The organism is Candidatus Ozemobacteraceae bacterium, from assembly GCA_035373905.1.
Classification (GTDB): domain Bacteria; phylum Muiribacteriota; class Ozemobacteria; order Ozemobacterales; family Ozemobacteraceae; genus MWAR01.
The window spans coordinates 57672-115342 of the sequence record DAOSOK010000008.1; the positions used below are offsets into that span (position 1 = coordinate 57672).

A 57671-nucleotide genomic window follows, 5' to 3' on the forward strand; every position below is an offset into this window, starting at 1 on the left:
CGCGACACCCCCATCGGGCAGACGGACTCGCACGCTCCGCACCCGCTGCAGGCCGACCGTCCGTGTTCGATGCCGACCAGACTGACGCCGTTGAACAGGCCCCACAGGCCGCCGAGAGGGCACAGGACCCGGCAGAAGATTCTTCCGGAGACCATCACCATAGCAAGCACCAGAAGGAGTGTCAAGGCGATGTGGAACAGGATTTCGGCCTTGTCCCCCACCGCACCGGACAGCCAGCTGCCGACCGGGAAAAAGGATGGGGACGCGGTGGTCAGCCAGTAGGGCCAGATCCCGTAGATTTTTCCGGAGGCGCAGACGGTGCTGCAGAAAAAGTTGTGCCCCGTGATTCCGGCGGAAACAAAGGCGAGCGGCGCGATGACGACGAGCGCGAGCACCCAGTAGCGCAGATTCGCCAGGCCGCGCGGGATCTTCCAGCGTTTCAGGCTGAACCGGTCGACGATGTCGCTGATGAAGCCGAACGGGCACAGCCAGCCGCAAATGCTCTTGCCCAGCACCAGGCCGAACAGCAGCATCGATCCGATCAGATGCACCGGCAGGATCGATTTCGCGAGCAGGTTCTGGAACAGGCCGATCGGGCATGCCCCGCTCGCCATCTCGCATGCCTGGCAGTTCAGAAACGGAAATGTGCCGAGACACGAACGTCTCAGAGGCCAGATCGCCGAAGCCCTGATCACGCCGATGCGGGCCGTGACGAATGCGATCCACTGGATCACGGCACGCATGCTTCCGTGCAGCCAGAACTCCTTATTTCGCCACAGGGCGGCTAGCAGCAGAGCCGGGAAAAGGATGCCGACGAGGAAGATCAGCGGATGCCAGTGAATCTGGTCGAACGCATAGCGTTTCGCGCTCGCGTGGTCCGGAACGCCCGGTTCGAGGCGATTCACGAAGCTTTTCAGGCCGGGTTCGTCAAAGTTGCCGTAGGTCATCTGGGGCCCGACCAGTTCGGGCTGGCCCAGGAGGATGCCGACGGCGACCAGGACGACGGCGATGCCGAGCAGCAGGCCGAACAGGCGGGGAGCCGTCATCTCATCGTTCTCCCGCCCGCATCGGCTCGAGCGCTCCGCCGCGGCATACGGCGAGCCGAACGTCGCGAACGTCGTTGCCGGACGCGTCGAACGCGATGTCGCCGGTGACGCCGCGGAAGAGTGATATATTTGCTAATATATTTCTGAGCGCCTCTCTCGCCGTCGCCGGCTCGCGCCGGTCGGCGGCGGCGATGGCGGATGCGGCTGAAGCGAGCAGTTTCACCGTGTCGTAGGCATGGGCGGCGAACGAGTCAGCCGGCTCGCCGTATGCGGCTTCATAAGCCCTGCGAAATGCCGTGTTTTCGGGTGTTTCGGCGCCGGCGACGTATGGGCAGGTCACCACGACCCCGTCGACCGCCCGGTCGCCGCTTCCGTAAAACGCCGGGCTTGCCAGGCCGTCGCCGCCCGCGACGATCCCCGCGAAACCACTGCGGCGCAGGGCGGCCGCCGCCAGGCGGCCTTCCGGAGCGAGCATCCAGAGCACCGCGGCCTGCGCCCGGCCGGTGTCGGCGTCGCGAACGGCGTTCGAAGCGGAGGTCTCCGTCGCCGCCATGAAAACCGGGCCGGTGACCTCGCCGCCTTTTTCCCGGAACCGGCGCGCGAAGATGCGGGCGCCCATGCGGCCGTACCGCGACTCTCCGGCCAGCAGCGAGATACGCCGCAACCCCCGCCCCCACAGCCACTCGACGAGCGCGGCCGCCTGGCGGTCGTCATCCGCGAGCGTCCGAAACGTCCAGGGACTGCCCGCGCGCGTCAGGGAGGGGTCCGTGGCAACGCAGGTCAGGTGCGGCACGTGCGCCTTGACGGCGAGCATCGCGGCGACGTGCGTGCAGCCGGAATCGACGCTTCCGACCACGGCGACCGCGTTCCGATCGTAGATGAGCCGCGTCATCAGGTCTCCGACGCGCCCCATCTCGCCCCCGTCATCGACGGCGACGATCTCGAGAGGCGTCCCGTCGATGCCCCCCGCGGCGTTCACTTCGGCGGCGGCCAGCGAAGCCCCCTGCAGATGAGGCTTGCCGTAGATCGCCTTCGGCCCCGTGAGAGCCCCGAGAATCCCGACGATCCATGGGGAACCCTCCACGGCCAGGGCCGGACAGGGACTCCATGCCAGAATCGCTAATAGCGTAAGATATATTATTCGCTTTGCAGCCATGGCGTTCTCTCGCGGCTGCGCGTCAGTCCGCCAAGCCGGACGGCCCGATGTCCCGCTTCCACACGGGCTCGAGAAAGACACGCTCCAGAGGCCTGCCGAGGAACGTGCTCCCGATCGCGATGAAGTTTTCGGGGCTGTCGGAGACGTAGAACTCCTCGCTTCCGGCACGGTCCGGCGGGGCCTGGAATCTGCGGGCGGCCAGAAGCTCGGCGACTTCGCGGGCCGTTTCCATGGCCGAATCGATCAGCCGCACCTTTCCCCCGAAGAACTCCTCGATCAGGGGCTTGAGCAACGGATAATGCGTGCATGCGAGGATCAGGGCGTCGATGCCCGCCTCGCGCCAGTCCGAGAGATACATCTCCAGGGCCGTCCGCGTGATCGGGGCGTCGAGCAGGTTCTCCTCGACGAGCGGCACGAGCAGCGGGCATGACTTCGCGAGGATCACGTCCTGCGGCCGGAACCGGCGAAGCCGCGACTGATACGCCTCGGACCGGATCGTCGCGCTCGTCCCGATGACGCCGATGCGACCGTTGCCGGCGTTCACCGCGGCCCTCACGCCGGGCTCGATCACGCCGACGATGGGAAGATCGGTCTGGCGCTTGAGATACTCGAGAGCCAGCGCCGTCGCCGTGTTGCAGGCGATCACCAGCATCTTCACCCGCATCGATTCGAGAAACCGGGCGATCTCAAGGGAAAACCTTCGGATGACGGGGATGGACTTGTTGCCGTACGGCACGCGGGCCGTATCGCCGAAATACACGACATCCTCGGCCGGCAGCAGGCTCCGAAGTTCCTTGACGACCGTGAGCCCGCCGACCCCGGAGTCGAATACGCCGATCGGCCGTTCGTCCATCTCAGTTTCCCGCCGGACTCGCGACGCCGACCTCCGGAACGGAGGACGCGATCTCGGGAAGCGCGTCTTTGGCGAGCGGGTATGCTTCCGTGCCGGGGTCCGTCTTCAGCTTGCCTGCGATGATCTGGCGGGAAAGCTCGCCAAGCTCGTTGACGAGAGTTTCGCCGAGTTGCTGGCTGCTGAACTGGAAGTCGGTGAGCGAGATCGCGCCCTCGGCCATGCCGTAGCTGCGCTTCACGCCTTTCTTTTCCCCCTCGGGGCTTACGATGTCCTTCACCAGGTCCTCGACGACAAGATCGACCCGCTTCATCATGCTGGTCAGGACCAGTCCCGGCGCCATCCCGTCCTGGTTCCGGTCGACGCCGATCACGTTCTTGCGCGCCTCGACGGCGGCGGCGATCACGCCGAGCCCCGAAGCCCCCGCGGCGTGGTAGATGACGTCGCATCCGCCGTTATACATATCTAATGCTATCTTTTTTGCGACATCCGGCTTGTTGAAGCCCGAAAAGTCGCGGGCCACGAACCGGTCGACGACCTGCGTGTCGCTCGCCGCGAAGGCCGCGCCGGCATGGAAGCCGCGTCTGAACCGATCGATGACGGAGAAATCGTGCCCCCCCACGAAGCCGATCCTGCGGGTTTTTGAGAATTTTGCCGCGAGATAACCGCACAGAAATGAACCCTCGTGCTCGCGAAAAGCGATGCCCCTGATATTCCCCTCGTCGACGTCGGAATCGACGGCAAAGAATTTCAGCTGCGGATGTTCGGCGGAGACCTTGCGGATCGCCTTCTGGAACGCCATCCCGACGACGATGATCGCGTCGAACGGCTGGGCCGCGAAGAAGCGCAGCGATGCCTCGGGGTCTTTCATCGTGGCCGGCTCGATGATGACCGGCTCGATGCCGTATTTTTTCTCGGCCGCCTTGATCCCGTCGTGGGCCTGGTCGTTGAACCCCTGATCGTTCAGGCCCTGGGGGGTGATCATGAGTCCGATCCTGACTTTCTTCGACGGCGTCGGCTTCCCTTCCCCGCATCCGGTCAAGAGGGCCAGCGAGGCCAGAACGACGCACACGGCCAGAGTTAAAAGTCCAGGTCCGATGCGGGGGCGCTTTTCGCCGATCCTCTCTCCCGACATGCGGTTGCCTCCTTCTCGTATTCTTCGGCGAGCTCTGGCCCGACCCGCGCCAGGAACGCCTGTCGCGCAACCTCCGCCGGGCTTTCGAACTGCAGTTTCACCCGGTCCGCCAGCGGCCGCAACGTGGCTTTCAGCCGTCCGAACCGCCGTTTCAGCTCGTCGGGCGGGCACACCGGCTCGTCCTGCCACGCCGTGCCCCGCTTCGGAACGAACCCGGAAACCGTCGCCGAAAGGCTTTTGAAACCGTTCTGCACGCGGTCCGCCACGCTGACGGCAAACGCCGCGGTCGCGTCGAGGTCGTCGTCGGTCTCGCCCGGCAGTCCGGCCATGAAGTACAGCTTCAGATGCTCGAAACCATGCTTCCGGACGCGATCGAGCGTATCATAAAAGGCGTCTTCCCGCAACGGCTTGCCCATCCCCTCACGGCGCTCGCGGCTGCCCGTCTCGGGGGCCAGCGTCAGCCCGCGCACCCCGCACGCGGCCAGCCGTTCGAGGATTCGGTCGCTCAGACGCTCCCACTTGACCGACGAGTTGCGGAGACGCACGCCCCGCTCGGCGAGGAGATCGAGGATTTCCTCGATCTCCGGGTGGTCGAACAGCGAGGGGGCCACGAGGCCGAGATCGCGGCAACCGGGCCTCTCGTCGAGCCAGGCCGCGAGTCGGGCGGCCGGGACCGGGCGGGGCGGGTGATAAATAACCCGGGCAAGGCAGAATGCGCATCGGCGCGGACAGCCGCGCATGGCCTCGAACAGCGAGGCGCCGCCGAACACGTTGGCGGTCGTGACGATGTGAGACCAGGCCGGCTCTCGAGCCACGTCGTGCCTGCACCCGATGGGAACGGGGCCGGCGCTCAACGCGGGAGCCCAGACTCCGGGAAGCCCGGCGACGGATTCTGCCGAAAGTCCGTTCTCGAGAAAACCCTTCAGCATCGGCGCCAGAATCGTCTCGGCCTCGCCCGGCACGAGAATGTCGAAGATCCGGCTCAGGGCGGGCGCGTTGGCCGCGACGGCGGCGCCGCCGGCGATGAGCAAAGGGAACCGCCCGCGACGACGGCGCGCCGCCTCCACGGGAAGCCCCAGGGGGCCGAAGATCGCGGGAATGCGGTCGAAATCGCCTTCGAAACTGAAGGAAAACGCCAGGATATCGAAATCCCCGAGTGGCCGCCGCGTTTCGAACGAGTAGTAGGGCGGCCGCACGGGCACGCCGGGATCGAAGCCGAAGAAGAACCGTTCGATGCCGATGTCCGGCTGCCCGCCCGCGAGCCGATGCACGGTCAGGAAGCCCAGGTTGCTCATCGCCAGGGCATACGGACCCGGGAAGCAGACGGCCATGTTGAGCCGCCCCGCCACGCTCACCCGGCGTTCGTGGCGTTCCGTCGCCCGCAGCCGGTCGGCGGCCGACTCGACCTTGTGCCGGTGTTTCAGCCCCATCTCAGTTCGCCTTCCCGTCGAAGGAAAACCCACGAAGAACGCCGCGAACGGCGCCTTCGTGGGTCGTTATCGCTGTCGGTCAGCGGTTGCGCTTGCGGAGGAAGGTCGGGATCTCGCGGTCGTCGAGGGACGAGGCGATCGGGCCGTTGGTACCGGTCGCGGCCAGCGGAATCGGCGCCGCGAGCGGCTGCTCGACGGTGCGGCTGACGGTGCGCAGTTCCTCGATGATGCGCTTCTTGGGATCCAGTTCCTGGCGAACCGCTTCGCCGAAGCCGGTGGCGATGACGGTGATCTTGATCTGGTCATCGAGGTTCTCGTCGATGGCCGTGCCGAGGATGATGTTGGCGTCCTCGTCGACGGTTTCCTGGATGATGCTGGCGGCCTTGTTGATCTCGTGGATGCCGAGGTCCGCGCTGCCGGTGATGTTGATGAGTACGCCGCGAGCGCCCTTGATCGAGGATTCGAGCAGCGGGCTGTTGATCGCCATCTGCGCGGCGGTAAGGGCACGGTTTTCGCCGGAGGCGATACCGATGCCCATGAGCGCCGATCCGGCCTGGGTCATGATCGCCTTCACGTCGGCGAAGTCGGTGTTGATCTGGCCGGGATTGATGATGATGTCGGAGATGCCCTGCACGCCCTGGCGAAGCACTTCGTCGGCATACTTGAAGGCTTCGATCATGGTGACGTTCTCTTTGGACACTTCGAGCAACTTGTCGTTCGGAATGACGATGATGGCATCGACGGATTCCTTGAGGTTCTTGATGCCGAGATCGGCGGCGCTGGTGCGGCGCTTGCCTTCGAACCGGAAGGGCTTGGTGACGACGGCGACCGTGAGGGCGCCGACTTCGCGGGCGACCTGGGCGACGATGGGCGCCGCGCCGGTGCCGGTGCCGCCGCCCATGCCGGCAGTGATGAACACCATGTCGGCGCCGTCGAGCGCCTCGGCGATGCGGTCGCGGTCCTCTTCGGCGGCCTTTTTGCCGACCTCGTAATTGGCGCCTGCGCCCAGCCCCTTCGTGAGCTTGTCACCGAGCTGGATCTTCACCTTGGCATCCGAAAGCGCCAGAGCCTGCGCGTCGGTGTTCGCCGAAATGAACTCGACGCCAGCCAGCCCCGCGGAAATCATTCGGTTCACCGCATTGGTGCCGCCTCCGCCTACGCCGATAACCTTGATTTCCGCATTTTCCGCAGCCGCCTGATTGAAGTCGAACACTGAAAGCCTCCTTTTTCGCTTTGCCCCGCCGGCAAATATATATCTTCTGATATTGTATCAAACCGTTTAGAAACTGCCCTTCTGCTCAATCACTGAAAAATCTTCTGAAAACCGCCCTTACTTTATCTACGACACCACCAAGCACGCCCGGCTCCGCCGGCTCGGCCTGGTAATGTTGCGCTCCATACCGGATCAGCCCCACCGAGGTCGCGTAGATGGGACTGTCCACCCGCTCCCTGAGGCCGTTGATCGAGATCGGAAAGCCGCGCCGGACCGGCAGTCCGAGGCTTTCCTCGGCGAGTTCGGGGCAGCCCATCATCAGCGAGGTGCCGCCCGTGAGCACGACTCCGGCCGGAATCATGTCGAGCGAAACCTGCTTCGCGATCTGTTCCTTCATCTCGTTGAAAATCTCTTCCATCCTGGGCTCGATGATCTCGGCCAGGTCGCTCTGCGAACACTCGCGGGTCCGGTCGCTGCCGGCCACCGGAACCTGCATGCGGCACGCCGGGTCGATGAACTGGTTGTGAGCCACGCCGTACTTGATCTTCAGATTCTCGGCCGCGGCCGTCGAGGTCTTCAGTCCGACCGCGATGTCGTTCGTCACATACTGGCCGCCGACCGGCGCGCTGTAGGAGTGCACCACGTGGCCGTTCTGGAAAATGATGAGATCCGTGGTTCCGCCGCCGATGTCGATCAACACGACGCCAAGCTTCTTTTCGTCCTCGGTCAGCACCGACATGCTCGAGGCATAGGGCTGAAGGACGACGTCCTCGACCTTGAGCTTCGCGGTCTGGCAGCACTTGATGATGTTCTGCATCGCCGTCACGGCGCCGGTGACGATGTGAACCTGCGCCTCGAGCCGACTTCCGACCATGCCGATCGGGTTGCTGATCTCCTTCTGCTCGTCGACGACGAACTCGCGCGGAAGGATGTGGATGATTTCCTGATGGTGCGGAATCGAGATGGCCGTCTTCGCGTTTTCGACGGCCCGGTCGACGTCTTCCGCGGTGATTTCGTGGCCCGTGCCCTTGATCGCGACGATTCCCTGGCTGTTGAGGGAGTTGATGTGCGAACCGGCGATCCCGACGTAAACCCTCTCGATGACGACGTCCGCGACTTTCTCGGCTTCCTCGACGGCGTCCATGATCGCCTGCGTCACCTTCTCGATATCGACGATCGTGCCCTTCTTCACGCCGTCACCCGTGACGGCGTGCCCTACTCCGATGACGTTGACGGAGCCGGTTTCGTGCATATCGCCGATGACGGCGCACACTTTGGTCGTCCCGATGTCGAGACCGACGATCAGATCATCCGCCAGCACGTGGTTTCGTGGTTCCTTCCATGGAATTCCGGGCACGTCGTGGTTTGACGACGATATCACTTGGTGCCCTCATATCGAGATACTCAGGTTCTACATTATTCTTTTTGAGGTTGTCAAGGAGGGCACGCAAAAAAGCGTGCCGTTCCTTGAAGTCCTCGAGACTCTTCGGAAGGACTTTTTCGCCGGTTACGAGAAACAGATAGGGATTCTGCACGCTCGCGAAATTCAATTCCGAAATGTCTGACAGCGTGCCCGACCCGAGCCGGGTGATCCAGGTCCGCGCCTCAACGAAGCCGTCATGGTCTGCAACCGAGTCGCCGACGTCTTTGTCATGGAACTCGATCCCCGTGACGATGGGGAGATCTCGCTCACCCATCCCGGTGTTCGAGAGAATGACGCCGTCATCGGAAATCTCGAGAAACGAGGTTCCCATTTTGGCGTAGAGCAGGGGAACGCGCTCGGTCACCCGGAGTCGGACAGAGCACAGCCCCTTCAGCTCGACACTGGCATCCCTCACCATGGGGTGCAGGAGCAACTGCCTGCGAACCGCTTCGCGGTCGAGATTGATCACATTGGTTCCGGGAGCTATCCCGGCGAGCCTGAGAACTTCTTCGCGCGGAAGCTGGGAAACTCCCTCGACGACAATATCGCGGATTTCGAAATACGAGGTTCCGAAAAACAGGTATTTCAGCTGGACGATGGCAAGGTAGGAAAGCGACGCCATGAGCGCCAGGAAGCCGAGAGCCTTGAGCGGGCGGGCCCAGCGCCCCATACTCTGGAACCGGATCCTGAAGCTCCTTGTACGCACGCGATCCATGACGGAATCGGATATGGAACTGCGCGGCGCCTGGTAGAAACTGCGGCGTCGCGGCTGAGCGGGCGTATCGGATGGCGGCTGGTTCATGGAAATCATCGACGTAGACGGGATATGCTACCACCCTCGCGATTCTCTTACAAGACCGTGCCCTCAAAGCATCGATTCCCGGTCAATCGCCGGAACTTTCGTGGGTTGGCTCCATCCGTTCTTCACCTGCGCTCATCGGGCCTCTATCTTCAGATGCTTATTGAGTCCTGCATATCAAAAACCAGCTTCTCGTCTTCGTTGGTGCTGAGCTTGTCGAAGCACGAACAGCCACTTGCCGATGGTTCTTCATTTCGCCTTTCGACATGCTCAGAGCGAACGGTTGGTTTTCATTCTGCAGGACTCAATATTTCCTCCAAGCCTGCGGATGGAAATCAATCGTTTCCCATGAGGGATCGAAGGAAGAATGCTCGAAACCATGGGCGAGCGCTGGTTCGTGCTTCGATACCTCAGCACGAACGGAGTCTGCAACGTGGTTTTCGATTCGCAGGAATCGACACACAGCGTCAGCGTTGCAGGAGAGGCGCGATTTCGTCGAGAATTCGTTTCTCGACGTCGGCGGGGCGGCTCGCGCGCATGGCGGCGGCCATTGCGCTCCGCACATCCGGTGCGCTCATCCGCTCGATCTCGGCGGCCAGCGACGCCGGCTTGAGATCTCTGTCGAGGATGACCTTCGCGGCCTGTTGCCGCTCGAGGGCTCGTGCATTCTTTTCCTGGTGATTGTCGGTGGCGAAAGGGAAGGGCACGAGGATCGCCGGCTTTCCGCAGACGGCGATCTCGGCGAGAATCGTCGCTCCGGCGCGCGAAATCAGCAGGTCGGCCACGTCAAACGCCTCCTTCATCTCATGAAGGTAGGGAAGCAGGGTATAGTTCGGCAGCGACGCAGCCTCGGCCTTCACCCGCTCATGGTCGCGCTCACCTGCAATATGCACGAGATGAATCTCCGGATGCTCCCTCAACCACTGCCGGGTAAGGCCGATGCAGACATCATTGATCGTCTTCGCCCCGCCCGAGCCTCCGACGGCAAGCAACCAGAATTCGCCGCTTTTTTTCGGAAACCGGGAACTTCCTCCCGAATGTTGCAGGAACGCGCGCCGGACGGGATTTCCGGTCAGAACGACCCGCTCAGACAGCGTTTCGACCGCTTCGGCATACGTCAGCAGGACGCGGCAGGCGCTTCCGGCAAAGACTCGGTTCACGACGCCCATCGCCGCGTTCTGCTCGTGGATCACGAAGGGCACGCCGAGCAGGCGCGCGCAGGCGAGAACCGGAAACGCAACGTAGCCGCCCGTCGTGACGACCAGATCGGGCCGGAACTCGCGCATTCGCGCCAGGGCATCCCAGAATCCGGCGGCGTTACGGAAGGGAAACGTCAACCACTTCGGCGAGAGGGAACGGGGCATGCCCTGCGAACGCACGGGGAAAAACGGGAGCCCGTCGATGCGGCCCACGATACGGCTTTCCATCCCCTCAGACTGGCCGGCATAGGCCGTTTCGAGGTTCGGGAAACGTTCGAGAAGGAGTTCCCTGATGGCGAGGGCCGGGTAGATGTGACCGCCCGTGCCGCCGCCGCTGAAGAGAATTTTTTTCATCAGCGCCGTCGTCCCCCGCCCATCTGGCGGGCGTTGTCGAGATGCCTCGAGGAGAACGGCATCCGGCGCATGTCGATGAGGGCGTTCTGGCTCGACCCGTATTTCGAGATGCTGAGCAGGATGCCCATGCCGGCCGCAAGGAACACGAGGCTCGAGCCGCCGTAGCTTACGAACGGAAGCGTCACCCCCGTCGTGGGGAGCACGCTCAGAACGACGCCGAGGTTGATCATCGCCTGACAGCCGATGATACCGGTGATGCCGCTGGCGAGCAGAAAGCCGAACATGTCGGGCGCCCGGATCGCGATGTAGAACCCCCGCCAGATCAGCACGAGGAAGAGGAGAACGACGGCAAGACCGCCCGCGAAACCGAGTTCCTCGCATATGATTGCAAATATAAAATCCGTGTGCCGCTCGGGCAGGATGAAAAATTTCTGCCGGCTCTGCCCGAGGCCCAATCCCCAGATGCCCCCCGAGCCGATCGCCACCAGGGACTGAATGATGTGATATCCCGACGTGCGGGCGTTTTCCCACGGGTCGAGAAAGGCGAGAAGGCGCTTCATGCGATACTCTTTCTGGAAGATCAGCGAGACGGCCAGGATCATCCCCCCGCCCAGCATTCCGCCGAGATGCGTGAGCGAACCGTTTCCCAAGAAGAGAAGCAGGCCGTAGGAAAAGCCGATGATGAGCGCCGTCGACAAATTCGGCTCTTTCAATATCAATAAAAATACAGCGCATGTTATAATAAGATCGGGCACGACGCCTTTCGTCAGGTTCCAAATGCAATCTTGTTTTTTCGAGATGGAATGGGCCATGTAGATGACGAAGCACAGTTTCGCGAGTTCCGACGGCTGGATGCCGATGCCGGCGAACCGTATCCAGCGTTTTGCGCCGCCGATCTCGCGGGCGACGCCAGGAATCAGCACGACGACGAGACCCACGAACGCGACGACCAGCAGGGGGACGGCAAGGGCATCCAGCTTCCGGTAATCGATCTGGGCGAAGCCGAACATGGCCAGGAGACCGATGACGACCCACATCAACTGCCGCTTGAAATAGAAGAGGCTGTCCGACATCTGGGCCATCGAAGCGATCGAACTGGCCGAATACACCATCGTCAGCCCGATCCCCATGAGGGCGATGACGATGAAAAACAGGACGTGATCGTATGGATTCTGCTTCATCGGAAGGATCGGCCGCCTATTCCGGCAGGGCCTTCACCAACTCCTTGAACCTCGCGCCGCGCACCTCGAAGTTCGGAAACAGGTCGTAACTGCTGCACGCCGGCGAGAGGAGGACCGTATCGCCCGAAATGGCAAGTCCGGCGGCCTTTGCAACGGCGTCTTCGAGTGTAGGAACGGAGACCAGGGGAATGATCCCTTCCATTGCCGACCGGAACCGTTCCCGCGCCTCGCCATACAGCACGACGCTGCGCACGCGGCCGCGCATCGTTGCGATCCATTCAGAAAGGTCGGTGCCCTTGTCGCGCCCGCCGGCGATGAGCACGACCGGCGGCGTGCATGCGCGCAGGGCAATGATCGACGCCGCGCAGTTAGTGCCCTTCGAGTCATTGATCCAGGTCACCCCCGAGCGGTCGCGAACCCACTCGAGACGATGTTCCACGCCGGCGAACTCGGCGACCACGGGTTCGAGACGCGAGGGTTCGACACCGGCGAGCAGCGCTGCCAGCGAGGCCGCCATGATGTTCTCGCAGTTGTGCCGGCCGATGATTTTCACCGATTTCCGGCCGAACAGCTCCGTTTCGGTGCCGTCCTCCCGGATGTAAACGAACGTGTCCCCGCGCATGGTGACGCCGGGGCGGCGGCCGTCGAGCTCCCATCCAAACCAGGCCTTCCTGCATCCGACGCGCCCGGACAACTCACGCATCGACTCCTGATCGGCATTCAGGATCAGGATCCGGTCGCCCGTCATGTTGAGGGCGATCCGCTCTTTCGCAGCCCGGTACGCGTCGTATGACGGATACCGATCCAGGTGGTTCTCGAAGAAGTTCGTGATGATCGCGATATCGGGGGTGAACTCGGAGATCGTTTCGAGCTGGAAACTGCTCACTTCCAAGACCTGGACGGCATCGTCGCCCGTCCTGGCGGCGAACTCCATCATCGGAATGCCAATGTTTCCGCCCAGAAACACGTTCGAAAACCGGGATCCGCAGAATTTCGCCAGAAGGGTCGTCGTGGTCGTCTTCCCGTTGCTGCCGGTGACGACGAGTCGCCGCCCCTTCGAAAGACGGTAGGCGATCTCGATTTCCGAGTGTATGGGAATTCCGCGCCCGGCGGCCTCCCGGAGGATGGGGATGTCGGTAGGCACGCCGGGGCTCAGAACGATGAAATCAGCCTGGAGCACACGTTCGGAATGGCCGCCGCCCTCGATCTCGACGGATGCCGGCACACCGGCTTTCGCAAAAGCATCGCGAAGCTTTTCGACCGGCTGGATGTCGGAAACCAGGACCCGTGCCCCAAGTTCGGCAAGCGTTCTGGCAGCCGCCAGCCCACTTTTTGCGGCACCGATGATACTGACGGCTCTTCCCTGAACGTTCATCATGCTTCCTCTATTTCAATGAATGACCGGATATCATATCACACCCGTCAAGCGGCCCAGGGCACCGTGCCCTTCATTCGAATGTTTGAATCGCAGAGGTCTTTCCGGGCGCATCGCGATGTGGTCCTTCATTGAATGTTTTGCTCCTGACTCAATCAAGGTTCTTCGAGTTCGGAGATTTTTTTCGTCATTCGGGCCTGAATATCGCGCAAGGGGGTTCCCGTATCGATGGCGATGGCCCGCAGGGATTCGTATTCGGGAACGATGCGGACGGTTCCGTCCGGGTCGGTGATTTTTTTGGCGGCCACGGTTCCGTAGGAGGTCTGCAGTTCCCGCTTTTCGCGGCGGAGAACGGCTCGGGAAACCGTCTGCCGTCTGATCCCGAGGGTGGGGAGTTCGCTGAACAGGAGTTCCTGGGCCCGAGCCGCAAGCGCCGGCGGAATCATCACGCTGAGTGCTGTGCCGGGGCGGCCTTTCTTCATGATCAGGGGGGTCATCGTCACGTCGAGCGCGCCGATGTCCCAGAGTCGTTCGGCCACATAGCCGAGCAGTTCGCCCGATACATTGTCGACGTTCGTTTCGAGAACGCTGACCTCATCGTAATCGACGTTGCCGGCCACCGCGCCGGAATCGCCGAGAAACGCCCGCAGGACGTTCGGCACGGCGAATCGCCGACTTCCGGCACCGACACCGATCTTCTTCGGAACGAAGCTGGCAGGGAGACCCGGCTTCGCGTGAAGCCCCCGGAGAATGGCCGCGCCCGTGGGGGTCGTCAACTCGCCGTCGACGTCCGGAAGGGAATATATCTCGTAGCCTCTCAGCAGAAGCGCCGTTGCAGGCGCCGGAACCGGCATTTTCCCGTGGCGGCAGCTAACGAAGCCCCGTCCGACATGGATCGGAGACACGTGCACGGACGTGACACCGAGCTCTTCGAGACAGATCGCGACCCCGACGATATCGGCGATGCTGTCGCGGGCGCCGACCTCGTGGAAATGGACGGTTTCGGGCGTCGCGCCATGCACCTCGGCCTCGGCCGCCGCAAGTTCGTAGAAACAGGCGAGGGCCCGGTCGGCCACGCCGGCGGAATACTTCGCGGCCGCGATGAGGTCGCGAATTTCACGCAGCCCGCGCTCCGGCAGATGGTGAGCGTGCGGATGCGAATGGTCGTGGGCATGCGGATGACCGTGACCATGTTCGTGGTCGTGGTGAGGGTCATGACAATGCGTGTGCTCATGCCCATGTTCGTGGTCGTGAGCATGATCGTCATCATGGTTGTGACAATGGGTGTGATCGTGATCTCCGTGGTGCGATACCGCGTGATCGTGCTGCGGGTCGGCATGCGCATGGGCTTCGTCGTCGCGGGTGTTGAAATACGTCGCCCGGATGCCGTCTTTTATAATGCTCCGTATGGAAATCCCGAGGCTGCCTTCCTGGAAGGGGAGTTTCGCCAGTTCGGCCTCGAGACGGCCGGGATCGGCCCCCAGGTCGAGAAGCGAGGCGACCGCCATGTTGCCGGCGATACCCGCGAAGCAGTCCCAGTATAACGTGGTCATGACGTTCTCCCGTTGATCATGCGAATGGCCGCCACGGCGGCGCCGAACCCGTTATCGATATTCACCACGGTCACCCCGGCCGCGCACGAGTTGAGCATGCCGAGCAGCGCGGCAATGCCGCCGAAACTGGCGCCATACCCAACCGAGGTCGGCACCGCGATGACCGGAACCGGCACCAGCCCGCCCACGACGCTCGGAAGCGCGCCTTCCATGCCCGCGACGACGATCACGGCATCGGCCGTGCGGATCGTGTCGAGCCGCCCCAGCAGGCGATGGATGCCCGCGACGCCGATATCGCTGCACCGCACGACGCCGACGTCGGCGAACTCGAGCGTCGCGGCCGCCTCGTCGGCGACGGAAAGGTCGGACGTTCCGGCCGCCAGGACTGCGACACGGCCTCGCGTGGCAGGTTTGCGGGCAGGAAGGCTCATAGCCGTCCGGGACCGTTCGTCGATGCGGATTCCGCGAATCTGTTTTTTGAGCGCTTCGAGCGTTTCGTCCGGACAGCGGGTCGCGAGAGCGCGCCCGTTCGCCTTTTTCAGGGCCCGGAAAATCGAGACGGTCTGTTCGGGGGATTTCCCGGCCGCGTAAATGGCTTCCGGGAACCCGGACCGGGCTTCGCGGTGAACGTCGAGGACGGCATCGGGAACGGTCACCTCGCCGGGCATCCGTCGGCGCAACTCGGCCAGCGCCTCGCCCGTATCCATGCGACCCCGCCTGACGGCTTCGAGAATTGTTTTCATCACGGTTTCAGTAGACTTCATGGCGGGTAAAACTTTACCTGAACCCACCCGACACTGCAAGGCGGATTCAGCGATTTGCCCGATGCGATTACCGCCAGTCCGCCGGCCGGAGATGCTAGAATGCCTACTCCAGGGCCTATTGAGTCCTGCAGAATGAACCCCCCCCCGTTCGCCCTGAGCCTGTCGAAGCTTGTCCTGAGTTTGCCGAAGGGGGCGAGGTCTCTCGTGCTTCGACAGGCTCAGCACGAACGGGGACGAAAAATACGTGACTTCTGTTTCAAAGGAACCACAAGAAGAGAGGAGCGGGGAAAACCATGCGACCGAATATCGTTCGTTACCGCTGGCTGGCGGTGCTGGCGTTTGCCGTCAGCGCACTCGTTTTCGCTTCTCCGCCGGAAGCCGCGGGCGGAGCATGGAGTTTTCGCCTGAACTTGGGTGGCTTCCCGGAACCGGTCTGGCAGGAATCCGATTTGAAACTTCTCGTGCGGCGCGTTCGCAAGGATATGGACGAGGCCCTGAAGGAAGCGGAGAAAACGGGAAGAATCCTGCAGGCGCCGCCGGTTCCGGCATTTCCGGGCTGGTCGAGATGCCAGGACATCGCGCATCAGGCCCGGCCGGACCTGATGGTCGTGCGCATGAACCTGGCGGGGTTGAAAGCCGCCGTCAAGATGGTCCGGGGAACGTTCGATCGCATGTCCGAGGACCGTTTCGAGGAAGGCCTGCCGTTCGGCTTCTCGGCGGGTGATTGGGGCGCCGAGATCCTGCGCGATTTCAGGCTGCGCGGCTGCTCGAAGAAGCGCCTCCTCCGCATCCTGACGATCCACCAGGGGGCCGCGCGGGACCTGTGGGCGGACCTGCGCGACGACATCAACCGCGACGTCGTCTGGACCCACCATGCCTGGGAAAAAACGAAGAACCATCCCGACACCGCCACGCGCAACCGCGCGGCCTGGAATCTCTGGCATGCCATGGGCTTCCCGGCCCGGTGGTAGCCGTTTGATTTTCCCGCGGGAATCCCCGATAATGGCCGGGCTCGCAAAACACACCCCTGCACGCTCATTCGTCTGGTGTGTCGAGCAATAGCATCACAGGCGGTTCTTCATGGAAACGACAGATCGATCCGAAACCCACATCTCCGGGCTGACCGGCATCCCGGGCACCAGGGAACTCCTTCTCCTGCTGCTGACGTCTCTGACAGCCTACGGAGTCGCGTTTCATCTGATGGGCTGGCACGTCATGCACGAACTGCCTCATATCCGCATCTCGGAAGCAGCGCGCTCGATCTGGCGCACGGGCTCGCTCGAACCCCCGGAGTATCGGGGCTACGCGTCCGATGCCATCGCGCTGAGCCTGAAATCGAATCTCCCCGTCTGGCAAGATGCGTTTGCCCTGGGGGCGCGCGGCGAGCTGTACCCGAAGCACGGCGTCTTCACCGCGATCGTGGCGGCGCTCTTTTTCGGCGTCTTCGGGGAAGCGGGGTTTCTGATATTCAACGAACTCCTGATCGTAACGCTGTTTCTGAGCCTTCGTCGCATCGCCGCCGGCTGGGGAATCATCCTCTCGCCGCTCGCCACGGTTCTGGGGCTCGGCCTCGGAACGCAGCTCCTGCTCCACTCGTATTCCTTCTCCTACGAGGTGTTCGCCAATACCCTGCTGTTCGCCGGCTTCGCGGTGGCCGCGTTCCGGCCCGCAACCGGGGGGTTCATCGCCGGCCTCAGCGTGCTGGCGCATCCTGCGCTGCTCATCGTCTGCCCGTTCGGTTTTCTTCTGCTCCCGCCCGGGCAGTTTACCCGCGTCACCGTCCTGCGATATTTCGCCGGCATGGCCGCGGCTGGCTTGTGCATCGGGCTGGTCAACACCGCGCTATGGGGCGGATTTTTCGTTACGGCGTATCACCGACTGCCCGAGTATCACGCCGGAACCATGCGGATTTCCGTGCATCCGATGGGCTTCGATCCGGCCATCCTGGTTTCCGACTGGTGGGAAAAGCTGTTCCACCACCACTACGGCCTGCTTTTCTACAACCCGGTTCTGATCGGGGTCATTTTTCTCCCGTGGCTGCTTCGCCGGACGCCGCACCGGCGTTTCTTCACGGGCCTCCTGATGATCGGCGCGGTGAACGCGCTCCACATCTTTTCCTTTTGCCACTGGCGATCATCGGGGTTCGGCAATAAATATGTATTTCCAGGTATTATAGCTACAGCTTTAGCAGTGGCGGCGGCGTGCGCAACGAAACGGAACACCTGTGAAGGCGCGGCTTCAGAGCAGGATGCGAAAGCATCACGCCGGGATACGCTCCCCGTCTGACGGCCGGGGGGCGGCGGCCGGGTCGAGCCGGAGGTCGTCGGCGCGGGCGCCGGCGGAGAAGACGCAGAGGCCGAGCAGGATCGCGAACCAGAGGGTCACGGCGCGGATCAGCAGGGTGGCCGTGACGGCGGCGTCGCCGGCGATGCCGGCCGAGATGAAGAAGAGGCTGAGGGTTCCCTCGGTCACGAGCAGGCCCCCGGGAAGAAACGAGAGGGCGCCGGTGATCGAGCCGAACGCGTGAGCGAACACCGAGAGGCCGAACAGCTCGGGCCGCGCGACGCCGAGCCCGCCGAAGATCAGATACAGCGCGGCCCCTTCCCATGCCCAGGAAAAGGCGCTGAGCGGCACGGTGACGAGCAGGGCGGGCAGGGTCAGCAGCATGCGGGTGCTTTCTTCGAGCGCCCGGATCATCGTTCGGAGGCGGGGTTTTCCGGGAGCCAGGCGGCCGGCGGCACGGTCGAGCACCCGCCAGAACGCGGGCCTCGTCGCGGCGGCAAGCCCGACGATCAGCAAGATGCTGCAGACAATCAGGGTTTTGCCGCCCCAGGCAAACCTGGAGAAGCCGAAAGCGGCGAGGCACATCAGGCCCAGCAGGTCGGTGAGGCGCTCGGCCAGCACGATGGGTGCGGTGCGGGAGACGGGGATGCCGTACCGGTTGCGCAACAGCAGGGATTTGACGACCTCGCCCAGTTTGCCCGGGCTGAGCACCATCACGAACGAGGCGAAGAAGACCCAGAGGCTGTCGCGGAGGGCGATTCTCACCCCCAGCCGGCGCAGGAAATACTCCCATTTCGCGAACCGGAGCAGGTAGTTGAGGCTGACGAACGCGAGAATCACCGGGATAAGGCGGTGCGGAAACGCCGCCAGCGCTGCCGTCACGCGGCCGAGATCCGTGAGAAGCACGGCCAGTCCGGCGAGAATGCACAGGGCAACGACCGCCCAGCCGCCGGCGCCCCGGAGGAGTTTCATCGGATTCATACCCGTGCATCATCGCAGATTCGCCGGTTCAAGGCAATCGTCCCTGTGCTACCATTGACACGCCCAGGGCTTCCCCGGCAGATGTCAGATGCTGCCAATGAGGGTGATCCGGGGTGCGCGATGCAACGAGAGAGGGTATCAAAATGGCCGATCAACAATCGTCCCATGATGCGTTGAGTCATCCGGAGCAGGTCTTTCTTGCGGTTGCGCGACAGGTCTGCGCCGACGGCGTCATCGGGGCCGATGAGTTCGAGATTCTACGTGCCCTGGCACCCCTTCTGGGCCTGTCCGTCGAACGGGCCAACGCCCTGGGGAATCAGGCCATCAGGGAATTCCGTTCGGAAACCCTCCGGGAGTCCGTTCTCGCCTCTCCGGAAGACCTCTATCGAAGCGTTCTGACCACGTTCGGGGCGGACGGGAACATCGACGCCCCGGAGGAAGCACTCCTCGCACGGCTTCGGAAGCTGCTCGGACTGACCTCGTTCGAATCGGCGCTCCTCCCTGATAAGAAGCCGGCAACCCAAGCGGAGCCTCTCCCGGTCACCGCCATGCCGTCAGTGCCCGGGCCCCGACCGGTCGGGGACAACCTCGAAACTGCGGAACCCATGCCTTCGGACGGGCGATGCAGGATTCGGCCACTGCTGTGCCCCAGTTGCAAGGCGGTCGTTCCGCTCAGACAGGTCACGGAGACCACCTGCGCCTACTGCCGGACGCCCGTCCGGATTCCAACGTCCTATCTGGAGGCCCTGGCATCACAGGCCGCGCTTGAAAAGCGGAGACAGGGGGTTCAGGAACTGTTCGCGCTCCTCGGAACCCGCCCCTCCACCTTTGGCTGGCTCCTCACCCAGGTTCCGGAACGCATCATGACGGGGGTGGTCGTGCTCCTGCTCCTTATCGGGCCTGCAGCCATGGGTCCCGACAGCGGATTCTTCGCGTTTCTGAACTGGTATGTGGCCCGCAGTCGCGGCGAAAACCTCATCGACCTTCTCACGCATGCGGAATCGATTTTGCTGGCTTTCGTCCCTTTCGCGCTGTTTCTGTCCGTCACCTTCGTGCTGCTCTACAGGCTTCGTCGAAACCTTTTCACCATGAACACCCTCCGGGTGGCGCTGGTCGTCGGAGCACCGACCCGGCCAGGCGGGCCAAGCACCTGTCGGCAATGCGGGTCCCCGCTCGCCGTTCCCGACAATGCCGTCGGCATCACCTGCCCCTACTGTTCGGCCGACAATCTGGTGAATGTTCCCGCGGACTGGCTGGCCGTCACTCATCGCCAGGCACGTCTGGCAGGTATGGATTTTCAGAAAGCCCTGGACCTCTATCGCCGGGAAAGCCTCAAAGGCTGGGAATCATGCATCGCCGTCATCCTGGGCGCGCTGGCCATGGCGTTCATTCATGTCGAGGCGGCAAGGTATCTTCGCGAAACGCCGGAAATGCCGCCCCTCCGAAGCGCCATCGCCCGGCGAACCGGGCTGGTGGCAGGCTTCGGCACGCCACCGGGGCCGGCCCTGCCCTTCGACACGTGGACTGAACTGGCCGCAACCAATACCCGGCTGGTGACCTGTTTTGTGCCTCTGGCCCGCGGCGAACGCCTGCAGATCCGCTGGCGCCCTGCGCCTCACAGCCCCAAGCCGATTTTCACGAACGACAGGGACCGCATGCCCATCGCCATCTTCCAGGAACGCAATTTCCGCAGAGGAGGGAAACCGGAACGACAGGTGGAGAAACAGCTCGGCTCGGTTGAACGATTTGAATTTTCCGCCCCGCTGGGTGCCTGGTATCGCCTCGACCTTTCGCTGCCGGAGAAGGGCCGGGTCGAATTCCATCCGTCCGTTCCGGTGAAGTCGCCGTGACGCCGCTACACGCCCCCTCGTGCGTCTGAAGGGTTGAGGGCATGTCGTGCCGCGTCGGCGCATCATCGCAGATTCGCCGGTCCAAGGCGGTCTCTCCTGTGCTACCATACCCCCCATGACGGGCGACCACACCCATCAGGCTCTTGAGAGATCCGCCATGTCGAATGCCGAAACGGCATGCACAGCGCCTCCCGGACCGGCAGACCGCCGCCCCGAAGGCAGGCGGAAGTCGCTGACCTGGGCGGCTGTCTTTTTTCTCATCGTCGTCGTCCTTCCCGCGGCCGGCCTCTGGCACCTGACGAGCCGGTTCGAGGCATCGACCGATGCCGCGCGCGAGGCCGAGTGCCGCGAAAAGGCGCGGGAGCTGGTCATGCGCCTGCGAAGCGCCCTCGACCGGAACATCGTCATCACCGAGAAGCTCGGCCTGTTCCGGCGCTCGGTGCTCGCCGAGCGGCGCGGGCGCGCCATCGACGAGGCTTCCGCAAGCCTCCACGACGCCAAGATCAGGCGGTTTTTTCCCGCCGACACCCAGATTCACTGGTTCGACGCCTCCGACCGCATGATCCCGGTGGCCGGCCGGCCGGTACCGCCGGGACAACGGGCCTGGCAGGCGTTTCTGCGAGCGATCCGGAGCGAGACGGGTGTCAGCGCGACGGAACTGTCACTCGCCCAGAGTTTTTTCAAGAAAACGTTCGGCAGCATCGCCACTCTGAGCTACCTCCGCCGGAGCCGCACCCAGGCGACCGAAGTGCTGATCGGCGGAAAACTCCACTCGCTCGCCATCGTCGTTTTCAACGCCGGCCGGCCGGCGAAGCGGCGGCTCGGCAGCTGCATCGTCATCGCTCCCGTATACCGGGCCAAACAGGGCTGGGAACTCGAACGGGCCATCCGCCTTCTCTCCGGCGAGGAAACGGCCATCGGCGGCCTGTGGCAGATCGCGGGCGACGGGCCGGCGGCCGAACCGCTGTCCCCGGGCATGTTGCACGGTTTGGGACAGCAGCTCGAACGGGGGCAATCGGTGTATTTGACGGCGGAATGGTTCATATACTCAATAATATACGATAAGAATCCTGACCTGCTACTGACCGTCGCAATCCGCACCCCCGCGAAATCGCGGTGGGTGACCACCGCCACGACCGCGTCGCGCGGCCTGCTCTCAGCGACGGTGCTCGCGGCCGGATTCGCCCTTTTCGCCCTGGGGGCCGGCTGGTGGCATCCCCGGCTCAACCTCGAAGCGAAATTCAAGATCGCCGCGGCGGCGCTCACCGTTCCGACGCTGCTCGCCATGGCGCTGCTGGGCCTCGAGCATCTGAACCGTCTTTCGCAGAGCCAGACCGAGGGCCTGCTGAAACAGCTCGAAAGTCAGCTTGCCGGCGTCGAACAGAAGGTCGCCTCGGAGTTGGGCCGCCTCGAAAACCTCCTTCTCGTCGTCAGCAGAAGCGCCGAACTGGCGTCCGTCGGCTCGACGGCGGCCTTCGAGAGACAGCTGGCCCCGTTTCTCCAATCCGGGCTTTCCAGGGCCGTCCTGGTGTTTCGCGACGGGCGATCGTACGAGTTCCATGTCGCGGACAGCAAGACCAGTTGGGGCATGCTGGACGCGATCGGCAAGCGGACCATGCAGTATTACGGGTTCAAGGTGCAGAAGATGCCGAATGAACGGCCGTTTCCCGCCGAGTTCGAAGTGCTGTTCCCGGAAAAGAGCATCGACGACCACAACCAGGCGCTCTTCGACAAACTCACGCCGATCCAGTTCGCGAGCCAGAAGACCGTCATCTTCCAGGCGTTTTTCAGGGGAAAAGCCGATAAGAAGCCCCTCGGCTTTTTCAACGTGCATTTCGACCTGTCGAACCTGAACACCCTGATGATGGGGCGGGCGTTGTCGGAGATGCGCCGCCAGGGGGTCAAGCTGGCAGTGCTCGGCGACGTTCCGTCGACGAATCTCTATATCGGATCAAATAGAAAAATCCGGAAGATCCTCGACCTGGTACGGTTCACCGGCCAGCCCGTCCAGACGACGCTCGAGTTCCGCGACCGTCCCTGGCTCGTCCGCGCCCGGCCTCTCAAGGGGATCGACGCCGCCGGCATCTCCCTGATCCGGGCGGACGTAACCGATCCGTCCTGGTCGGCGACCGCGGCGCTCCTCTTCCTGTTCGCGTTCGGCGGCGCGATGGCCTCGCTCTGGTCCGTACAGCAACTGCGCGCCCTTCTCATCGAGCCCATGTCGGCCCTGTTGATCGCGGTCAGGCGCGTCGAGGGGGGAGACTACAAAACCCGCATCGTCTCGACGGCCAACGACGAGCTCGGCGTGCTGATCCGGCGGCTCGGCGTGCTGGTCCAGGGCCTCCGGCACAAGGCCCGCATGACGCCGTTTCTGCGGGCCGACCTCGTGGAAAGCGCCGCGACGCACACGCCCGACCCGGGAAGCCGCCGGCCGGTGACGGTGCTGTTCGCGGGGCTTCGCGGGTTCGGCGACGTCGAGGCCAGGCTCGAGCCGGAAGAGGCGATGCAGGTGATGAGCCGGTATCTGGGCCTCTGCGAGTCCGCCGTCCTGCGCCACGGCGGCGAGATCGACAAGTTCATCGGCGATACCGCGATGGCGATTTACCGTGAAGGGCCGGACCTTCCGCCGACCGGTCTTCGCGCGGCGAGAACCGCTCTCGAAATCGACCGCGAGATGGAACGCTGGATGGCCGAAGAAGGCGACATGCCCGGCGGACGTCTGCGTCACGGCGTCGGCTTCGCCTCGGGCTCGCCGGTCGTCGGCCATGTCGGCTCCCTTCGCAAGCGCCTCGACGCAACCGCGATCGGCGACACCGTCAACCTCGCCGCGCGTCTCGAGAAGCTCGCGGGACGCGATCGGCATCCGTCGGCCCTGACGACAACCGCCACGATCGCCGGCCTGCCCGGAGAAATCGTGCCGGTCCCGACCGGCATCCACGGCGTCCGCGGAAGACAGGAAGCGGTCCAGGTCGTCGGTATCCGGAGGCCGGCGCATGAGTGAACGGTCTCCCTCCCGGGAGAGGCTCTTCATGCTTCTTCTGCTCGCGCTTCTGTTCGTGTGCGGCTGGCTCTGCCTCGACGTCATCGAGGAAAGCCGCGAAGACTCGATCCGCCTGGAGCATCTCGACACGCTCCGGAACCGTCTTCCCCTCCTGCGCGAACGACTGTCTCCGAAAAGCCTGGCCCACGAAAAGATCCTCGCCGGCCTCCACGGCGTGACGGCGTTGAATGCGGGGACGGTGCGCAGGATCGTCTCCCGCTGGCGCGCCGCGTTCGGTTCAGATATAAAGTATTCAATATGGAACAAGGAGTACAATCTCCTTGCCAATCGCGGACTGACCCAACAGGATCGAGAGGCGCTTCTGACGGTCATGGCCGAGCGGAGATGTCGCGAGACGCTCGAGCCGTTCCCCGATTTCGTTCGCGGGATGTATTTTCCATCCATGACGCATCTTTTCGGAGGTCCGGTAACGTTTCTGGAGCACAACCCCATCTCGCTCAAAACGTCGCGATTTCTCGGCGAATACGGGCAACTTTTCATCGGACCATGGTTTCCGGACATGTCCCTGTGTTTCGCGGCATACAAGGACCTCGAAATCGCCTCCGAGCCGGCTTCCGTCGGCATCGTCCCCTGCGCCGGCTTTTTCGCGCTGTTCGTGCCGAACAGGACGATCGGTTCTTCGGAATGGCTGAAAAAAGCCCTCGCGCTGCCGACCGTCGGCCTCGACATCCCGCGGATTCATTTGACGACCTGGCGCCGGTTGCGCACGGCGGAACGGGAGATTCCGGGGCTGACGCCGGAACTGGCGCGGACCGTCGCCGTCGAGGCCAAGCGGACTTCCGAAGGCGCCATCCTCGACGCCTCGATGCGGGGCGTCGTCTTCATCCGGGAAGCCGGTTGGCAGCATACGATCGCGCTGCACACGGAGCAGATGCGCCTGCCGTTCCGGCTCGCCCGCTCGCCCGTCATGCCGGCCCTGTTTCTGCTGCTGCTCGCCGCGATCCCGCTGGCGCTCAGCCTCGACGTGCGGGGCGGCATCGCGACCGGCCTCTTCCGCCAATGCCTGGCGATCTGCGTGGTCGTGAGCTGCATCCCCGTCACCGGTCTCCTCTGGACAGGCTTCATCGGGAGCCAGAGCCGTTTCGACTCCCGGCGCGCCGATGCCATGCAACGTCTGGAGCAACGTCTGGAGCAACTCGAGGCGAGCCATGCATCCTACCTGAGCAAGCTGATCAAACCGATCCGCAAGTTCCTCGACGATCCGGCGTGGCGCAAGGGCATGCGACCGGATTCCGACATCGCGTCGGCGGTCGCACCATTGAAAAACTTGTTTCTGAACACCCTGTATGTCATCGATCCCAACGGCAATCCGCATGATTTCACTCCGGGCATCACCGACCCGACGCGCAAAGAAATCAAACAGGTCCGCACGCTCATGACGGCGCTCCTCCAGTTTATTTTCTCGACGCTCATCTCTCGCGAGACCTCGTCGGGCGGTTCCGACCGCCAGAACCTTCAGCAGGAGATCCGGGGCGGCATGATTTACGACATCTTCGCGCTCGCGGTCAGCCCGGAAACCGTCTACCAGCTCGCCATCACCTTCGACCGGCTGATGCTGTTCCAGATGTTCCACGAGACGGCCTCGGTCATTTTTCACGAAGTGCTCGACGAATCGATGAAGCCAACGATGCTGCTGTTCGCCGTCATGAACCGCAAGTTCATGATCCAGCAGGAGCTGACCCAGGCCGTCAACAGCCGCATCAGCCCCGGCCAGGCCGTCCCGCCGATCGTCCTCCAGCAGAACATGGAAGGGGAATGGCCGAACGTCCTCCCCGTGTCGCCCAGCATGGAACCGGCCATGTATCTCCTTCTGCAGCGATTGAGAAGCGAGGGAGGCAACATCCGCACCCGCCTGACGGTCAACGGAACGCCCTGCCACGTCCTGGCCCGCCCCCTTACGGGCATGGAGATGATCGGCGCGGCGCTCGAACCGATCGGGCAGGAAGCCGGGATGGCGCTTCCCCCGGCCGTGTTTGCGGCGGCGTATCCGGTCGCGATCGTCGTTCTCGCCCTGCTCCTGTTCCAGTCGTTCTTCCTGAAACCGGTCGGCGAGATGCGGAAAACGGTCGAAGCGATCGCGGCGGGCGATTACGGACAGCGCCTGCCCGTGCTGACCGACGACGAGATCGGCAGCCTGTGTCTCAGCTTCAACGCCATGGCGAAGGACCTGGCCGAAAAGGAGTTTTTGCGCCGGTTCATCTCGGATCTTACGATGCAGGCCGTCGCCGGCCGCCACCGCCGCACCGCCACACGCCTCACCGCCACGGTGATGTTCACCGACATCCGCGGCTTCACGACCATGTCCGAAACCCAGCCGCCCGAGAAGATCACGGCGATGCTCAACGAGTATCTGACCCGCATGGAAGCGGTGATCGAGGCGCACGGCGGCACGATCGACAAGTTCATCGGCGACGCGATCATGGCCGTCTTCCTGCCGACCCACGGCATGGCCCCGCCGGGCGAGCGCGCCGTCCGGGCCGCGTTCGGCATGCGCCGCGAGCTCGCCGCATTCAACGCGGCCCGGCGCGCGGCCGGCGAGTTCGAGATCGCGATCGGTAGCGGCATCGCGACGGGCGAGATTCTGATGGGGGTGCTGGGCCGCTCTGACGGGCGCCAGGACTTCACCGTGACCGGCCCGACGGTGAATATATCATCATCTATGGAAAAGCGGTCGAAGGAAACGCGCCGCACGCCGATCGTCGCCTGCCCCGCGACCGTCGAAGCCGCTTCCGGGCATCTCGTGACGGAGCCGCTTCCCGCGATTCCCGGAAAACCGGCGGGCTTCGAACTGGTTTCGATTGCCGATTTCGAGGTATCATTGTCCCATTCCGACACCTGACGTGGAGGCTGCACGATGAGCGAATCGAAACGGAACGTCAACATGGCCCGGCCAGGCGAAACGCCCGTTGGAGCCGGGCAGGGGCACACGATCGTCGGCGGCCGCCCCGCGGGCGCGACCGACCGGGGCCGCGGCATCCCGCGCGGCATGGAACTGCTGATCAAGCGCGCCGCCGTCGATGCGTCGTTCCGCGCAGATCTTCTCGCGAGGCGCGCCGCCGTCGCGGACGAGCTGGCGATCCCGCTCGATCCGTCGGAACGGGCGATGCTGACCTCCATTCCCGAAGCCCAGCTCGGGATCATCATCTCCGGCACGGCCGTTCCCGAACCCCAGCGGAAGGCGCTTACCGGGGCTTCGGCGGCGGCGATGCTGGCCCTGCTCGCCCAGCTGACCTTCACGCCCGTCGCCGGTCGCGCCGACACGCCCCCGGCCGACGAAACGAGCGGAGAATTCAGGCCGGGCCTGCCGAACGCGGGCGTCTCGGCCGCCGATGACGACGACCGCATGACGCGCGGCATCAGGCCCGATTTTCCCATGCCGCCCGGCGGCGTCCGGCCGGATATCCCGAGGCCGCCGAAACCGGCACCCGCCCCGCCCGTCACACCGGATGAGACAGAACAAACTGCCTCTCCGGCTCCGGCAACGTCGACGTGGAAGCCGGGCGATCCGCTGACGTTCACCGTGTTGCAGGAGGTCCTGGTCAAAGGCGACGTGACGGACCGCCCCTTCAGCGACGCACTTGATCTTCTCGCCGCGGATACCGGCGTCAGCATCTCTCTGGCCGGCGGCACGGCGATCGACGCCAGCCGGCGCGTCAGCGCGGCGACAGCCGGTCTGCCGCTCGGGAAGGCTCTCAGGAAGCTCTGCACCGAGGCCGCCGGAGACGCCGCCCTGTTCGTCATCGATATCGAGGAATCCCGGATCGTCGTCCGGTTCCACCCCCGCACCGGCGAGGCCCGGCCCGGCATCCAGACACAGCCGCCCGTCGACGTCGACGATTCGGCCATCACCCGCGGCATCCGGCCGGACATTCCCGGCTTCGACGAGTAGCCAGCCTCCGATGACCGCCGATATCACGCTTCTCAACCTGAACCTGCTGTACGTCCGCTACCTCGACACCGTCGACCGCGAACTCCACCTGCCGCTCGGCTGCCTCTACCTGACCCGCGCGCTCGAGCAGGCGGGCTACACCGTCGATTTCCGCGACTACCAGCTGACGCAGGCCGCCGAGCCGTTCAGCACGGGCGCGATCCTGCGCTTCCTCGAGGGCGCCGCGCCCGTCGTCGGCTTCTCCTGCATGGCGAACCTGCTCCCCTTCGCCATCCTGGCGATGCAGGAATACAAGAAACAACACCCCGAATCGACGCTGGTTCTCGGCGGCGTCGGCTCGAAAGCCGTCGAAGAGCAGATTCTCGAACGCTTCCCCTGGATCGACGTCATCGCGGTCGGCGAGGGCGAGCGCACCGGCCCCGACCTGCTCGGCGCCATCAGACGCGGAGACGATCTCACCCGCGTGGCCGGCCTCGTCGTGCGCGACCGCGACGGCCGCATCGTGCGCACGCCCACGCGCGAGCGGGTCGCCGATCTCGACGCGGTCCCGTTTCCGGCGTTCGAGCACATCGACCTGAAGCAGTACCGAGGCTACGGCCTGATGTCGTCGCGCGGCTGCCCCTACCCATGCACCTTCTGCTCGGTCGCCCCGGTCTGGGACCACACCTCGACGTTCCGATCGGTCGGCAACATCGTCGACGAGATGCGCATGCTCCACGAGACGGCCGGGGTGAAGATGTTTCTATTTCAGGACGAATATTTCGTCTCGAAGAAATCCCGCGTCATGGAGTTCTGCGACGCGCTGAGCCGCTCGGGCCTGAAGGTGATGTGGAAATCCTTCGGCCGCGTCGACCTGACCGACCGCGAGATGATGGAGGCGATGGCCTCCACGGGCTGCGTCGAGCTGCGGTTCGGCATCGAGAGCGGCTGCGACCGCATCCTCCAGCTCGTGAAGAAAGGCTTCACGGCGGAACAGGCGATCGCGCGCGTCTCCGAGGCGGTCGGCATTTTCCCGCGCGTCGACGCCTTCTACATCTGGGGTTTCCCGTTCGAGACGATGGAGGACTTTCACCAGACCGTGTTCCAGATGGTCTCGCTGCGCATGCTGGGCGCGCGCATCTTGCCATCCATGCTTTGCCTGCTGCCGCAGACCGAGTTGTACCAAACGTATGCCGGGAAAGCGAGGCTCGAGTTCTGTCCCGAGCTGTTCCCCGAATACATGATCACCGGCCACGAGATCAGCACGATGTCGAAGTTCGAGATCGCGCCCCAGCACCGCCCGATCTACGAGTTCATCCAGGCCCACCCCGACCTGTTCCCCGGCTTCTTCCACATCGACCTGGCCGGAAACATCCTGCCCAAGCTCGCCGTGCTGAAAAAATTCGGCTTCTATCCCGACACGGCCGACGCGGCCACGCCGGAATCCTGCGGCGCCCACTCCCCGGAATCGGCCGCCACCCGCGCCTGCCCCACCTGATTTCCCCCGGACGAAAACCGGGCCGAATCGTCTTCCGATCCGGCCCGGTTTTATCGTAATATATATTATCTTATGCCATATACTTTGTCGAGATATTCGTCCCACTGGGTGTCGCGGGCGAAGTCGAGGGCCTTGTAGAAAGCTCGGAACTTGCGGTAGTCGTCCGGCGTCGGCATCGCGACCGAGATGCCGGCCCCCGAGGAGACCGTGCGACAGGCGGAGACGGCGGCCAGGGCATCCTCGGCGGTCTTGCGGACCAGGGTCCCGTTCTTCACGCCGGAGAGGCCGCCCATGCCGCCGAGGCTGGCTTCGATGTCCCAGTAGTAGTTCTTGCCGCCGTAGGCTTCGCTCGGGTTGAACCGGTACCCGTCGGCCGAGGCGTTCATCAACTCGAGCACGAAGGCGTTGAAGGCGAAGGTCAGCTCGCCGGCGCGGGCCACGTTCCAGTAGCCCATGTCGCGCATCCCGGCGCCGCTGACCATGGCTTTCGCGAAGCCGGTCGCGTTGGAGGGCCGCTCGGCATCGATCGCGCTCATGATGCGGGCGTAGGGGTATCCGTTGATGCCGGTCGTGTCGGCGGCGCCGACCATGACCTCGCAGGAGCTGCGGAACTGGTAGACGGCCTCGATCGAGCCGGGCAGACAGGCGTCGAAGGCGAGCACCGACAGCGGCCGGTTCCCGTTCAGGCGGGTTTTGAACGCGTCGAGGACGGCGACGATCTCGAACACGGTCAGGCAGTCGTTGTCGGTGTGGTCGTAGGCGACGAACCGGCTGTCAGGGTCGAAGTCGACCGCGCCGGGCTTCATGCTGGACGTGCCGCCCGTGCCGCGCCACGAGAAGATGCCGCTGCCGTGGCTGTTGATGATGAGCGCGTAGTTGCGGGCGGGGTGCCGCTCGGCCGCCTTCTTCAGGAAGCTCCACAGCACGTAGGGCGAGCCCATGTTCACCTCGCCGAGCTTGTCCTCGACGTTGACGCCGCCCTTCCGGACGGTGTAGATCGAGGCGCCGCTTTCACCGCTGCCGCCGAAGATGCCGCCGGACTTGGGAGCGAGATCGTCGATCACGACGATTTCACAGCCGGCCGGCGGGCCCGACCGCGTCATCGCCTGGATGCTGCGCATGTTCGCGTTTTCCATGGTGGCGTCCTTGTCGTCGTTCACGATGTACAGGAGCACCGTCCATTCGTTGAGCGCCCAGCCGGTTGCCGGGGCGACGAGCACCGCCAGAACGATCAGAAGCCAACGCATCGATTTCATGTCTCGACCTCACCTGTCCGGATTTTTTGTATCCGCCAATGAGCAGGAAACATGCCAGCCGCACAGGAAGCCGATGCGCGGCCCGGGAAGCCGATGCGCGACGTTCGCGCCCGTACCGGCTGCCGATTATTCGCCGGCACCCTGCTCAACCTTCGGCATTCACCGGGATGCCGGCGTTTCCTCCGTACCCGATGCGGGGGGCGTCGTCGGAATCTCGGAGGGATCGGCGACGGCCCCGTGGGCGGCGAGAAGCTCGGCGACGTCCGTCTTCCCGGCCTTTTTGGCCCAGAACAGCGGGGTTCGGTGGAAATTGTTGACGGCGTTCACGTTGGCACCCCGGGAAATCAGCAGTTCAACGACGTCGCGCGCCCCGCTTTCCGCGGCGAGATGCAAGGGCGTGCTCTCCGCGGAACCATCCCGGCTGGTGAAACCGGTGACATCCACATCGCAGCCCGCATCGAGCAGGATGCGGCAGGCTTCGGCGCGGTTCTTCACCGCGGCGAGATGCAGGGGGGTGAGATTCCGGCCGTCGCGCACGTTCAGGTCCGCCCCGCGCGACGTCAGTAGTTCGAGAATCGCATTCTGGCCGTTTTCGACGGCGCAATGCAGGCCGCACCCCATGTCGCGCATCGTCGCGTTGATGTCGAAGCCGTCGTCGAGCATCGCGGCGACGTCATCCGCCCGACCGGAGGCGATCATGCCGAACCACCGCTGGGCGGCGGCGCCTCCGGAGGCTTCCGAATCCTGGGCGAACAGGGTCGTCGAAACGCCGATCATCAGAGCAACGAACACAACGCAGGCCACGGCGGCCCTTCCAAAACCACGTCGAACCATCATGATCCCCTCCATGCAGAATGTCTTGCGGTTTCACACACGCTGCATACAAGATACCCCCGGACGTTGAATCAGGTAAAATGGGAAAACATTCTTTCAAAGAAGGACACCGATGCCTCGAACATCCAGGATTGTCGCCAAGTATTGTCTGATCACGCTGTTCGCTCTCTTCTGCTCGACGGCGCTGTTTGCGGCGGATCTGCCGCATATTGTGCTTCTCGCCACCGGCGGCACGATCGCCGGGGCCGGGAAGTCGGCCGGGGAAGCCGGTTACAAGCCGAGCACCCTGCCCGTCGAGAAACTCGTCAACGCGGTTCCCGAGATCGCCTCGTTTGCTCGTCTGAGCGGCGAGCAGGTGTCCCAGGTCGACAGCCAGGCCATGACCACGACGATCTGGCTGAAGCTGGCCAACCGCATCAACGCTCTTCTCGCCGACCGCGACGTCGACGGGATCGTCGTCACGCACGGCACCGACACGCTCGAGGAGACGGCGTATTTCCTGCATCTCACGGTGAAGAGCCGCAAGCCGGTCGTCGTCACCGGCTCGATGCGCGCCGCAACGTCGATGAGCGCCGACGGCCCGATGAACCTGTTCAACGCCGTCTCCGTCGCCGCGTCACCGCTTTCGCACGGGAAGGGCGTGCTCGTCGTCCTCAACGACCGCATCCACTCGGCCCGCGAGGTCACGAAAACAGACACGACCGCTGTCGACACGTTCCAGTCGCCGAATTCCGGCCCGCTCGGCACCGTCTATTACGGGAAGGTCTCGTTCGAGCGCCTGCCCGCCCGCCGCCACACGCTCGCCACGCCGTTCAGCGTCGCCGGCCGCGAGACCCTGCCGCGCGTCTTCATCACCTACGGCCACGCCGACAACACCCCCGAACTCGTCGAGGCCGCGATCCGCGCGAAGCCGGACGGCATCGTGAACGCCGGCGTGGGCAACGGCAACGCCTCGCCCGCCGTTCTCGAATCCCTCGGAAAGGCGCGCCGCGGCGGCATCGCCGTCGTCCGATCCGCCCGCACCGGCGGCGGCCGCGTCACCCTCGGCGCCGAGGTCGACGATGCGGCGTATGGCTTCGTCGTCGCCGACGATCTGAACCCCCAGAAAGCCCGCATTCTTCTCATGCTCGGCCTGACGCGCACCTCCGACCCGCAGGCCCTGCAGCAGCTGTTCTTCACGTATTGATGGCGGCTGAAGAAGCCCGGCTCGCGAACAGGAAAGCAGGTTGAAACGATGACACAGCCGGTTTTTCAGGATGCCATTCACCGGTGTCAGCTTTTTGGAACGTTTTCCGAGGATGTTCTCAAAACCGCCGGGTCGCGGCTTGCAGCGCTCACTCCAGCCGAGCTCTTCCGGATCAATCCCCTGAGGTTCGCCAGCCAGGCCTCTCTGGCGGAGGAAACCTGCATCGACCTGTTCGTTTGCGGGACCCGGGCCGGCCTTTTCGAACTCTCCTTCGATGTCATCTGCACGACATGCGGAGGGATTTTACACTCTTCGCCTGACCTGGGAGCCCTGCAAAGTCTTGTTTTCTGCGAGTTGTGCATGTTCGAAAAGGTCGTCACTCTGGACGAGATGATCGAAGCCTCGTTCACCGCCTCCCCCTCGATCGCCCCGACAGCCGTGGATCGATATCGGGATTATCCGACGTTCAGACACTTTCACTTTTCCCATAATTTCCAGCCTTCGCCCGAACTGCTCGAATACCTGCAGACAAACGGCCTGGCTTTCGTTTTCATCCACCCGCACGAAGAGGCGGAAATCCCGTTTCACGCCGCCCAGGGCGATCTCGTTCGACTCGTTTCCGTATCCCCGCACACGGGCGTTTCCATGCGTATCGACGGGCGCCCCGGAAGCGGGGATGCAGATTTCCGCGCCCTGGTGATTTCAGATCAGGGGTTTTCAAAAAACGATCTCACGCTGCCTCAAGGGACGACGAGCATCACCGTGAAAAACGCCTCGAACCGAACGGTCGGCATCAAGGCGCTGCGTTCGAACGTCGAGAAGCTGCACGAGATCCTTCGGGAACGCCCTTCCGGGATGGCGCCCTACCTGTCGGGAAGGGCGATCCTCCACAATAAATATTTTCGACGCTATTTCAGAATCAACGAAGCCAGAAGGGATTTCGGCCTCCTCATTCGCAATGTCACGGTTCTCTTCACCGACCTTGTCGGATCCACACAGATGTATGACAGGCTCGGGGATGTCTCGGCGAACCGGGTCGTCCAGCAGCATTTCTCGGTTCTCAACGGCCTCATCGAACGGCACGGCGGCGTCACGGTCAAAACGATGGGTGACGCCGTGATGGCAACGTTTCTCACGCCGAAAGCCGCGACGGAATGCGCCGTCGAGATGATTCGCTCGATGACCCGCGTGCTCTGGAGGGACGGCGCCCCCCTGGGTCTGAAAATCGGCATCCACGAAGGCCCGGCACTCACCGTCAGCAACCAGGGAATCCCGGATTACTTCGGCCAGACCATAAATATAGCCGCCAGAATTCAAAAACTGGCCGGGGAAAACGAAATACGGATCTCAGGCACCGCGATGAACGAACCCGGCATCGAAGATATCCTGTCCCGGCACGGATTCGAATCGGAAAGCGAGACGGTGCGGCTGAAGGGCGTCGATGCGCCGGTAACGGTCTTCTGTTGCCGCCCGCGTGATGAATCTCCCGTGACCCCTTGACGAACCGACCCGGCCCGAAACCGGGCCGGGTCTTGATCAATATTGAGTCCTGTAACATGTCCCCCGTCCGTGCTGAGCCTGTCGATGCACGAAAGGCTCTCGCCCTTCGACAGGCTCAGGGCGAACGGGGGCGCTACACGAGGGCTATTTTTTTGCCGGCGGAAAAAGCTTTCCGAGAGGGGTTATATAGTTGTTGCGATCTATCGTGACGGACGCAGGGTCGAACACGCCGAGGTTGACGTAGGCTTTGGGCAGAATGGTGGGGAAAGAGGCCTTCGGGTTCACCACGTGGTTCCCGAGGAGTTTCAGGCGAAGCCGCTGTGAAGGGGGCAGCACCGAGTTGATCATCTCGACCTGGTGAGTGACGCAGCTGCTCGAAAGAGTGTTGTAGTAATCATCCGGCCGCTCCCGGGTGCCTTCCAGAACGGCGGTTCTGGCAAACGCGATCTTCTGCTCCGGGGTCAACCGGAGGCGGTAGGCCTGGAGCTTGCGACCGTCGACGCCGCACTCGATCATGGAATAGTCTTCCCAGGTCGAGACGACCGCGATGTTCGGATACACCTTATGCGTGCCCTTCCAGATGAAATCGATCTTCTGCTTGGGGTATCGGTAAGCCTCGAAGGAAACGACCAGGCCTTCGGCCTGTTCCCCGCGCGGGCCGGTGAAGCCGCCCGGCTTGAAGGTCATGACGACGTACCCGTGCCCGAACAGCCATTCGGGCGGAAACGGCTTGAGAATGAAATAGATCTCGTCCGTCAGACGGGGGTCGATGACCGCCTGCCCGCTGGCGAAAACTCTCTCGTCGCAGGGAACCGTGGGGGAGTTGAGCAGACGGCCGCGGATGTTGCCGACCGTGAGAAGGTCGCCTTCCGTCGCGACCAGCACCGCCCGCCCGGTCGGCCCGTGATCGGCACAGGATGGCCCGCCCCCCGTGCCCGCCAGCAGAGGAAATCCCGCGAGGACGAGAAAGAGAACCGCCAGACCGATCCGTTCCATCCATCTTCCAGACATCGTTCCCTCCGTCGTAACCCAAAAATGAGGCTGAATTATCGCGAGCAAGCGTTATGCCACCCGGCCGGACGCGCGGACAGGCCGTGGAAGCGGTTCCGTCCCTTCCCGGGTGCCGGATTTTCGGCCGTTTCACACCATTGAAGGCCGTGACAGTCGCATTCAATCGCCGTTTGCGCATTTCTGTCCGTCTCAGCCCAAATTCAGGCAGGCCTGAAACGGGTTATTGATTCCTGCAGAATGAATGCCACCCGTTCGCCCTGAGCCTGTCGAAGGGCGAAATGAGGAATCATCTGCAAGTGGCTGTTCGTGCTTCGACAAGCTCAGCACGAACGGAGACACGAAGCTGGTTTTTGATATGCAGGACTCAATATTTCCAGGAAAGCACAACGGTTCCGTTGTCCGTACCGCCCGCGTTCTTCCAGGAACCTTCCGCCCGCCCCAGCGAGATCGTCGCGGCGAATGAGCCGTTCAGGCCGGCACGAGCTTTCTTACCGACGGGGAGTTCGGTGAACTCCAGCGTTGCGCCCTTCAGCGTGCCCTGGATCTTCACCTGGGCCCCGAGCGTTTTCCAGGTGATCTGCCCGGTGAACTCGCCCGTCGCCTCCTTCAGCTCGATGATTCGCAAAACGAAGGGCCAGGTCTTGCCGGTTTTTTCCGATGCCGCCTCGCCGGAAAGATCCTTCCGCACCGGCAGGGAAACCGCCCGCTGCGGCTGGTCCGCCGCGACTTCCTCCATGCTTGCCGCGCCAAGGTCGCCGTCGGGGCCTGTCCAGTCGCCCTCCCAGCGGGTTCCACTTTTCTGAAGTCGGTAGGCGACGTTCAGGCGACCCTTGCCCTGTTTGACGGCCGCCGTCTCGGTGAACTCGAGAACATCGCCCTGGAGCGTCCCCGTCAGGGTGTGAACAGCGTCGAGCGACTTCCAGGTGATCTGCCCCGAAATCTCGCCCGTCGACTCGTCTAGCGAGGTGATCCTCAGGATGAACGGCCAGAATTTGCCTGTCTTGTTCGATTTCGACACGCCGAAAAAATCCTGGTCGAGCGGAAACGCCGACGTCGCCGCGGCGATTCCGAGAAACACCGTCAGCAGAAGAACGCACATCATGGAAGCGCGCATCCGGCTCTCCTTCATTTCGCCCTCCCGAGAGGCATTGATGGTCCGTGATCCGATGTCTTCCCGGCATCGGCACATGGTCAGCATATCGGACGTTGCGTCATTCGCGCAACCGGGCAAATCGGAAGCCGACCGAATCGCCCTCACGCAATTTTATAGCAATATATTTTTAATCGGCGAGGTATAATGGTTCATCCGCAGCTTTCACAGGGAGGCACTCTCATGAGACTCGTTCTCGTCGCTCTGATCGCCGGAATCTGGCTCGCGACCGGCATGCGCGCCTGCGCCGAGCCGTCCAAGTGGTCGGCCATGAACGTCTACGACCAGGCCCGCGAGCAGGAGCTGGCCGCCCGGGCCGCCGACTGGCGCAACGGGCCGGTCGTCTACCAGGTCATCGTCGACCGGTTCTCGCCGTCCTCCGAACTCGCGAAGAAGAAATCCCTGTATGCGGCGCCCCGACGCCTCCGCGACTGGCAGGAAACGCCGAAGACCGGTTCCTACCTGAAAAAGGAAGGCGTCTGGTCGCACGAAGTCGATTTCTGGGGCGGCGATCTCGGTAGCCTCCTGGGCAGCATCGGCTACATCCAGGAACTGGGCGTCGACGTCGTCTATCTGAACCCGGTCTTTTCCTCGCTGACGAACCACAAATACGACGCGTGGGACTACCACAAGGTCGACCCCGTCTACGGCTCGCGCGCCGACCTCGCGGCGCTGGCGGCCGACCTGCACCGGCGCGGCATGCGGCTCGTGCTGGACGGCGTCTTCAACCACATGGGCCGGCGCAGCGCGATGTTCGAGGAGGCGCTCCGCAACCCGCGCAGTCGATGGCGGCCCTTCTTCAAGTTCTCCGAAACATCCGATCGCGGATATATCGGGTGGTATGATGTCGAGAACCTTCCCGAGCTGAACCTCGAGAACCCCGACGTCCAGAAGTACATCTACGGGGCGCCGGACTCGGTGGTCCAGTCGTATCTGCTGAAGGAGGAAATCGACGGCTGGCGGCTCGACGTCGCGTTCGACCTCGGCTTCCGCTACCTGACAGACCTCACCCAGGCCGCGCACACGGCGAAACCCGGCTCGCTGATCGTCGGCGAAATCTGGAACTACCCCGAAGAATGGCATCCGGCCGTCGACGGCGTCATGAACATGCACGGTCGCAAGCTTCTGCTGACCATGCTCGAGGGCCGCCTGTCGGGCCCGATGTGCAGCCAGATGTGGGAAACCTCGATCGCGGACGCCGGCATGGACCACATCCTGAAAAGCTGGCTGGTGCTCGACAACCACGACACCCCCCGCCTGCCGAACCTGCTGCCTCAGGTCTGGCAGCAGAAAATGGCCCGTATGCTCCAGTTCACGCTCCCCGGCGCAGTCTGCCTGTATTACGGCAGCGAGCTCGGCATGACCGGCGGCGAAGACCCCGAGCAGCGCGCCCCCATGCGGTGGGACCTGGTCTCCCCCGACAACGAGATGCTCGCGCTCCACCGCCGACTGCTGAAACTGCGCCACGCCGAGCCGGCCCTGCGCTACGGCGACTTCCGGCGACTCCATTCCGAGAACCTGTTCGCCTTCCTGCGCCGCACGACCTCGGTGCGCGAGACCGTCGTCGTCCTCGCCAACCCGACGAACCGCACCGTCAAGGAGCTGATTCAGCTTCGCGAAAGCAAGTTCCAGGATGTCACGCCTCTGCGCGACCAGCTCTCGGACAGGACGTTCACCGTCTTCTCCGGAACCGTCGACGTCGAGGTGCCCGCCCGCTCCGTCCTCATCCTCAAGGCCGACACCGCCGACTACCCCCACGGCTACAACCGCTACGATCGGATCTATTGATCCTCGGCATGCAAATAGTTACATCCGCTGCCGGCGGGCTGCGTTTGCAACTCCGGATTCCATGCGGTACGATCTCACCAGGAGAATGAACGATGAAACGATATGTGCTCATGCTGACCCTGATGCTCGCGGCGTCGCCCGTATGGGCGCTGTTCTGCCAGTATTGCGGCAGTTCGATGGCCGACGATGCGCGGTTCTGCCCGAAGTGCGGCAGACAACACGCCGCACCGTCGTCGAACCCCGCACCTCAGCCGGCGACGCCGGCGCCGGTGACCGTGACGCCCGACAACCCCGCAACGCCGATCGCGGCGCCGGCGGAGCTTCCCTCCGCCCCCTACGAGGCGATCAACCGGTACGAATCGTTGCTCACCTCGTCGGCCCAGGCATGGTCGTCGGGCACGGCGGCCGAACAGCGGTTCCGCATTACGTCGGCGCTCCAGCAGGCCGGTTCCGAGGCTCCCCGGTTCACGCCGGCCATGCAGCGGCTGCACAATTTATACACATCGAAATATGATATCCTGAGCCGGTACGACAGTGCCTGCGCGCGCAGCGCGAGAGGCCCCGGCCGGATCGAGGCCGACGCCGAGAAGGAAAAGCTCCTGTTCACGCTCGCCCGCACGAACGAGATGATCTCGTATCTGAAAGACCGCCTCTCCGACCCGGCGGCCCCGGCCAGGGTCGACGAGATGCAGAAATCCCTCGACGAGGCCGTGCGGGAACACCGCGTCACCGCTCCCTATCTGCGGCTCGATGGATACCGGGTAAAGCAGGGACAACGCCTCTGGGTCATGGACATCGTCGACGAACGGGTCATGGTGATGATCCTCGACGACTGCGGCGCCCGCAAGCCCCTCGTGGGCTGGCTCTCGCTCGGCGACCTCGAACGCCGCTCGACGTACCGGCGACCGGCATCCTGGGTCGCCCCCGTCCAGCGCGTCGAGAAGGAAGTCGTCATCGTCGGCCACACCTGGTGGTGGCCCGGCTGGCCCCACCCGCGCCATCCCCGGTATCCGGACCGCGACCGCGATCACGACCGCCACGACCGTCACGATCGCGACCGCCGCCACCGGCACTGACCGCCGGGGTTATTTCCGGGCCACCACGATGAGGGAGAGGCCTTTCCACGGAAGCAGGCGGTCGACGAGGCGGAACAGCCAGACGAGGTGGTCGTAGAGCTTCATCGAAAGTTTGCCGATCGAGCCGCTTCCGAGAAGCTTTCCCACGAACAGCCAGCCGATCACCCCGGGCCTGTTGAAATCGAGCATCTTCTCGACCCTGAAGCCCGCCTGGACGAGTTTCTGCCCGATGTCCTCCCTCGAGTACCGGCGCAGATGACCGACCGCCCGGTCGAGCGAGCCGGCGTATTCCGGGCATTGCGGAAGAAGCAGGATGAGGCTTCCGCCCGGCCCGAGCGTGTCGAAGACTCGTCGCAGGGCCGCGGCGTCATCATCGATGAACTCCAGCGTGTTCAGGCACAGGACCGTTTCCTGCGTTCCCTTCAGTTCCTCGAAATGAGCGGCGTCGTTCAGGTCGAGCGCCCGGATGCCGACGCGGTCGTCGTTCCTGAACATCGACCGGAGCGTCTCGAGCGCCAAAGGTTTTATTTCACATGCAATATATTCATCGCGCGGCAGGAAGCGGCTGGTCAGGTTGCCGATGCCGGCGCCGATTTCCATGACCCTCCGGCCGAGGAAGGGTCTGATGACATCCGCCAGCCACCGGTTGAAGCGCGGCGCCAGCCGCACGTTGTGCAGGACGTCCTGGGCGGACGGGATGTAGCAGTCGTCGATCAGCCAATACTTGAAAATATAATATAAGGCCCAGAAGCCGTCCTTCCAGGTGATCTTCTTGCCCTCGTCGTAGGTGCGGCCCTTGTAGGAGATGGGCACCTCGTACACGCGCAGGTTGCGCTTGGCGACCTTCGCGGTGAGCTCCGGCTCGAGGCCGAACCCCGAGGATCGGATCGGGATGCTCTTGAGCAGCGGCGCCCGGAACATCTTGTAGCAGGTTTCCATATCGGTGATCGTGAGGTCGGTGAACATGTTCGACAGGTTCGTCAGGCCCCAGTTCATCAGCGAGTGCCAGAAGTACAGCACGCGTCGGTAGTCTGCCGCGAGATACCGCGAGCCGAACACCACGTCGGCGTCGCCCTCGAAAATCGGCCGGATCAGCTTCGGGAACTCGGCCGGGTCGTATTCCAGGTCGGCATCCTGGATCACGATCACCTCGCCGTCGGCCCGGTCGATGCCCGTCCGGATCGCCCCGGCCTTCCCCTGGTTCTTTTCGTGGAAGACCGGAAGGACCTGCGGGTGAAGCCGCGCCTGGTCCGTAATGATCTCGCGGGAGCCGTCCGTCGAGCCGTCGTCGACGATCACGAGCTGGATGGCGGCGATTCCCGGCTTCCCTTCCTGCTCCAGGACCTTCGCGATGACTTTCGCGAGTGTGAACCGCTCGTTGTAGACCGGCATGATGACCGAAAGCCGGAACGGTGCGTGACCTCCCATGTCGACTCCTGAAATCGTTGTCTGAATGTACAAAAAAGTTTACGACAGAACGGTGTCGGATGCACCATGAAAAGCAACCTGTCGAAACAAGGGGGCGTATGACGGCGCTCTGGAAAAAACTCCGGTTGCCGGCGCTCGTCGCGGCGACGGTCCTGTCGTTCTCCGCGATCGAGGTCGTGGCGAACCCCATCCGGCTCAGCATCGACCCGTTCGTGATGACCTTCTGGCGGTTTCTGCTGGGCGGCCTCTTCCTGCTCCCGGTGGCGGTGCCGCTCTTCCGGAAAAAAGCCCGCGCCTTTTCGCCCCGCGTCGTCTGCTGGCTGGCCGCGCTCGGCGTTCTGAACGTCGTCGTCGCCATGGGCGCCCATGCGCTCTCGGTCAAATTCGCAAAGGCCTCGACGGCCGCGATCCTCATCGCCGCGAACCCGATCGTCATCAACTTTCTCGGCTGGCAGCTGCTCGGGGAAGCCCTTTCGATGCGCCGCGCCCTTACGCTCATCCTCGGCTTCACCGGCGTCGTCCTGGTGGCGGCGCGCCCCTCCCCGGGCGCTGACACGGCGTTCGGCATCGCCGCCGGCCTCGTCGGCATGGTCACGTTCTCGCTGTATACGGTTCTCTCGAAGCGATTCGTCCAGCGGCTCGGCAGCCTGATCGTCACCGTCTCGACGTTCTTTCTCGCCTCAGCCGCCTTCCTGCCCCTTCTGCTTCTCGCCGGGGTGTCGATCTGGCCCGCGCCAGAGGTCTGGCCGCGCCTGCTCGTGCTCGGCTTCATCGTGTCGGGCTTCGGCTACTACACGTTTTTCCAGGTTCTCCGGGAACTCCCCGCCGGCCGGGCGAGCCTGCTGTTCTTCGCCAAGCCGCCCGTCGCCATCCTTCTCGCCTGGCTCCTGCTGGGCGAGACCCTCACCCCGCCCGCCATGGCCGGCACGCTTCTCGTCATGGCCGGCATCCTGTTCGACCGGCGCACGAAGTCCCCGGCACCGGCCCGATCATTTTCGCCACCGGAGGTTTCCCGATGACGTTCTTTTCTTCGAAACCGTTCCTGCGCACCCTGCTGATCCTGCTGTTCGTCTCCGCCTGCGCGCTGCCCTCCCGGGCCCAGCTCGCCAGCGAACCGACGTTCGACCTCGAACTGGTCGACATCTACGCCGACTTTCAGCCCGAGAAATATATAGCTGATGTTATAAGCATCCTGTATCTGACCTGCAACGGCTCGGATCCCGTCATTCTTCGCTGCCAGGGCAACATCCACCGCCTCGAGGTCATCGGCCGGAACCAGCAGAACGTGAGCTGGATCTACCGCCCCCCCTACATCCACCTCGACAACCTCGCGGCCGGCCAGCGCGAAGTCGAGTTCCGCTTCCGCGTCCGCCACGACGGCTATTCCCCCGGCGGCGGCACTATCGCGACGAACCTGCTCGCGCTTGGCCCCGCCGTTTTCTGGTATCCCCGCCAGAACGCCTCCGACCCCCACCAGGTGATCCTCAACCTCGAAACCCCGGCCGACTACGAAGTCTCGACGAACGGCACCCTCCAACGCGACCTCCCCAACAACACCCGCCGCCTCCGCACCTGGATCGTCTCCAAACCCGCACCAGAAGGCATCACGTTGAAAACGCCCTGATCATCATGAGCTATTGATTCCTGCAAAACAAAATGCACATTTCGCGTTTCCGTTCGTGCTGAGCATGTCGAAGTACGAGAGGCCCTCGCCCCTTTCGGCAGGCTCAGGGCAGGCTTCGACAAGCCCAGGTCGAACGGATATCGAGAAGGAAAAGCCCCCCGGAATTTCCGGGGGGCTTTTTCTCATACCGATGAACCGAACGGTTTCTGTTACTCTTTCCAGAGAGGGTCGGTGGGGACAGGGCGATCGCTGACGTCGAGGTAGAGGCCGACGGCGTTTCCGCGGCGGACGAAGCGGCAGGGCTTTCCGAGCAGGGTCGTTTCCGGGGTCGCGCCGTGAAGCTTGTCGAAGCGGGCCTTTTCGGCTTCTTTGCCGAGCCATTCGAAGATCAACTGGGGATCGTAGAGGGCGAGTTCACGAGCGGGCTCGCCCGGCTTCGCCCAGCGGGCCGAGGTCGTGAATTTCCCGAGGGAGACGGTTTTCCCCGTGAGAGGGCCGCCGATCAGGTCGAGAGGGATGTTGACGCGCCGGATCCACTGCTGGTTCATGACCGGATCGATGAGATTGGTGACGTCGAGAAAGCTCATCGCGAAGGCGGAACAGCCGGCGCCAAGACCCTTTCGGGGCTCGTTCAGGCCGTTGTAGATCTTGTCGTAGCCGCGGGCCTTGTATTCGGTAAGATATTGTTTCATGCGGGCATACTGCGCCTGGCTGATGCGGAACCGGAAAAACGCCACCCTGCCGGTCTCATACCGTCCCTTCAGCTCCGCGTCGAGTTTCTGCGAAGGGTCGAAAGCCCCCTGCATCGGCGCGAACAGCAGGCCGAGCCCGTATCCCTTCTTCGTGATGAAATCCACGTCGGGAGGGGCATCAGGAGCGGTCGTCATTCCCGTGAGATCGCGGGTGCCGTCGGCGCCGATGAGCTCCATGAAGCAGTGGCCGATCGTGTGCTTGGCCTTCCCGTGCTGGAGAGACAACCGTCCCTTGACCCCGGCTCCCCAGGCGAGCGTGTACGGAGTTTTCCAGTTCAACTCGGCCGCGGGCGGAAACGAATACAGCACGAACTCCTGCGCCACGCACGGCAGGCTGCCCAGAACGAACACGAACACCATGGCCAGACAGAATTTCTGCAACATGAGTCCTCCCCTTCACAGATTATTTGTACATTATACCCTACGACGCTGGGGGTGAGGGGGGCGGGCTTCAAACCGCGAGTTCAGGGGACGTGATACCAGGGAATCCGGTAACACGTCCCCCGAATTAGCCAGGTTTCCTGCATCAGGGGGAACAGTTTCCGGCCCGCCCCTTCTCGGATCGTCGTCGCCAGCACATCGAACAGTCTCAGGTGAACCTCCGGGGGAAGCTCGCCCGCGGCGTTCTGCAGCACCTGCGCGGCCGCCGTGCGGATATCGGGCTCCTCTTCGGGATTACCGAGGAGAACGGCCAGGCGCTCCGCCAGTTCAGATTTCCTCTTATCGGAAAGGCTCCGCCAGAGACCGGCACCTTGCCGGCAAAGGGAAGCCGCAGCACCGGTCCGTTCCTCCAGACCTTGGTTCCCATCGGTGAGAACGTCGAAAGAAGATTCGTTTTCAGCGGTCATGACCGCTCCCTTTCAATATGGTTATTTATATATACTCCTTGTTTCACACGTAACACGACAATCACTTGCATGTTCGATATACCGTTCGTGCTGAGCCTGTCGAAGCACGCCAGGCTCTCGCTCTTCGACAAGCTCAGGGCGAACGGGGGTAATTTCCGAAAAATCCCCCCTGGATCAGGGGGGATTTTCACGTCGTGAAGATCAGGGCTTGATTGTCTGGAGGCGGGTGGCGAGGCTGCGGACGTGGTCGATCGAGAGGGGGCGCTCGCGCCACTCGAAGGCCTTGAAGGCGGGCATCTGGTCGGTCGCGTGGGTTCCCCAGCCAGCGTTGCCGGGGGGCATGACGCCGATGATGCTGATGCCGTCGGGGCTCAGGTGCATGATCTGGACGTCGCTGCCGCGGTTCATATATGGCGTGCACGAGGCCGTGGGCGCCATGGTCGGGGCGCCGACGTGGTTCACGCCGGCGAACTCCATGGCCGGGCACGGAAGCAAGGGCAGCCGTGCGCCTTCAGAGGCAAGACCGGCGACCGTCGCGGAGAACACTTCAGTGACGACCTGGCTTGCGGGCTTTCCGCCCAGATAGTCGAAGCGGGAGGTTCCCTTCAGCGCTTTCGCGAGAAGCGAGGTCTGCGTCCAGGTGGGGTCGGAAGAGAGCATCCAGGCGTATTCGCCCAGCGCATTCCCGAACACGGTCCCGAACAAGCGATTCCAGAAGGCATCGAACAGGCCGGCGCCGGGATGATCGAGCAGCCCGTCGCCGTTCTCGTCGGTGCGCAGGCCGTTCCAGTCGCGCAAGGCCCCGAGAGCGGCGATTCCGCCGGCGGTCAGGGAGGGCTCGTCGATCAGGCTCGTGAGAAGCTCTCGGAAGAACCAGGCGCGAAGGTCGGTGAATGCCACGGCCCGGTCGAGTTCCCTGAGATACTCGACGGACCAGCGTTCCCGGTTTCCGGCGAGCTGTTCGGCCAGGAACTTCGTGCGCTGGTCCGCGCCCCAGCCGGTCTGAAGGTCGCCGTCGCGGTATTCGTTCACGGGCGGACAGTTCCAGTTCGCGTAAAAGCCCGAAGCCGGATCCGTTCCGGCAAGCCGGACGTCGGGATACGGGAATACCGTCGGTTGCGCGGTCGGAAGGCGGTCGTCGCCGAAATCCCTGCGGCTCTTTCCACAGCCGGTATGTACGTAGGCGATGTGGCCGCCCCGGTCGGCGCCGAGCCAGTTGATGGAAATGGCCATCCCGTCGCTGGCGTCAAGCCAGTTTTCGAGGGTTTTCGCATGGTTCGAGGCGAACCAGGCCGCGTAGGAGTCGATCAGGCGGCCTTTCCAGGCGCGATGCTTCACATACACCACGGGGCCTTCGGCCGCGATCACCGGCCCGAGCGGGGTGTCTTCGAACGTTCGCTCGACCGGCCGGCGCAAGCCCTTCACCGGGATTTTTTCGGTCCGGGTGACGACCGGCATCGCGATCTCCCCCGACTCCGGCACAGCGGGGTTCTTTCCGCCGACCAGGATCGCGGGATCACTCGCCAGCCGCCTGAACGTCACGACATCGACGATGTTGCCGACTCCGGCCGTCGCGGAAAAGCCCAGGTCGCGGTTCGCCCCGAACAGGAGCGCGAGATACCCGGCCGGCGTCGTTCCGACGAGGTCGAACTCCGGCGTGTGCAGGCCGATCTCGTAGACGGCGGAGGGTGAAAAGTAGCCCATCTGGGGGCCACCATACAGGAATGCTTCGCGCTTCCCTTCAGGCAAACGAGACAGAACGGCGGCATAGCTTCCGGATTTATCGGGAATACCGATCATTTTCAGCGTCTGATTGCGCTTGCGACTGCGAAGAGTTGGAGCATCGTATGGCTCCGTTCCGGGAAGATAGGACGGCATCTGGGGCGAGTGTCGCAGGTGTTGCTGAAACGGAAACGGCACGTCGCCGAGCGTCGTGTAGACAGCGGGGTCCCGGTAGAACACGACGTCTTCGAAGATGCGCGAAGCCTCGCGGGCGCCGTATTTGCGCACCATCGCCGAGAGCAGGTGGAGGTTGTCGAGCTCCTGGGTGAAATCGTTGTATCTCGCGCCCATCGTGCCGGCGAAGATTTCGAGCACGTCGACGACGGAGAACGGCGTCGCCTCGACGCCGGCGGCGGCAAGGCCGGGATCAGCGGGAATCCGGCGCTGGCGCATCTGCTCGACGGCGCGGTTCAGGCCGCGGGTGAACGCCTCGACGGCTGTACGGAACGCATTCGGAGCCCGCCCGAAGCCCTCCTGCAGCTCCGCTTCCGGCACCCGGTCGCGGCGGGCGAGGGTATCGGCGTCGAGAAACGCCTTGCCGAACAGCTCCGACAGCGTGCCTCGGCAGGAGCGGCGCAGGAGCTCGAGCTGCATCATCCGGTCCTGGCCGATGCAGTAGCCGAATCCCCAGTAGACGCCTTCCGTCGTGCTCGCCACGACGTGGGGAACGCCCGCCGGGTCTCGCCAGATCTGTATCTCGACCCCGGGCATCGGGTGCCGGTATTCCGCAAGGCCGGGGGGTTCGTTCGTGAAAGCGGGATGTGCAAATGCGAACAGCATGCATGCGGCGGCGATCGTGCGTTTCATGTTATTTATATACTGCATCATATACTGTAACTCCTTGCCTCGATATCTCTCATGCGGCCGGCTTTTCGTCGTTCCTGCGCCTTCCGGCGCCGTTGAAAGGACACGCGGGGCCTTCCGCCGTCGGAAAGCCCCGCATGAACGAGCCCTGCATCAGATTTTTTCGAACTGGTCCTTGCCGACGCCGCAGGTCGGGCAGACCCAGGAGTCCGGGATCTTCTCGAACGGGGTCCCGGGGGCGATACCGCCGTCCGGATCTCCCACGGCCGGGTCATACTCGTATCCGCAAACGGTGCATCGATACTTGTCCATCTTCAACTTCTCCTCGGTGGATTTGATTTATCAAAAAGAATTTTTCACGTCGGCAAGCGCCCTGCGCTCGTCGGCGTTCAGCAACACGTCGATTTCCAGCATCGGCAGCAATTCGTCGCCGATCTCGGCGATCCGCGCGCAGCTGGGGGTGATGCTCACGCCCTCCGGCGGCCGCGTCGGCACGCGGCCGTCGGCGAGCCGCAGCGTCACGTCGTCGACGTAGAGCGCCAGCAGGCCTTCGGGGGTCCGGAACACGAGCAGACGCTCCTCGTCGTCATCCCCGGGGGCTTTCTCGGACTTCGCACCGACGCCGAGGCGGGAACGCGGGTCGAACACAGGTATAATATTTCCGCGTACATTCACGACGCCGACCAGCAGCGGAGCGTTCGATCCAACGGCGATCAGCGGGGGGGCCATCATCACCTCGGCGACCGCAAGCGCATCGATGGCGAACTTCGAGCCGCCGAGCGTCACGGTCACGAGCTGCAGATACTTCGTCTCTTCCGAGGTCCTTCCGCCCTGTCTGCGGATCCGGTCGAGGATGTCGGAATCATGTCTGAAGGGAAGCACGGGCGTCATCGGGGCGTTTCTCCGGGATCGGCAAAGAGATTCAGACCGGAAGCTTTCGCACGGCCGGTGGCTCCGGCGGCGGGCGGTTTTCCGATCGAGGCGCGCTTGGCGCGGGTCGCGGCCCAGTCGCGCAGGCCGGCGATCTGCTCGCGCATCGTGACGGCGAGCGGGACGGTCTCGGTGAGCGCCTTGCGCAGGTCGCCCGTCTCGAGGTCGCGGCCGGCATGGAAGGCGTCGAACATGGCGCTGATGACGGCCTGTTCGATTTCCGCGCCGGAGAACCCCTCGCTGACGGCCGCGAGTTCGGCCAGATCGAACTTCGCCGGGTCACGGCGCCGCTTGGAGAGATGGATCGTGAAGATCGCGCGCCGCTCCTCGTCGGTGGGAAGATCGACGAAGAAGATCTCGTCGAAGCGGCCCTTGCGCAGCAGTTCGGCGGGCAGGTCGCGGATGTTGTTCGAGGTGGCGATGACGAACACCGGCACCGTCTTTTCCTGCAGCCAGGTGATGAAGCTGCCGAAAATGCGGCTGCTGACGCCGCCGTCGCCGCCGCCGCCCGACACGCCGGCGAACGCCTTCTCGATCTCGTCGAGCCAGAGGATGGTCGGGGAAAGCGCCTCGGCCATGCGGATGGCGCGCCGCAGGTTCTCTTCGGACTCGCCGACGTATTTCCCGAAGATCTGGCCGACGTCGAGCCGCAGCAGCGGAAGCCGCCACAGCGAGCTGATCGACTTCGAGATCAGGCTCTTGCCGCAGCCCTGGACGCCGAGCAGCAGGATGCCCTTCGGCTCGGGCAGGCCGAACTCGCGGGCGCGGGCCGTGAACGCCTCGCCGCGTTTGATCAGCCAGTCTTTCAGGATTTCCAGGCCGCCGACGTTCGCCAGCTCCTCCTGGACCTCGTAATACTCGAGCAGGCCGCTCTTGCGGATGATCTGCTTCTTTTCCGAAAGGATGAACGGGACGTCGGTTTCGTCGAACTGCAGGTCGTTCACGATCGCCCGATTGAACACATTCTCGACCTCGGCCTGTGTGAGGCCGGAAACGGACTTCACGATCCGGTCGCGGGTGTCCTCACTGAGGCTGATCTTCACCTTGCTGCCGTGGATGCGCTTCACCTCGGCGATCACGTTGTCGAGCAGGCCGGCGATCTCTTTCTGCGTGGGAATCGGGAAATCGAACACCGTGATCTCTTTCTCGAGCTCGTGCGGCACGCGCAGGATCGGCGAGAGCAAAACCAGGCTCTTGTAGCTCGTCCGGAACGCCACGGCGATGTCGCGCAGGGTGCGGCGCACCTGCAGGGGATCGCTCAGGTAGGCGGGCATCGGATCCTCGAAGAAGAGGTGGAGATCCTTGAAAACGAACAGGGCGCGCTCCTGCGACCGCAGGGCATACCGCAGCGCCTTGAGCGGGCTCACGATCGGCTCGCCCTTCGCGTCTTTGATCTCGCCGCCCTTCGGGTCGAGCAGCCCGTCGGATGCCGACCAGACCCACATCGTCTTCTGCGTGGCCTTGGCGACGTCGGCCAGGGCCGTCATGGCCCGACCTTCCTCGCTGGTCACGAGATACAGCATCGGGTATCGCGCCCGGATATGGTCGCTCAGTTCTTTGATCAAGTCCATGGTTTCCCCTCTTTCCGCCGTCTATTGTATCAAAATCTCCCCGGAGAACAAGGGGCGACGGGATGGCAACGCACGGCAAAGAATTTCTTCCGGTATCGAATGGGGAAATCTGGTATAACCGAAATATGGTGTTCAAAAATCTGTTGAACTGGATCACCGGGAGATCCCCGGAAGAATCGGCACCGGAGCCGACTCAGCCACAAAGGGAGAGACGCCGGTTCCAGCGCATCGGCCTCGAGGACGGCCTCGTATGGCTCGGCGAGCAGGGGCCGTTTCCCGTCCTGAATCTCAGCTACGGCGGCCTCAAGTTCGAGATCCCGTCCGAGCACCCCGGGAACGGCGCCGTTTCGGTCGGGCAGGTTTTCGAAGCAAGCGTTCAACTCGAAAACGTGCGGTTCGCGACGACCCTCAAGATCTGCAACCGGTTCGACACCGTGTTCGGCTGTTCCTTCGTCGGTCTGAAGCCTGCGGCATCAAGGCTGATCAGCGAATTTCTCAAGCCCCGCATCATCGGCGCATCGATGACCGAGATCGACGGTTCGCGTCTCCAGCACCACGATCCCAGCCTCCGGATGCGCTGGTTCCAGGGCGAGGAAGGAACGCAGATATTCCTCTGGCAGGCCCTCGACGGGGAGATCGTGAGGGAAGAATATTATTTCTTAGACTATATTATCACCTGGAACCAGGAAACGCAGGTGTTCCAGACGGGAAAGCTCCGTTCCGACAAGGGCAAATCGGGCTTCGGCAGAGTCGATCCGTCGACCGTCGTGTTCTTCAAGGTCCCCTCGCACCGGGCGGTCAGAATGGGCCGGAAGATCCTCGAGTGCGCGGCCCTGCCGCTGGAAGCGCGCGACCAGATGCTCGCGAACCTGATTCGCGAGGAAAAGCGTCTCTACCAGCGCTACATCATCCGCGCAGGCGACCGGGCGCCGCGATTCACCCCCGACGGGCATCCCGGCCGCCACCTCGTCGTCGCCAACCTCAGCGTCGGCGGCATCGCGTTTCTGACACCCGAAGAGGGGCTCGGCGCCGTCGGGAAACGAGGCGAACTGCTGACCGGTCGACTCGAGCTCGACGGAAACGTCGTGCCGATCCACACCCGGATCATCTACGCCACCGGCCAGATGATCGGCGGCACGCTGGAACTGGCCGGCACGGCTGGAGGCGACGAGATCGCGAGATTCCTCGCCCCCCGCCTTCTCGGCCAGTCGCTCGAAGAGATGCCTTCCCCGCTCGAGGAACTCCCCCAGAGTTTCCGAAGCTCGCGCGTCTATCTTCATGTCGGTCTTCACAACACACACGTCATCTCGGCCGTGAATCCCGACAGAAACCTGCTGGCCGGCCGGATCGCCTTCATGGACCACATCCTCGTCTGGGAACACGGCACGCTCACTTCCTGGAAGTGCCCGGGCGGCATCGTCTTTCCTCGCGACTGGGAACTCCCCCTCGACATCCTGGAGCGCGAAGCGGCTATTCCCGAGCATCTGCGAGGCATCTGCGCCGAAATGCTAGAGTCGGCGGAGCTTCCGACGGAAGTCGTCACCGCCTGGAAAAAGGTGTTGTCATGAGCGTCTCTCCCTTTGCCCCCGGAAACAGGCGCAAGGGGCACTGCTTCGGCCCCCTTCCGCCCGTTCTCGATACGAAGCTGGGACTTCTCATCTTTTGCTGTGTCGCCGCGTTCGGGGTCGTGGCGCATCTCCTGGTCACCTACGTGCTCGTGCCCGAAGCTCCGCAAGCCGCCTCGACAACGCAGAAGCGCTCCATCACGGCGACGGCTCCGGTCCGCCTCGGCACTCCCACACCGTAACGACGCCGCGGGATGATTCGACCGTTTGGGAAATACCTGTTTTTCCTGCGTCTGAGCGGAAGACTCGCGGCGAAAGCCGTTCGCACGAGGCTTCTGGGAACGATAACCCCCGACGTTCTCGTCATCGAGCTCACGGCAGCCTGCAATCTTCATTGTAGAGCATGCTATATTTCAAAAAGCGAATCGCCGCGCAAGCTGCCCAGAGACCTCGTCCTCCGGCTCCTCTCCGAATCCGAAGCGATCGGCATTCCCCATGTTTCGTTCAGCGGCGGCGAACCTCTTCTCGAAGCGGAGACAATCCTTCATTGCCTTGCGAAATTTCCCGGCACCAGCTTTTCGATTGCGACAAACGGGTTTCTGCTCCGGCGAGAACTCGTCGACAGACTTGCCGGCTTCCCGAATGTTCAGGTGATTCTCAGTACCGACGGACCGGACGCATCCGCGCGCTTCAGGCATCCTGATGCGCCCCGCCGATTCGCCGAGGCGGCGGCCCTGCTCGGGAACGCCGGCATCCGACACGGCTCCTCGACGAGGGTCTACAGGGAAAACATCGGCGAAGTCGCTTCGCCGGCCTTTCTTTCGCTTTTGTCGGATACCGGCTGCTCATTCGCCGCCTTCTCTCCGCTTCTTCCGTATGACGGGTCTTCCGGCGATCTGACGCCTCTCACCACCGACGAACGAAAGCAACTCGACCATTTCTGTCTCGAAGCTCGAAAAAGGCCTTCGCTCGAAATCATCGCCCCCTGCCTCGATCCGGGCCCCTGCGCCGGGGGAGGTCGCATCCTCTCCGTCACCCCCGCCGGCGCGATTCTCCCTTGCCCTCACATCGCCTGGAGTTGCCACCGCTTTCCGAAGCATTCGTTGAAAGAGGCTCTCGAATCGGCGTTTTTCACCGCCTTGCGAGATTCGGGCGGGAAGCGGGACAGGACTCCCTGCCTTCTCCTCGATCACCCAACCTCTCTCCAGGAACTCCTGATTCGGCATCCAGAAGCCGGCATTCCATCGGAATAATCGCAGACAATCGACGAGGGCTCCTTTCCAATTGCCGGCCTTCATACGGCTCCAGCTCTCACGTCATCCGCATTATCTGCCGATGATGAGAAGAGCAACCCATTCACGTCATCCTGCTGATGCGTCACGGTCCAGCACAAAATATCATTATCATAATTACATTGATATAAAAATCTTATTATCAATATATAGACGATGATAATAGCAATATAATGATAGATTTAAGCAGGATCGACTCTTCCAGAATGAAAGCCGCCCGTTCGCCCTGAGCTTGTCGAAAGGCGAACGCATCTCATGTCTCGCCACTCTCGGGATGAACGAGAACTCGAGAAACGACGACACAGGCCCGACTCATCTGTTGAGTCGGGCCTGTGTCGTCGTTTCAGGGAAACCGGGTGTTTCCGAAATCTCCGGCGCTGGTGCCTCAGGGCAGTTTCAAATAGCGCTTCAGCGCTTCGACAGCTCTCCCCCGGTGGCTGATCCGGTTTTTTTCCTCTTCGGAAAGCTCGGCAACGCTACAACCACGCTCCGGGAGCATGAAGACGGGGTCGAAACCGAAGCCGCACTTTCCACGGGGTTCGAAGCCAATCCGGCCTTCGAGCGTTCCTTCGAAGAAAGTCGGTGTCCCTCCACGGTTGATGTAGCAAACCACGCACCTGAACCTCGCGGATCTTTTTTCCTCAGGCAGATCGCCAAGCTCGCTCAGGAGCTTGGCGATATTTTTCTCGTGAGTCGGATTTGGCGCCGAGTAGCGCTGGGAGTGGATTCCAGGCCTTCCGCCGAGCGCATCGACCTCCAGGCCGGAATCATCGGCGAAAACCGGTTCCTTCACTAATTCCCAGAGGGCTCGCGCCTTGATCTCGGCATTTTCGTGATAGGTGCAACCCGTTTCGGCCACGTCACCGATGCCGGGAATATCGAGCTGGCATCGGAGATTCACCGATTCGCCGAGAATCGCGCCGATCTCCTGCAACTTGTGGCGGTTCCCGGTGGCAATCCAGAGTTTCATGGGAAACGTGCGATCGCCTTGTCCTGCGCGGCAAACAGTTCTTTGACGCCTTGTTCTCCGAGTTTGAGCATGGCATCGAGCTGCGCGCGGTCGAACACGCCGTGCTCGGCGGTTCCCTGGACTTCGATATATCCGCCGGCTCTCGTCATGACGAGATTCAGGTCGGTCTCGGCGCGAGAATCCTCGTAATAATCGAGATCGAGAAGGGCTTCGCCTTGGAACACGCCGACGCTGACGGCGGCAAGTCGGTTCACGATCGGATTTTCCGTGACTTTTCCCTCGGCCATCAGCTTTTTCACAGCCATCTCGAGAGCGACCATCGCGCCGGTCACGGATGCCGTCCTGGTGCCGCCATCGGCCTGAAGGACGTCGCAGTCGATCTGGAGGGTGCGCGGGCCGAGCTTTTCGAGATCGAGAGCGGCGCGGAGGGCCCTTCCGATCAGCCGCTGAATCTCATGCACGCGGCCCTTGACCGTGGTCGTGCCGTAGCCGGCGCGGGCGTTGCGTACGAGGCCGCAGCCGGGCATCAGGGCATACTCGGCAGTGATCCAGCCCTGGGGCTTGGAACGCGCCTCGACGAAGGACGGCACCTTCTCGTCGACCGTGACGGTGCAGATCACTTTCGTGTCTCCGCAGGTGATGAGAGCCGAGCCATGCGGGTATTTGACGAATCCGGGCTCGATCGAAACAGGACGCAGCTGGTCCGGGCGACGCTGATCATGACGAGGCATCGTATTTCTCCTTGTCGCGGCGCTTACATGCCGCCGTCGGGCATGAACTCGACGTGGTGATTGAAGACAAGCATCAGGACGAGGACGAGAGCGAAGAGGCCGAACATGATCATCATGAACTTGCGATGCGCCGCGGCGAGATCGTCCGGCGTCATGCGTGTCTTCATCATCTCCCGCTCGAGTTCCCGCTCGCGCTTCGTCAACTTGCGTTTGCGGCCGCCTTCCGGCGGGGTCGGGGAGGTAACCTGTTCGTCGTCCATACGTCGTTCTGCTCCTGTAAAGTGTCGGAAAGATCGTCAGGATACCACATTCCGGTCTTCCATCCAACGCCCGAGTTTTCCCTCTTCCCTTCCCCTGGGGTTTGGATTATGCTGTCGGAAAGACATTTGGCATCCCGACGAACAAGGGAGGAACGACATGATCCCTGCTATCAAGGGCAAAATCCAGAAGGGTCTCGGCGAAGGTCAGAACACCCTGCGAGAGCAAATGCCGCTTTTCAGAGAATGTTTTCCGGAAGTCGGCATCTGCCACCCCGGAACGATCAACATTCTTCTCGAGCAACCGCTGGTCGTGATCACTCCCGATTTCACCACCCGGCCTCTTCCCTGGCATCCGGCGTTCCGCGTCGTGAAGGGCGGCGAAACGTTCCAGTTCGTCCGCGTCCGCCTGACGGTAAGCGGGCATGCGCCGGTCAACGCCTGGATTTATCGCGCCCAATTCTCCCCCTACCGGGAAAACCCCTTCTACGTCGAAATCATCGCCCCGAAGATCGGCTACGTCGGCACACCAGACTGCACCGTGGAGGTGCTGAGCGGGTGTCACGCCGGCATCGTGGTGATCGGAGACGGGCAACTCGGAAAAACTCCCGACGCCGGCTCCGGCCCGAACTGACCCGCTCCCATGGAACTCCAGGGCATCACCGGGCGGGTCCGGTTCATCCCCGGACCGGTGAACATCGGCGTTGTCATGCTCGGCGGAGACCGGGTCGCGCTCATCGATTCCGGCCTCGACCGCCGGATGGCGAGACGCGTGCTGGAGCTGCTCTCGGCGTATCGGCTGGAACCCGCCGTGATTCTGAACACCCACGCTCATGCCGATCACTGCGGCGGAAACGCCTTCATCCAGAAGGCGACCGGTTGCCGCGTTCTCGCGAGCCCGACCGAGGCCGCGGCCATCGCGAACCCGCTCATGCAGGCGATCGCCCTGTACGGCGGCGCCCCACCCGACGAATTGATCAACTCCCTGATCGTCGCGGAGCCGTCCAGGGCCGAGGCCATCGAGTCGGACACGCTCGAATTCGACGATCTGAGGATCGGGGTTCTCAGGCTTGAAGGGCACTCCATCGGCCAGCTCGGCTACGTCGTCGACGGCGTCGCGTTCCTGGGCGACGCCCTGTTCCCCCTCCATACCATTCAGAAACACCGATTGCTCTTCATCTACGATCCCCTCGAGCATTTGAACACGCTCGAACGCCTGAAGACCGTCACGGCATCAACCTTCGTCGGCGGCCATTTTCCCCCGGAATCGCGGATCGACATCCTGCTGGCCGAGAACATCCGGCACGTGCGGGATGCGTTCGAGCTCGTGAAAAACCTGCTGACCGGGCCCCAGCCGTACGACCGGCTCGCGAAGCAGTTCTTCGGAAGCTTCAAATTGCAGAAGTCCGGCTGGGAACATTTCCTTCACCGCGCGACGCTCTCAGGACTGCTGTCGGCGCTGAAACGCAACGGAGAAGCCGATTACAGGGTCATGGACAATCTGCTGGTGTGGTACGGAACCGGCAAACCGGGGAACCGCGAGCTTTGAACAAAACATTTATTATTATATTCATGATTATACTATCAGCCGTCTCCCTCGCGCAGGAACCGCGCATGGAGCGGTTTCTCGTTACCAGGCCAGGCGACTCCGCCGCCTTCGTCCGGCACCCCGCCCGGCAGGCCCCGGGGCGCAGTTTCGCCCTGCGCTACCGGTTCGAGGGAAACGACGGCGCGATCCGCCGAATCTGCGAGCGAATCGAATCCGAGACCGCCATACCGAAGGACCTTTTGGAAGAGCATGAAACCGCTCTTCCCGATTCCGGTGAAGCCCTGCGGCTGAACGAAGAGCTGATGGCGGAAGCCCTCGCCTCGCTCGCCATCGCTTCAGAGGCGGTTCCGGCGACGGCGTCCGAACCGGCGCAGGCGGCGCTCCGCAAATGAGCAAATCGGCGCCCGGCCGAAGCCGGGCGCCGATGGATCGTCTCAGTGATTAGTAGCCGGAGCGGCGCTTGTTGAAGCAGTCGCGGCAGTAGACCGGCTTTTCACCCGTCGGCTTGAACGGCACCTGGGTTTCCTGGCCGCACTCGGAGCACTGAACGGTGTGCATCTGCTTCTGGCCCGAACCGGGAGGGCCGCTGCGGGTGGTCTTGCGCTGGTCGCGGCAACCCTTGCAGCGAACGGGCTCGTGCTCGAATCCTCTCTCTTTGTAGAACTGCTGCTCGGAAACGGTGAAGGTGAAGGGCTTTCCGCAGTTGCGGCAGGTGATGGTCTTGTCTTCCATTTGGCTTTCTTCCTTAAAGAATTGGTCCGAGGATCGTCAACCTGGGGGTTTGGAGTTCCGCCAGAATCAACCGGTAATTCCCATACTCCGCTCCTTTTTTTCAGGCCCGGAGCCGTCTCTCATCGATCCTCCCGGATCTCCGCCGAGACATTTGTCGTCCGTCACCGCCGCCGGAAGCCATTCGGAACGAAGGCTGACTTGCGCTCACCTCCCTGGCGCCCGATCTCGTCGAAAACGCAACCAAGCGAACGGTCACATATAAAAGATTACCAGTCAAATGCAAATGTGTCAAACGTATCGTGTACGCTTGTCGGGGGTCTCCACTCGTGATAGCATCGATAGCGGAATTTATGAGTCAGACCGGCACCAAGTTTATGTACAAGGTCGTGCTGCCGTATATCGAATCCGCGAACCCTGCCAAGCGGTTCAAAATCGAATACACGGTCGAAGCCGACGACCGGGACACCGCCCAGCAGAAGGCCGAGCGCGAGTTTCACGCCTACACGCTTTACAACAGCGCATCGTGGGTCCGGACCCTCGAGCGCGAAAACATTCGCGTCTGGCGTATCATGCCGCACTTGCCGCAGACGCCGCAGTCGATCGACAGCCTTCTCAACGACCTCACCAGCCCAGACCAGGACGTCGTCTACGCCACCCTCAAGGCGCTCGGCGAGCTCGAAGACGCGGCGGCCGGCTCGAAAGTGATCCCCTTGCTCGACCATCCGAACCCCGACCTGGCCGCTCTCGCAGCGGAAATCCTCGGGAAATTCGGAGACCAGACGAACCTCCCGCTCCTGATCTCCCGCTTCACCCCTCAGGCCCACCCGATGCTGAAAGCGTCGATCCTCTCCGCCCTCGGCAGGCTGGCCCGGGCCGGCGATCCCATCGCTGACCTGATTGCAACGGCGCTCGGCGACTCCGATAACCGCGTCCGGGCCAACGCCGTTGAACTGGTCGAGCGGCTCAGCCTGCCGACGACCACACGCATGCTGCTTCCCCTGATGGGCGACGAGGACAACCGCGTCCGGGCGAACGTCCTCAAGGCGCTCTGGTCGACCCACGACCGCAGGGCTCTCACCGCAGCCCTCCGAGACATGGCCGGCCATTCGAGCCGCTGGATGCGCGCTTCCGCGGCGTTCGTCCTCCAGCATATCGACGTTCAGGACCGCATCGCCCTGCTCAACGACCTCGCCCACGACCCGTGCCCCGAAGTCCGAACCAGCGCCTGGAAAGCTATTCTCGTCATCCGCGACCCCGGACTTCTCGGTCTCTGGCTGGAGTATCTCGCGGGGCATAACGGGGACGGTTTCGCATGCATCGCCGAGCATATCGACGCGATCGGCCAGTCGGCGTATCTGCCGCTCCTCGAGTTGAGCCGCAGGAACGACCCGGGCAAACCGTTCGCCGTCCAGTTCCTCGACCGGCTCGAAGAGCTCTGCCGCCGCAGACACGGCTGGCTCGCCTGGCTTTTCCTGAAGCAGCAGCGCATCGCCAGCAAACTTTTCTAGGGAAACGCGCGCGCCGGCGTTTGCCCCTTTCCCTTCTCTGTGTTAGCATGGAGCAATTACGGTCGCCGTTGCGACCGATCGCATCTTTGCACAGGATTCACCCATGAAAGAACAAGCCCCGAAAATGAAGACGATCGCGCTGTATGTGCTGCTGCTGATCATCTTTCTGACAGCTTTCACCAACATCGCAAACACGAAAAAGGTCGAAAAAATCAAGTATTCCGAGTTTCTCAAGATGCTCGGCCAGAAAGCCAACCCGCGCGTCATGAGCGTCAAGATCAACGACCGCGAGATCACCGGCCAGGCCGTCAGCACCAACCTGCTTTCGCCCGAAAAGGGTGCCGTGCAGATGCAGTTCCAGACCATCGTCCCCGACGACCCGGGGATCATGCAGATCATCCGCGACAGCGGCGTCACGATCGAAGCCGAGCCGCCGGCACAGATGTCGTGGTGGCTGAACCTGCTGATCAACTGGTTCCCCTTCATCCTGCTGATCGGCGCCTGGATC

At 63.1% G+C, this 57671-nt stretch carries 50 protein-coding genes (2 of these 50 cut by a window edge); 21 read left to right on the top strand and 29 right to left on the bottom strand.

Translation table 11 applies throughout. From position 1 onward, the window contains the following. The 13 genes from PLU72_05590 to larB form a co-directional block, all read right to left on the bottom strand. A protein-coding gene (locus PLU72_05590; protein HOT27639.1) for a 4Fe-4S binding protein crosses the window boundary here: on the bottom strand, nucleotides 1-1046 show its 5' end (the start). The gene continues 1438 nt to the left of window position 1, outside the view; the window shows 1046 of its 2484 coding nt (coding positions 1-1046); the start codon lies at nucleotides 1044-1046; its stop codon lies off the left edge, out of view. A 1-nt stretch (nucleotide 1047) separates the two neighbouring features. Next, the gene (locus tag PLU72_05595) at nucleotides 1048-2202 is read right to left on the bottom strand and encodes an ABC transporter substrate-binding protein (GenBank protein ID HOT27640.1); all 1155 of its coding nucleotides are present in this window, start codon (nucleotides 2200-2202) and stop codon (nucleotides 1048-1050) included. A gap of 22 nt (nucleotides 2203-2224) precedes the next feature. Beyond that, nucleotides 2225-3055 carry a glutamate racemase gene (gene murI, locus PLU72_05600; GenBank protein ID HOT27641.1) on the bottom strand — a complete coding sequence of 277 codons (831 nt, stop codon included), beginning with the start codon at nucleotides 3053-3055 and terminating at the stop codon, nucleotides 2225-2227. Between the two features lies 1 nt (nucleotide 3056). Beyond that, nucleotides 3057-4187: a BMP family ABC transporter substrate-binding protein gene (locus PLU72_05605; protein ID HOT27642.1), complete on the bottom strand. Its 1131-nt coding sequence runs from the start codon at nucleotides 4185-4187 to the stop codon at nucleotides 3057-3059. Then, entirely contained in the window at nucleotides 4133-5617 is a 1485-nt protein-coding gene (locus tag PLU72_05610) for a radical SAM protein (GenBank protein HOT27643.1), read from the bottom strand. The genes PLU72_05605 and PLU72_05610 overlap by 55 nt, the downstream gene beginning before the upstream one ends. A 79-nt stretch (nucleotides 5618-5696) precedes the next feature. Next, a complete protein-coding gene (gene ftsZ, locus PLU72_05615) occupies nucleotides 5697-6830 on the bottom strand; it encodes a cell division protein FtsZ (protein HOT27644.1) in 1134 nt (377 codons plus the stop codon). A gap of 85 nt (nucleotides 6831-6915) precedes the next feature. Then, complete coding sequence (gene ftsA, locus PLU72_05620; protein ID HOT27645.1) at nucleotides 6916-8151, bottom strand: cell division protein FtsA; 1236 nt, start codon at nucleotides 8149-8151, stop codon at nucleotides 6916-6918. Beyond that, nucleotides 8138-9055, bottom strand: a complete 918-nt coding sequence (locus PLU72_05625) for an FtsQ-type POTRA domain-containing protein (GenBank protein HOT27646.1) — start codon at nucleotides 9053-9055, stop codon at nucleotides 8138-8140. Before PLU72_05625 ends, ftsA begins: the two co-directional genes overlap by 14 nt. Before the next feature lie 464 nt (nucleotides 9056-9519). Further along, nucleotides 9520-10605, bottom strand: coding sequence for an undecaprenyldiphospho-muramoylpentapeptide beta-N-acetylglucosaminyltransferase (murG, locus tag PLU72_05630; protein HOT27647.1), 1086 nt, complete (start codon nucleotides 10603-10605; stop codon nucleotides 9520-9522). Further along, nucleotides 10605-11786, bottom strand: coding sequence for a putative lipid II flippase FtsW (gene ftsW, locus PLU72_05635; protein HOT27648.1), 1182 nt, complete (start codon nucleotides 11784-11786; stop codon nucleotides 10605-10607). The genes murG and ftsW overlap by 1 nt, the downstream gene beginning before the upstream one ends. A 16-nt stretch (nucleotides 11787-11802) precedes the next feature. Next, complete coding sequence (gene murD / locus PLU72_05640) at nucleotides 11803-13164, bottom strand: UDP-N-acetylmuramoyl-L-alanine--D-glutamate ligase (protein ID HOT27649.1); 1362 nt, start codon at nucleotides 13162-13164, stop codon at nucleotides 11803-11805. Nucleotides 13165-13316: 152 nt separating this feature from the next. Further along, nucleotides 13317-14714: a nickel pincer cofactor biosynthesis protein LarC gene (gene larC, locus PLU72_05645; protein HOT27650.1), complete on the bottom strand. Its 1398-nt coding sequence runs from the start codon at nucleotides 14712-14714 to the stop codon at nucleotides 13317-13319. Then, on the bottom strand, nucleotides 14711-15457 hold the full coding sequence (gene larB / locus PLU72_05650) for a nickel pincer cofactor biosynthesis protein LarB (GenBank protein HOT27651.1): 747 nt from the start codon (nucleotides 15455-15457) through the stop codon (nucleotides 14711-14713). Before larB ends, larC begins: the two co-directional genes overlap by 4 nt. A gap of 314 nt (nucleotides 15458-15771) precedes the next feature. Here larB and PLU72_05655 point away from each other — a divergent pair, with 314 nt between their 5' ends. Beyond that, a complete protein-coding gene (locus tag PLU72_05655; protein HOT27652.1) occupies nucleotides 15772-16449 on the top strand; it encodes a hypothetical protein in 678 nt (225 codons plus the stop codon). A gap of 109 nt (nucleotides 16450-16558) precedes the next feature. After that, a complete protein-coding gene (locus PLU72_05660; GenBank protein ID HOT27653.1) occupies nucleotides 16559-17764 on the top strand; it encodes a hypothetical protein in 1206 nt (401 codons plus the stop codon). Here PLU72_05660 and PLU72_05665 read toward each other — a convergent pair. After that, the gene (locus PLU72_05665) at nucleotides 17738-18742 is read right to left on the bottom strand and encodes a lysylphosphatidylglycerol synthase transmembrane domain-containing protein (GenBank protein ID HOT27654.1); all 1005 of its coding nucleotides are present in this window, start codon (nucleotides 18740-18742) and stop codon (nucleotides 17738-17740) included. The two genes, PLU72_05660 and PLU72_05665, sit on opposite strands and share 27 nt — an antisense overlap. Before the next feature lie 143 nt (nucleotides 18743-18885). On the opposite strand from PLU72_05665, the gene PLU72_05670 reads away from it, so the two are divergent. The 5 genes from PLU72_05670 to PLU72_05690 all read left to right on the top strand — a co-directional run bounded on the left by PLU72_05670 (nucleotide 18886) and on the right by PLU72_05690 (nucleotide 29019). Then, nucleotides 18886-20592, top strand: a complete 1707-nt coding sequence (locus PLU72_05670) for a hypothetical protein (protein HOT27655.1) — start codon at nucleotides 18886-18888, stop codon at nucleotides 20590-20592. A gap of 157 nt (nucleotides 20593-20749) precedes the next feature. After that, on the top strand, nucleotides 20750-23593 hold the full coding sequence (locus PLU72_05675; protein ID HOT27656.1) for an adenylate/guanylate cyclase domain-containing protein: 2844 nt from the start codon (nucleotides 20750-20752) through the stop codon (nucleotides 23591-23593). Beyond that, complete coding sequence (locus PLU72_05680; GenBank protein ID HOT27657.1) at nucleotides 23586-26492, top strand: adenylate/guanylate cyclase domain-containing protein; 2907 nt, start codon at nucleotides 23586-23588, stop codon at nucleotides 26490-26492. The genes PLU72_05675 and PLU72_05680 overlap by 8 nt, the downstream gene beginning before the upstream one ends. 15 nt (nucleotides 26493-26507) lie before the next feature. After that, nucleotides 26508-27542: a hypothetical protein gene (locus tag PLU72_05685; protein HOT27658.1), complete on the top strand. Its 1035-nt coding sequence runs from the start codon at nucleotides 26508-26510 to the stop codon at nucleotides 27540-27542. Nucleotides 27543-27552: 10 nt separating this feature from the next. Next, entirely contained in the window at nucleotides 27553-29019 is a 1467-nt protein-coding gene (locus PLU72_05690; protein ID HOT27659.1) for a radical SAM protein, read from the top strand. A gap of 65 nt (nucleotides 29020-29084) precedes the next feature. Here PLU72_05690 and PLU72_05695 read toward each other — a convergent pair whose 3' ends face one another. Together PLU72_05695 and PLU72_05700 are read right to left on the bottom strand one after the other, a co-directional pair. After that, nucleotides 29085-30275 (bottom strand): clostripain-related cysteine peptidase, encoded by a 1191-nt coding sequence (locus PLU72_05695; GenBank protein ID HOT27660.1) that lies wholly within the window; start codon nucleotides 30273-30275, stop codon nucleotides 29085-29087. Nucleotides 30276-30434: 159 nt separating this feature from the next. Continuing rightward, on the bottom strand, nucleotides 30435-31112 hold the full coding sequence (locus PLU72_05700) for an ankyrin repeat domain-containing protein (GenBank protein HOT27661.1): 678 nt from the start codon (nucleotides 31110-31112) through the stop codon (nucleotides 30435-30437). Between the two features lie 109 nt (nucleotides 31113-31221). On the opposite strand from PLU72_05700, the gene PLU72_05705 reads away from it, so the two are divergent. Continuing rightward, entirely contained in the window at nucleotides 31222-32295 is a 1074-nt protein-coding gene (locus PLU72_05705; protein HOT27662.1) for a type II asparaginase, read from the top strand. A 48-nt stretch (nucleotides 32296-32343) separates the two neighbouring features. Further along, nucleotides 32344-33795, top strand: a complete 1452-nt coding sequence (locus tag PLU72_05710) for a DUF5939 domain-containing protein (protein ID HOT27663.1) — start codon at nucleotides 32344-32346, stop codon at nucleotides 33793-33795. Between the two features lie 144 nt (nucleotides 33796-33939). On the opposite strand, the gene PLU72_05715 is transcribed toward PLU72_05710, so the two are convergent. Together PLU72_05715 and PLU72_05720 are read right to left on the bottom strand one after the other, a co-directional pair. After that, the gene (locus PLU72_05715) at nucleotides 33940-34806 is read right to left on the bottom strand and encodes a DUF4105 domain-containing protein (protein ID HOT27664.1); all 867 of its coding nucleotides are present in this window, start codon (nucleotides 34804-34806) and stop codon (nucleotides 33940-33942) included. 364 nt (nucleotides 34807-35170) lie between these two features. Further along, the gene (locus PLU72_05720; GenBank protein ID HOT27665.1) at nucleotides 35171-35920 is read right to left on the bottom strand and encodes a hypothetical protein; all 750 of its coding nucleotides are present in this window, start codon (nucleotides 35918-35920) and stop codon (nucleotides 35171-35173) included. Nucleotides 35921-36139: 219 nt separating this feature from the next. Here PLU72_05720 and PLU72_05725 point away from each other — a divergent pair, with 219 nt between their 5' ends. Together PLU72_05725 and PLU72_05730 are read left to right on the top strand one after the other, a co-directional pair. Continuing rightward, entirely contained in the window at nucleotides 36140-37744 is a 1605-nt protein-coding gene (locus PLU72_05725) for an alpha-amylase family glycosyl hydrolase (protein HOT27666.1), read from the top strand. Nucleotides 37745-37836: 92 nt separating this feature from the next. Then, the gene (locus PLU72_05730) at nucleotides 37837-38820 is read left to right on the top strand and encodes a zinc ribbon domain-containing protein (GenBank protein ID HOT27667.1); all 984 of its coding nucleotides are present in this window, start codon (nucleotides 37837-37839) and stop codon (nucleotides 38818-38820) included. Nucleotides 38821-38829: 9 nt separating this feature from the next. On the opposite strand, the gene PLU72_05735 is transcribed toward PLU72_05730, so the two are convergent. Next, entirely contained in the window at nucleotides 38830-40248 is a 1419-nt protein-coding gene (locus tag PLU72_05735; GenBank protein ID HOT27668.1) for a glycosyltransferase, read from the bottom strand. A 98-nt stretch (nucleotides 40249-40346) separates the two neighbouring features. On the opposite strand from PLU72_05735, the gene PLU72_05740 reads away from it, so the two are divergent. Then, nucleotides 40347-41267: a DMT family transporter gene (locus PLU72_05740; protein ID HOT27669.1), complete on the top strand. Its 921-nt coding sequence runs from the start codon at nucleotides 40347-40349 to the stop codon at nucleotides 41265-41267. Then, a complete protein-coding gene (locus PLU72_05745; GenBank protein ID HOT27670.1) occupies nucleotides 41264-41872 on the top strand; it encodes a hypothetical protein in 609 nt (202 codons plus the stop codon). The genes PLU72_05740 and PLU72_05745 overlap by 4 nt, the downstream gene beginning before the upstream one ends. Nucleotides 41873-42081: 209 nt before the next feature. On the opposite strand, the gene PLU72_05750 is transcribed toward PLU72_05745, so the two are convergent. From PLU72_05750 to PLU72_05775, 6 genes are all read right to left on the bottom strand, one after another. Then, nucleotides 42082-43008, bottom strand: a complete 927-nt coding sequence (locus tag PLU72_05750; protein ID HOT27671.1) for a hypothetical protein — start codon at nucleotides 43006-43008, stop codon at nucleotides 42082-42084. An 80-nt stretch (nucleotides 43009-43088) separates the two neighbouring features. Continuing rightward, complete coding sequence (locus PLU72_05755; GenBank protein ID HOT27672.1) at nucleotides 43089-43472, bottom strand: hypothetical protein; 384 nt, start codon at nucleotides 43470-43472, stop codon at nucleotides 43089-43091. Between the two features lie 201 nt (nucleotides 43473-43673). After that, nucleotides 43674-46082, bottom strand: a complete 2409-nt coding sequence (locus PLU72_05760; protein HOT27673.1) for a penicillin acylase family protein — start codon at nucleotides 46080-46082, stop codon at nucleotides 43674-43676. 129 nt (nucleotides 46083-46211) lie between these two features. Next, a complete protein-coding gene (locus PLU72_05765; protein HOT27674.1) occupies nucleotides 46212-46370 on the bottom strand; it encodes a rubredoxin in 159 nt (52 codons plus the stop codon). Nucleotides 46371-46400: 30 nt separating this feature from the next. Next, nucleotides 46401-46949 carry a chemotaxis protein CheW gene (locus tag PLU72_05770; GenBank protein ID HOT27675.1) on the bottom strand — a complete coding sequence of 183 codons (549 nt, stop codon included), beginning with the start codon at nucleotides 46947-46949 and terminating at the stop codon, nucleotides 46401-46403. Then, nucleotides 46946-48559, bottom strand: coding sequence for an AAA family ATPase (locus tag PLU72_05775; protein HOT27676.1), 1614 nt, complete (start codon nucleotides 48557-48559; stop codon nucleotides 46946-46948). Before PLU72_05775 ends, PLU72_05770 begins: the two co-directional genes overlap by 4 nt. Before the next feature lie 125 nt (nucleotides 48560-48684). Between PLU72_05775 and PLU72_05780 the strand changes: the two genes are divergently transcribed. The 3 genes from PLU72_05780 to PLU72_05790 are packed head-to-tail and all read left to right on the top strand — an operon-like array spanning nucleotide 48685 to nucleotide 51377. Next, the gene (locus PLU72_05780; GenBank protein HOT27677.1) at nucleotides 48685-50127 is read left to right on the top strand and encodes a hypothetical protein; all 1443 of its coding nucleotides are present in this window, start codon (nucleotides 48685-48687) and stop codon (nucleotides 50125-50127) included. After that, complete coding sequence (locus PLU72_05785) at nucleotides 50124-50366, top strand: hypothetical protein (protein HOT27678.1); 243 nt, start codon at nucleotides 50124-50126, stop codon at nucleotides 50364-50366. Before PLU72_05780 ends, PLU72_05785 begins: the two co-directional genes overlap by 4 nt. Before the next feature lie 12 nt (nucleotides 50367-50378). Beyond that, complete coding sequence (locus PLU72_05790; GenBank protein ID HOT27679.1) at nucleotides 50379-51377, top strand: radical SAM protein; 999 nt, start codon at nucleotides 50379-50381, stop codon at nucleotides 51375-51377. 424 nt (nucleotides 51378-51801) lie between these two features. Here PLU72_05790 and rdgB read toward each other — a convergent pair whose 3' ends face one another. The 3 genes from rdgB to PLU72_05805 are packed head-to-tail and all read right to left on the bottom strand — an operon-like array spanning nucleotide 51802 to nucleotide 53377. Beyond that, nucleotides 51802-52386: an RdgB/HAM1 family non-canonical purine NTP pyrophosphatase gene (rdgB, locus tag PLU72_05795; protein ID HOT27680.1), complete on the bottom strand. Its 585-nt coding sequence runs from the start codon at nucleotides 52384-52386 to the stop codon at nucleotides 51802-51804. After that, on the bottom strand, nucleotides 52383-53117 hold the full coding sequence (gene rph / locus PLU72_05800) for a ribonuclease PH (GenBank protein HOT27681.1): 735 nt from the start codon (nucleotides 53115-53117) through the stop codon (nucleotides 52383-52385). The genes rdgB and rph overlap by 4 nt, the downstream gene beginning before the upstream one ends. 23 nt (nucleotides 53118-53140) lie before the next feature. Then, the gene (locus PLU72_05805) at nucleotides 53141-53377 is read right to left on the bottom strand and encodes a hypothetical protein (GenBank protein ID HOT27682.1); all 237 of its coding nucleotides are present in this window, start codon (nucleotides 53375-53377) and stop codon (nucleotides 53141-53143) included. A gap of 157 nt (nucleotides 53378-53534) precedes the next feature. On the opposite strand from PLU72_05805, the gene PLU72_05810 reads away from it, so the two are divergent. Genes PLU72_05810 through PLU72_05820 form a run of 3 tightly spaced genes read left to right on the top strand, consistent with a single transcriptional unit; the run spans nucleotide 53535 to nucleotide 55315 of the window. After that, nucleotides 53535-54008, top strand: coding sequence for a hypothetical protein (locus tag PLU72_05810; protein HOT27683.1), 474 nt, complete (start codon nucleotides 53535-53537; stop codon nucleotides 54006-54008). Between the two features lie 9 nt (nucleotides 54009-54017). Further along, the gene (locus PLU72_05815) at nucleotides 54018-54923 is read left to right on the top strand and encodes an MBL fold metallo-hydrolase (GenBank protein HOT27684.1); all 906 of its coding nucleotides are present in this window, start codon (nucleotides 54018-54020) and stop codon (nucleotides 54921-54923) included. Next, nucleotides 54920-55315 (top strand): hypothetical protein, encoded by a 396-nt coding sequence (locus PLU72_05820; GenBank protein ID HOT27685.1) that lies wholly within the window; start codon nucleotides 54920-54922, stop codon nucleotides 55313-55315. The genes PLU72_05815 and PLU72_05820 overlap by 4 nt, the downstream gene beginning before the upstream one ends. A gap of 49 nt (nucleotides 55316-55364) precedes the next feature. Here PLU72_05820 and PLU72_05825 read toward each other — a convergent pair whose 3' ends face one another. Beyond that, nucleotides 55365-55655, bottom strand: coding sequence for a zinc-ribbon domain containing protein (locus PLU72_05825; GenBank protein ID HOT27686.1), 291 nt, complete (start codon nucleotides 55653-55655; stop codon nucleotides 55365-55367). 350 nt (nucleotides 55656-56005) lie between these two features. Here PLU72_05825 and PLU72_05830 point away from each other — a divergent pair, with 350 nt between their 5' ends. Both PLU72_05830 and ftsH read left to right on the top strand, forming a co-directional pair. Next, nucleotides 56006-57163 (top strand): HEAT repeat domain-containing protein, encoded by a 1158-nt coding sequence (locus PLU72_05830; protein HOT27687.1) that lies wholly within the window; start codon nucleotides 56006-56008, stop codon nucleotides 57161-57163. A gap of 103 nt (nucleotides 57164-57266) precedes the next feature. Next, nucleotides 57267-57671: the 5' end (the start) of an ATP-dependent zinc metalloprotease FtsH gene (gene ftsH, locus PLU72_05835; protein ID HOT27688.1), read on the top strand. 1557 nt of this gene lie beyond the right edge of the window; 405 of the gene's 1962 nt are visible here — the first part of the coding sequence; its start codon is at nucleotides 57267-57269; the stop codon falls past the right edge of the window.

Bases quoted from the DNA above. Each gene is read 5' to 3' on its own strand.
- PLU72_05595 (HOT27640.1), bottom strand. From the start codon at position 2,202: ATGGCTGCAAAGCGAATAATATATCTTACGCTATTAGCGATTCTGGCA.
- murI (HOT27641.1), bottom strand. From the start codon at position 3,055: ATGGACGAACGGCCGATCGGCGTATTCGACTCCGGGGTCGGCGGGCTC.
- PLU72_05605 (HOT27642.1), bottom strand. From the start codon at position 4,187: ATGTCGGGAGAGAGGATCGGCGAAAAGCGCCCCCGCATCGGACCTGGA.
- PLU72_05610 (HOT27643.1), bottom strand. From the start codon at position 5,617: ATGGGGCTGAAACACCGGCACAAGGTCGAGTCGGCCGCCGACCGGCTG.
- PLU72_05625 (HOT27646.1), bottom strand. From the start codon at position 9,055: ATGAACCAGCCGCCATCCGATACGCCCGCTCAGCCGCGACGCCGCAGT.
- murG (HOT27647.1), bottom strand. From the start codon at position 10,605: ATGAAAAAAATTCTCTTCAGCGGCGGCGGCACGGGCGGTCACATCTAC.
- ftsW (HOT27648.1), bottom strand. From the start codon at position 11,786: ATGAAGCAGAATCCATACGATCACGTCCTGTTTTTCATCGTCATCGCC.
- murD (HOT27649.1), bottom strand. From the start codon at position 13,164: ATGATGAACGTTCAGGGAAGAGCCGTCAGTATCATCGGTGCCGCAAAA.
- larC (HOT27650.1), bottom strand. From the start codon at position 14,714: ATGACCACGTTATACTGGGACTGCTTCGCGGGTATCGCCGGCAACATG.
- larB (HOT27651.1), bottom strand. From the start codon at position 15,457: ATGAAAACAATTCTCGAAGCCGTCAGGCGGGGTCGCATGGATACGGGC.
- PLU72_05655 (HOT27652.1), top strand. From the start codon at position 15,772: ATGCGACCGAATATCGTTCGTTACCGCTGGCTGGCGGTGCTGGCGTTT.
- PLU72_05660 (HOT27653.1), top strand. From the start codon at position 16,559: ATGGAAACGACAGATCGATCCGAAACCCACATCTCCGGGCTGACCGGC.
- PLU72_05665 (HOT27654.1), bottom strand. From the start codon at position 18,742: ATGAATCCGATGAAACTCCTCCGGGGCGCCGGCGGCTGGGCGGTCGTT.
- PLU72_05670 (HOT27655.1), top strand. From the start codon at position 18,886: ATGGCCGATCAACAATCGTCCCATGATGCGTTGAGTCATCCGGAGCAG.
- PLU72_05675 (HOT27656.1), top strand. From the start codon at position 20,750: ATGTCGAATGCCGAAACGGCATGCACAGCGCCTCCCGGACCGGCAGAC.
- PLU72_05680 (HOT27657.1), top strand. From the start codon at position 23,586: ATGAGTGAACGGTCTCCCTCCCGGGAGAGGCTCTTCATGCTTCTTCTG.
- PLU72_05685 (HOT27658.1), top strand. From the start codon at position 26,508: ATGAGCGAATCGAAACGGAACGTCAACATGGCCCGGCCAGGCGAAACG.
- PLU72_05690 (HOT27659.1), top strand. From the start codon at position 27,553: ATGACCGCCGATATCACGCTTCTCAACCTGAACCTGCTGTACGTCCGC.
- PLU72_05695 (HOT27660.1), bottom strand. From the start codon at position 30,275: ATGAAATCGATGCGTTGGCTTCTGATCGTTCTGGCGGTGCTCGTCGCC.
- PLU72_05700 (HOT27661.1), bottom strand. From the start codon at position 31,112: ATGATGGTTCGACGTGGTTTTGGAAGGGCCGCCGTGGCCTGCGTTGTG.
- PLU72_05705 (HOT27662.1), top strand. From the start codon at position 31,222: ATGCCTCGAACATCCAGGATTGTCGCCAAGTATTGTCTGATCACGCTG.
- PLU72_05710 (HOT27663.1), top strand. From the start codon at position 32,344: ATGACACAGCCGGTTTTTCAGGATGCCATTCACCGGTGTCAGCTTTTT.
- PLU72_05715 (HOT27664.1), bottom strand. From the start codon at position 34,806: ATGTCTGGAAGATGGATGGAACGGATCGGTCTGGCGGTTCTCTTTCTC.
- PLU72_05720 (HOT27665.1), bottom strand. From the start codon at position 35,920: ATGCGCGCTTCCATGATGTGCGTTCTTCTGCTGACGGTGTTTCTCGGA.
- PLU72_05725 (HOT27666.1), top strand. From the start codon at position 36,140: ATGAGACTCGTTCTCGTCGCTCTGATCGCCGGAATCTGGCTCGCGACC.
- PLU72_05730 (HOT27667.1), top strand. From the start codon at position 37,837: ATGAAACGATATGTGCTCATGCTGACCCTGATGCTCGCGGCGTCGCCC.
- PLU72_05735 (HOT27668.1), bottom strand. From the start codon at position 40,248: ATGGGAGGTCACGCACCGTTCCGGCTTTCGGTCATCATGCCGGTCTAC.
- PLU72_05740 (HOT27669.1), top strand. From the start codon at position 40,347: ATGACGGCGCTCTGGAAAAAACTCCGGTTGCCGGCGCTCGTCGCGGCG.
- PLU72_05745 (HOT27670.1), top strand. From the start codon at position 41,264: ATGACGTTCTTTTCTTCGAAACCGTTCCTGCGCACCCTGCTGATCCTG.
- PLU72_05750 (HOT27671.1), bottom strand. From the start codon at position 43,008: ATGTTGCAGAAATTCTGTCTGGCCATGGTGTTCGTGTTCGTTCTGGGC.
- PLU72_05755 (HOT27672.1), bottom strand. From the start codon at position 43,472: ATGACCGCTGAAAACGAATCTTCTTTCGACGTTCTCACCGATGGGAAC.
- PLU72_05760 (HOT27673.1), bottom strand. From the start codon at position 46,082: ATGATGCAGTATATAAATAACATGAAACGCACGATCGCCGCCGCATGC.
- PLU72_05765 (HOT27674.1), bottom strand. From the start codon at position 46,370: ATGGACAAGTATCGATGCACCGTTTGCGGATACGAGTATGACCCGGCC.
- PLU72_05770 (HOT27675.1), bottom strand. From the start codon at position 46,949: ATGACGCCCGTGCTTCCCTTCAGACATGATTCCGACATCCTCGACCGG.
- PLU72_05775 (HOT27676.1), bottom strand. From the start codon at position 48,559: ATGGACTTGATCAAAGAACTGAGCGACCATATCCGGGCGCGATACCCG.
- PLU72_05780 (HOT27677.1), top strand. From the start codon at position 48,685: ATGGTGTTCAAAAATCTGTTGAACTGGATCACCGGGAGATCCCCGGAA.
- PLU72_05785 (HOT27678.1), top strand. From the start codon at position 50,124: ATGAGCGTCTCTCCCTTTGCCCCCGGAAACAGGCGCAAGGGGCACTGC.
- PLU72_05790 (HOT27679.1), top strand. From the start codon at position 50,379: ATGATTCGACCGTTTGGGAAATACCTGTTTTTCCTGCGTCTGAGCGGA.
- rdgB (HOT27680.1), bottom strand. From the start codon at position 52,386: ATGAAACTCTGGATTGCCACCGGGAACCGCCACAAGTTGCAGGAGATC.
- rph (HOT27681.1), bottom strand. From the start codon at position 53,117: ATGCCTCGTCATGATCAGCGTCGCCCGGACCAGCTGCGTCCTGTTTCG.
- PLU72_05805 (HOT27682.1), bottom strand. From the start codon at position 53,377: ATGGACGACGAACAGGTTACCTCCCCGACCCCGCCGGAAGGCGGCCGC.
- PLU72_05810 (HOT27683.1), top strand. From the start codon at position 53,535: ATGATCCCTGCTATCAAGGGCAAAATCCAGAAGGGTCTCGGCGAAGGT.
- PLU72_05815 (HOT27684.1), top strand. From the start codon at position 54,018: ATGGAACTCCAGGGCATCACCGGGCGGGTCCGGTTCATCCCCGGACCG.
- PLU72_05825 (HOT27686.1), bottom strand. From the start codon at position 55,655: ATGGAAGACAAGACCATCACCTGCCGCAACTGCGGAAAGCCCTTCACC.
- PLU72_05830 (HOT27687.1), top strand. From the start codon at position 56,006: ATGAGTCAGACCGGCACCAAGTTTATGTACAAGGTCGTGCTGCCGTAT.